General features: G+C 45.8%; 48 protein-coding genes and 1 tRNA gene (1 of these 49 running past the window's edge). 35 read left to right on the top strand and 14 right to left on the bottom strand.

Annotation, left to right across the window (positions count from 1 at the left end; translation table 11 throughout):
- The first annotated feature begins 127 nt into the window (after positions 1–127).
- From QUA50_RS01420 to QUA50_RS01390, 7 genes are all read left to right on the top strand, one after another.
- Positions 128–1123, top strand: coding sequence for an energy-coupling factor transporter transmembrane protein EcfT (locus QUA50_RS01420; RefSeq protein ID WP_333258676.1), 996 nt, complete (start codon positions 128–130; stop codon positions 1121–1123).
- Between the two features lie 183 nt (positions 1124–1306).
- Positions 1307–1765, top strand: coding sequence for a holo-ACP synthase (gene acpS, locus QUA50_RS01415; protein WP_333258674.1), 459 nt, complete (start codon positions 1307–1309; stop codon positions 1763–1765).
- Between the two features lie 42 nt (positions 1766–1807).
- Positions 1808–2077 carry a transcriptional coactivator PipX gene (gene pipX, locus QUA50_RS01410; protein ID WP_333258672.1) on the top strand — a complete coding sequence of 90 codons (270 nt, stop codon included), beginning with the start codon at positions 1808–1810 and terminating at the stop codon, positions 2075–2077.
- A gap of 72 nt (positions 2078–2149) precedes the next feature.
- Positions 2150–2815 (top strand): YggS family pyridoxal phosphate-dependent enzyme, encoded by a 666-nt coding sequence (locus QUA50_RS01405; RefSeq protein WP_333258670.1) that lies wholly within the window; start codon positions 2150–2152, stop codon positions 2813–2815.
- Positions 2816–2932: 117 nt separating this feature from the next.
- Positions 2933–3547: a cell division protein SepF gene (locus QUA50_RS01400; RefSeq protein WP_333058022.1), complete on the top strand. Its 615-nt coding sequence runs from the start codon at positions 2933–2935 to the stop codon at positions 3545–3547.
- Between the two features lie 292 nt (positions 3548–3839).
- On the top strand, positions 3840–4685 hold the full coding sequence (gene proC, locus QUA50_RS01395) for a pyrroline-5-carboxylate reductase (protein WP_333258668.1): 846 nt from the start codon (positions 3840–3842) through the stop codon (positions 4683–4685).
- An 11-nt stretch (positions 4686–4696) separates the two neighbouring features.
- Entirely contained in the window at positions 4697–5284 is a 588-nt protein-coding gene (locus QUA50_RS01390) for a Uma2 family endonuclease (protein ID WP_333058024.1), read from the top strand.
- 22 nt (positions 5285–5306) lie between these two features.
- Here the strand turns inward: QUA50_RS01390 and plsY are convergent, their stop codons facing one another.
- Complete coding sequence (gene plsY / locus QUA50_RS01385; RefSeq protein WP_333058025.1) at positions 5307–5987, bottom strand: glycerol-3-phosphate 1-O-acyltransferase PlsY; 681 nt, start codon at positions 5985–5987, stop codon at positions 5307–5309.
- 8 nt (positions 5988–5995) lie between these two features.
- Between plsY and QUA50_RS01380 the strand changes: the two genes are divergently transcribed.
- Positions 5996–6244 (top strand): hypothetical protein, encoded by a 249-nt coding sequence (locus QUA50_RS01380; RefSeq protein ID WP_333058026.1) that lies wholly within the window; start codon positions 5996–5998, stop codon positions 6242–6244.
- On the opposite strand, the gene QUA50_RS01375 is transcribed toward QUA50_RS01380, so the two are convergent.
- The 3 genes from QUA50_RS01375 to QUA50_RS01365 form a co-directional block, all read right to left on the bottom strand.
- Complete coding sequence (locus QUA50_RS01375) at positions 6231–7562, bottom strand: DUF3086 domain-containing protein (protein WP_333058027.1); 1332 nt, start codon at positions 7560–7562, stop codon at positions 6231–6233. The two genes, QUA50_RS01380 and QUA50_RS01375, sit on opposite strands and share 14 nt — an antisense overlap.
- Positions 7563–7620: 58 nt before the next feature.
- Positions 7621–8013, bottom strand: coding sequence for a DUF3119 family protein (locus QUA50_RS01370; RefSeq protein WP_333058028.1), 393 nt, complete (start codon positions 8011–8013; stop codon positions 7621–7623).
- A gap of 63 nt (positions 8014–8076) precedes the next feature.
- The gene (locus QUA50_RS01365) at positions 8077–8871 is read right to left on the bottom strand and encodes an MlaE family lipid ABC transporter permease subunit (RefSeq protein ID WP_333058029.1); all 795 of its coding nucleotides are present in this window, start codon (positions 8869–8871) and stop codon (positions 8077–8079) included.
- A gap of 186 nt (positions 8872–9057) precedes the next feature.
- Between QUA50_RS01365 and QUA50_RS01360 the strand changes: the two genes are divergently transcribed.
- The 16 genes from QUA50_RS01360 to QUA50_RS01285 all read left to right on the top strand — a co-directional run bounded on the left by QUA50_RS01360 (position 9058) and on the right by QUA50_RS01285 (position 27404).
- Positions 9058–9345, top strand: a complete 288-nt coding sequence (locus tag QUA50_RS01360; RefSeq protein WP_333058030.1) for a hypothetical protein — start codon at positions 9058–9060, stop codon at positions 9343–9345.
- Positions 9346–9598: 253 nt separating this feature from the next.
- Positions 9599–10039, top strand: coding sequence for an Hsp20/alpha crystallin family protein (locus QUA50_RS01355; protein WP_333058031.1), 441 nt, complete (start codon positions 9599–9601; stop codon positions 10037–10039).
- 197 nt (positions 10040–10236) lie between these two features.
- Entirely contained in the window at positions 10237–10599 is a 363-nt protein-coding gene (locus tag QUA50_RS01350; protein ID WP_333058032.1) for a hypothetical protein, read from the top strand.
- Between the two features lies 1 nt (position 10600).
- Positions 10601–10969, top strand: coding sequence for a hypothetical protein (locus QUA50_RS01345; protein ID WP_333258664.1), 369 nt, complete (start codon positions 10601–10603; stop codon positions 10967–10969).
- A 300-nt stretch (positions 10970–11269) separates the two neighbouring features.
- The gene (locus tag QUA50_RS01340; RefSeq protein WP_333058034.1) at positions 11270–11671 is read left to right on the top strand and encodes a fasciclin domain-containing protein; all 402 of its coding nucleotides are present in this window, start codon (positions 11270–11272) and stop codon (positions 11669–11671) included.
- Between the two features lie 202 nt (positions 11672–11873).
- Positions 11874–16976, top strand: coding sequence for a PAS domain S-box protein (locus QUA50_RS01335; protein WP_333258662.1), 5103 nt, complete (start codon positions 11874–11876; stop codon positions 16974–16976).
- Between the two features lie 466 nt (positions 16977–17442).
- Positions 17443–17670, top strand: coding sequence for a hypothetical protein (locus tag QUA50_RS01330; RefSeq protein ID WP_015178453.1), 228 nt, complete (start codon positions 17443–17445; stop codon positions 17668–17670).
- A 318-nt stretch (positions 17671–17988) separates the two neighbouring features.
- Complete coding sequence (locus QUA50_RS01325; protein ID WP_333258660.1) at positions 17989–19074, top strand: amino acid ABC transporter substrate-binding protein; 1086 nt, start codon at positions 17989–17991, stop codon at positions 19072–19074.
- A gap of 229 nt (positions 19075–19303) precedes the next feature.
- The gene (locus QUA50_RS01320; RefSeq protein ID WP_333258658.1) at positions 19304–20518 is read left to right on the top strand and encodes an ABC transporter permease subunit; all 1215 of its coding nucleotides are present in this window, start codon (positions 19304–19306) and stop codon (positions 20516–20518) included.
- A gap of 48 nt (positions 20519–20566) precedes the next feature.
- Positions 20567–21136, top strand: a complete 570-nt coding sequence (locus tag QUA50_RS01315) for a hypothetical protein (RefSeq protein ID WP_333258656.1) — start codon at positions 20567–20569, stop codon at positions 21134–21136.
- Between the two features lie 52 nt (positions 21137–21188).
- Positions 21189–22388: an amino acid ABC transporter permease gene (locus QUA50_RS01310; protein WP_333258654.1), complete on the top strand. Its 1200-nt coding sequence runs from the start codon at positions 21189–21191 to the stop codon at positions 22386–22388.
- 51 nt (positions 22389–22439) lie between these two features.
- Complete coding sequence (locus QUA50_RS01305) at positions 22440–23192, top strand: amino acid ABC transporter ATP-binding protein (RefSeq protein ID WP_333258652.1); 753 nt, start codon at positions 22440–22442, stop codon at positions 23190–23192.
- Positions 23193–23308: 116 nt separating this feature from the next.
- On the top strand, positions 23309–25348 hold the full coding sequence (gene uvrC, locus QUA50_RS01300; protein WP_333258650.1) for an excinuclease ABC subunit UvrC: 2040 nt from the start codon (positions 23309–23311) through the stop codon (positions 25346–25348).
- Positions 25349–25500: 152 nt separating this feature from the next.
- Positions 25501–25571: transfer RNA gene (locus QUA50_RS01295), tRNA-Gly, on the top strand.
- A gap of 415 nt (positions 25572–25986) precedes the next feature.
- The gene (locus QUA50_RS01290) at positions 25987–26664 is read left to right on the top strand and encodes an actin-binding WH2 domain-containing protein (RefSeq protein ID WP_333258648.1); all 678 of its coding nucleotides are present in this window, start codon (positions 25987–25989) and stop codon (positions 26662–26664) included.
- Positions 26665–26696: 32 nt separating this feature from the next.
- The gene (locus QUA50_RS01285; protein ID WP_333258739.1) at positions 26697–27404 is read left to right on the top strand and encodes a hypothetical protein; all 708 of its coding nucleotides are present in this window, start codon (positions 26697–26699) and stop codon (positions 27402–27404) included.
- Between the two features lie 202 nt (positions 27405–27606).
- Here the strand turns inward: QUA50_RS01285 and mutS are convergent, their stop codons facing one another.
- Positions 27607–30234, bottom strand: coding sequence for a DNA mismatch repair protein MutS (mutS, locus tag QUA50_RS01280; RefSeq protein ID WP_333258646.1), 2628 nt, complete (start codon positions 30232–30234; stop codon positions 27607–27609).
- 744 nt (positions 30235–30978) lie between these two features.
- On the opposite strand from mutS, the gene QUA50_RS01275 reads away from it, so the two are divergent.
- Positions 30979–32145: a zinc-dependent alcohol dehydrogenase gene (locus QUA50_RS01275; protein ID WP_333258644.1), complete on the top strand. Its 1167-nt coding sequence runs from the start codon at positions 30979–30981 to the stop codon at positions 32143–32145.
- A 27-nt stretch (positions 32146–32172) separates the two neighbouring features.
- Entirely contained in the window at positions 32173–32382 is a 210-nt protein-coding gene (locus tag QUA50_RS01270) for an acetyltransferase (protein ID WP_333231472.1), read from the top strand.
- A gap of 86 nt (positions 32383–32468) precedes the next feature.
- On the opposite strand, the gene QUA50_RS01265 is transcribed toward QUA50_RS01270, so the two are convergent.
- Complete coding sequence (locus QUA50_RS01265; RefSeq protein WP_333258642.1) at positions 32469–33623, bottom strand: AAA family ATPase; 1155 nt, start codon at positions 33621–33623, stop codon at positions 32469–32471.
- A 15-nt stretch (positions 33624–33638) separates the two neighbouring features.
- A complete protein-coding gene (locus QUA50_RS01260) occupies positions 33639–34430 on the bottom strand; it encodes an RNA ligase family protein (RefSeq protein WP_333258640.1) in 792 nt (263 codons plus the stop codon).
- A 135-nt stretch (positions 34431–34565) separates the two neighbouring features.
- On the opposite strand from QUA50_RS01260, the gene QUA50_RS01255 reads away from it, so the two are divergent.
- The 3 genes from QUA50_RS01255 to hpxZ all read left to right on the top strand — a co-directional run bounded on the left by QUA50_RS01255 (position 34566) and on the right by hpxZ (position 36573).
- Complete coding sequence (locus QUA50_RS01255) at positions 34566–35435, top strand: prohibitin family protein (protein ID WP_333258638.1); 870 nt, start codon at positions 34566–34568, stop codon at positions 35433–35435.
- Positions 35436–35674: 239 nt separating this feature from the next.
- Entirely contained in the window at positions 35675–36094 is a 420-nt protein-coding gene (locus QUA50_RS01250; protein WP_333258636.1) for a peptidylprolyl isomerase, read from the top strand.
- Between the two features lie 92 nt (positions 36095–36186).
- The gene (gene hpxZ, locus QUA50_RS01245; RefSeq protein WP_333258634.1) at positions 36187–36573 is read left to right on the top strand and encodes an oxalurate catabolism protein HpxZ; all 387 of its coding nucleotides are present in this window, start codon (positions 36187–36189) and stop codon (positions 36571–36573) included.
- A gap of 197 nt (positions 36574–36770) precedes the next feature.
- Here hpxZ and QUA50_RS01240 read toward each other — a convergent pair whose 3' ends face one another.
- From QUA50_RS01240 to QUA50_RS01215, 6 genes are all read right to left on the bottom strand, one after another.
- Positions 36771–37916 carry a restriction endonuclease gene (locus tag QUA50_RS01240; RefSeq protein ID WP_333258633.1) on the bottom strand — a complete coding sequence of 382 codons (1146 nt, stop codon included), beginning with the start codon at positions 37914–37916 and terminating at the stop codon, positions 36771–36773.
- Positions 37917–37921: 5 nt separating this feature from the next.
- On the bottom strand, positions 37922–38773 hold the full coding sequence (yhdJ, locus tag QUA50_RS01235) for an adenine-specific DNA-methyltransferase (RefSeq protein ID WP_333258631.1): 852 nt from the start codon (positions 38771–38773) through the stop codon (positions 37922–37924).
- A gap of 66 nt (positions 38774–38839) precedes the next feature.
- Positions 38840–39964: a THUMP domain-containing protein gene (locus QUA50_RS01230; protein WP_333258629.1), complete on the bottom strand. Its 1125-nt coding sequence runs from the start codon at positions 39962–39964 to the stop codon at positions 38840–38842.
- Positions 39965–40408: 444 nt separating this feature from the next.
- Entirely contained in the window at positions 40409–41755 is a 1347-nt protein-coding gene (locus QUA50_RS01225) for a TldD/PmbA family protein (RefSeq protein ID WP_333258627.1), read from the bottom strand.
- Between the two features lie 125 nt (positions 41756–41880).
- A complete protein-coding gene (locus tag QUA50_RS01220; RefSeq protein WP_333258625.1) occupies positions 41881–43359 on the bottom strand; it encodes a TldD/PmbA family protein in 1479 nt (492 codons plus the stop codon).
- Positions 43360–43601: 242 nt separating this feature from the next.
- Positions 43602–44906 carry an aspartate aminotransferase family protein gene (locus QUA50_RS01215; protein WP_333258623.1) on the bottom strand — a complete coding sequence of 435 codons (1305 nt, stop codon included), beginning with the start codon at positions 44904–44906 and terminating at the stop codon, positions 43602–43604.
- 160 nt (positions 44907–45066) lie between these two features.
- Here QUA50_RS01215 and QUA50_RS01210 point away from each other — a divergent pair, with 160 nt between their 5' ends.
- Positions 45067–45609 (top strand): Uma2 family endonuclease, encoded by a 543-nt coding sequence (locus QUA50_RS01210; protein WP_333258621.1) that lies wholly within the window; start codon positions 45067–45069, stop codon positions 45607–45609.
- A 93-nt stretch (positions 45610–45702) separates the two neighbouring features.
- Here QUA50_RS01210 and QUA50_RS01205 read toward each other — a convergent pair whose 3' ends face one another.
- A complete protein-coding gene (locus QUA50_RS01205; RefSeq protein ID WP_333258619.1) occupies positions 45703–46740 on the bottom strand; it encodes an adenosine deaminase in 1038 nt (345 codons plus the stop codon).
- Between the two features lie 406 nt (positions 46741–47146).
- Here QUA50_RS01205 and QUA50_RS01200 point away from each other — a divergent pair, with 406 nt between their 5' ends.
- The 5 genes from QUA50_RS01200 to QUA50_RS01180 form a co-directional block, all read left to right on the top strand.
- Positions 47147–48487: an adenylosuccinate synthase gene (locus QUA50_RS01200; protein WP_333258617.1), complete on the top strand. Its 1341-nt coding sequence runs from the start codon at positions 47147–47149 to the stop codon at positions 48485–48487.
- Positions 48488–48541: 54 nt separating this feature from the next.
- Entirely contained in the window at positions 48542–48979 is a 438-nt protein-coding gene (locus tag QUA50_RS01195; RefSeq protein WP_333258615.1) for a hypothetical protein, read from the top strand.
- Positions 48980–48996: 17 nt separating this feature from the next.
- Positions 48997–49365 (top strand): hypothetical protein, encoded by a 369-nt coding sequence (locus tag QUA50_RS01190; RefSeq protein WP_333144866.1) that lies wholly within the window; start codon positions 48997–48999, stop codon positions 49363–49365.
- 192 nt (positions 49366–49557) lie between these two features.
- A complete protein-coding gene (locus tag QUA50_RS01185; protein WP_333258613.1) occupies positions 49558–50163 on the top strand; it encodes a 50S ribosomal protein L25/general stress protein Ctc in 606 nt (201 codons plus the stop codon).
- Positions 50164–50834: 671 nt separating this feature from the next.
- On the top strand, positions 50835–51311 hold the 5' portion of the coding sequence (locus tag QUA50_RS01180) for a tetratricopeptide repeat protein (protein ID WP_333298474.1). Its footprint extends 2214 nt past the window's final position; 477 of the gene's 2691 nt are visible here — the first part of the coding sequence; its start codon is at positions 50835–50837; the stop codon falls past the right edge of the window.

Below are 51311 nucleotides of genomic sequence, written 5' to 3'. Positions count from 1 at the left end.
CAATCAATCAATCCCTCAATCAATCAATCCCTCAATCAATCAATCCCTCAATCAATCAATCCCTCAATCAATCAATCCCTCAATCAATCAATCTAAAATCTAAAATCTAAAATCTAAAATCTAAAAGATGGATTTACTTCGATCGCTCCCCATAGGACTTTACCTAGAACAACCAGTAACCTGGCTTCACAGGCTAGACTCCCGCGTCAAATTAGCTTGGTTGATGACATTTCTGATTGCGCCCATACTCGCCAATCCCATCTGGCGGTTGATGCTAGTAGGAATGTTAATCGTACTCACACTAACAGCAGCAATTCCCCTGCGCGTGTGGAAACAGCAAATGGGACTGCTGCTGCTATTCTGCTTATTAGTATTTGGCCTCAGCGCGATCGCCCCCGACGGACTCCCCGCCGAACACCAGCCCCGCATCCCCGCCGACGAATTAACCTTTTCCCAACAGCCGGCAACCCTTGCACCTCCTCAAAAGCCCAAACCCTGGTATCAATCTTTTAACTTAGGCTCAAACTCCCCAATCCCCAATCCCAAAGCCCAAAGCCCAAATCAACTCCCCCAACCCACAAACTACCGTTACGTTGTATTCAAACAAGGCCCGATTAAAATCACTCGCAAATCCCTAGATTTAGCTATCAACGTCAGCACCCTATTTTTCACAGTAATTTACAGCACCAACCTCTACCTCCTTACCACAGCCAGCGAAGAAATCACCGCCGCGATTGAAAACTTAATGCAGCCCCTGCGCCGCTTGAACTGGCCTGTTACCGAAATAGCCTTAACATTAACTTTATCTTTGCGATTCATTCCCCTAGTATTGGAAGAAATACAAAATTTAGTGCGATCGGTCAGAACTAGAGCGATAAACTGGAAAAAACTCGGATTTCGCAGCGCCGCTCAAGTGTGGTTGATGATAGCCGAGCGACTGTTGGAAAACTTGCTCCTGCGAGCTGAACAAATAGCCAGCGCCATGAAAGTTCGCGGCTTCACCAGTCCCGATCGACACCGTGTAGAATGGCACCAGTTGCAATTGAAAATCCGAGACTGGATCGCCCTCGGCTGCTTGCTCGTCCTCTGGAGCGCCCGCTTCGTTTGGGGGTGGGACAGTTGAGATTTTAGATTTTAGATTTTAGATTTTAGATTTTAGATTGATTGATTAGATTTGAGATTGAAGAATTGGGAATGACTGATGAAGCTCGTCGTTTGGAGCACGGGTCTAGATTTGAGTCAGTTTTGTCTGGTGCGCGACAGTCCTGCTAAAGTAATGGAGACAAATATTTAGAGAACCAAGACCTTGAACATCTATCTTGGGACAGATATCGTATATGTTCCGCGCATTCAAGCCGCATTAGACCGCTTTGGCGATCGCTTCCTCGAAAAAGTTTACACGCCCGCCGAACAAAGGGATTGCGGACAACAAAATTCTCAACACAGCAGCATTAAAGGTAAAATGAATCGAGTTTCCTGCAACCAACTAGCGGGGCGCTGGGCAGCAAAAGAAGCCGTTGTCAAAGCTCTAGGCACGGGATGGCGGGGAATACGGTATGCAGATGTGGAAATTCGGCGCTCCGAAAACGGTGCTCCCAATGTGCAACTGCACGGAACCGCGGCAGCACGAGCCTCTGTTTGGGGAAATTGCCAGTGGCAATTAAGCCTCAGCCACGACGGAGACTATTGCACGGCTACGGCGATCGCCCTTTGTACCCCGCCGTCAAACAACGCCGTCGGGCGATCGAGCGAAACTAAAATCTAAAATCTAAATCTTTAATCTAAAATTGATAGATTGTGAGTGTGAATGACTACCGAAACTTACCTGAATCATCCAAACTTTGGCCTCCTCTTCAGGGTATCCCAGGTTGAAGACAGCCAAGAATTATTTACCACCCTATACGCCCAGCGCCTGTTTTTTTTGGTGACAAACGGCCCAGGCGGGCTGAGATTTGAACCAATCAGCCGCTCCGACGCTCGCCTCATGGTCGAAATTCGCCTGCGAACCCTGCGTCGCAGCGGTCTGTATCACGAGTACGACCAATTGCAGACCATTCACCAGCGCACGTTTCAATAACGAAAATCAGTAATTTGATAATTGGTAACAGTCTTAATTTTCCTTCCCTCCAGTCAAGAGCGTTGAGCACCCATGACCATAGCCTCTCGAATTAACAGCATTCGCCAACACTTGCCGGAATCAGTGCGGTTAATTGCCGTTACCAAACAGGTACCGACTGATGCTATCCGCCAAGCATACGACGCCGGCATCCGGGATTTTGGCGAGAGTAAGGTTCAAGAGACTGCCGAAAAACAAAACCAACTGCAAGATTTGCCGGATATCAACTGGCACTTGATCGGGCACTTGCAAGCCAACAAAGCCGCCAAGGCCCTAGAGCATTTCCAGTGGATTCACTCTCTCGACAATTTAAAAATCGCTCAGCGACTTTCGCGCTTGGCGGGGGAAATGTCCTGCTCTCCCCAAGTCTGCCTGCAAGTCAAAATGTTGCCCGACCCGGACAAATACGGCTGGAGTGTTCCTGAACTGCTGACCGACCTTCCAGAACTCAACAAATGTCAGCATATCAAAATTCAAGGTTTGATGACAATACCCCCATTGGGGTTAAATGACTCGCAAATCCTAGAATTATTTAACAGCACCCGCGAACTTGCTGACAAAATTCAGCAGAAAAATTTGCCCTGCATTCAAATGCAGCAGCTCTCGATGGGGATGTCGGGAGATTATCATTTGGCAATTCAAGCAGGTGCTACTATGGTACGGCTAGGACAAACCTTATTTGGCTCTAGGAGGGGATAAATAATTGAAATCTTCTGATAAAGACAATTTGGGTTAAATATAGAATAGTCAGCCACCCGCGACTAACGCGCAACGCGAGTATAGTCGGGGCAGCAAAGTCGTAAAGGAGCGTGAATCATGAATATTTTTTCTAAACTGCGAGATTTTGTAGGGATCAACAATGAGCCTGAGTACGATGACGTGTACGACGAAACGGAAGGGGAGCGCTATCAGAACTTCTACCAAGCGCCTGAACCCAACCCCGCGGCAGTCGCAGCGGAAGAAGAACGTCGTCAAAATCGTAGAATGCGAGAGCGGTCAGTAGTAGGATCGACAGGTATGGATGTAGTTGCACCAACCGGGGGAGTAGGGTCAGTAATGAATAACGTGATTGGAATGCCTGGAGCTATGAACGGGATTTCGGAAGTAGTAGTAATGGAGCCGCGCACTTTTGAAGAGATGCCGGCAGCAATTCGAGCCCTTAAGGAACGGAAGTCTGTGGTTTTGAACCTGACGGTGATGGACCCAGACCAAGCGCAAAGAGCTGTGGACTTTGTGGCGGGCGGTACTTATGCCCTTGACGGTCATCAAGAGCGAATTGGCGAAAGTATTTTCTTGTTTACGCCTAGCTGCGTGCAGGTGAGAACTCAGTCTGGTGTGGTTCACGAAGTGCCTCCTGCTCAGGGACGCCCTCGTGCTGCTGCTCCTGCACCGACAGTCTGGCCGGCAGAACAAGCTACCATCGCTCAGTAGTCAGTAGTTAGTAGTTATTAGTCATTAGTCATCTGTCTTGAGTCTTTAGTTATTAGCCAGTAAGCTTTTAACTAGCCAGCTCCTTAATTTTGTATTCTGCAAGTTCTGGGCGGTTAACTATTAGCTAATGCGGTGAACTGATAACTAATGGCAACTAATAATTAATGACTGATGACTAGCATAAAATAGTAAGGTGCGTCGCTTTCAAATTTTCGATCGAACTTGTAAATTGTTGCGGGCGACGCACCCTACAAGGTAGGACTGTAGACTAATGACTAATGACTAATGACTAATGACTAACATAAAATTTGGTACGATCGGCGGCGGGGTAATGGGAGAAGCTCTCTTATCCCGCTTAATTGCACAAAAAGTTTATTTGCCTTCAGAAATATTGGTGAGCGAGCCTGGGGTAAAGCGCCGCGAGTTTTTGGCTAACAAATACGGGATTGGAACAACAGCCAGCAATCTAGAAGTTGCTGCGGCTACAGAAGTGCTGTTTTTGGCAATTAAACCGCAAGTTTTTGATACGGTAGCTTTGGAGTTGGCGGTGGCGGCCGATCGCAAACAAGGAAATAATGGAGAAACGGCTAATTCCCAGCCAGAAGCGCTAGTAGTGTCGATTTTGGCAGGAGTGCCGCTCAGCAAGCTCGAACCGGCTTTTCCGGGGCGGGGAGTGCTGCGGGTGATGCCTAATACTCCGGCAACGGTAGGAGCGGGAATGAGCGCGATCGCCCCTGGAAAACTTGTTCAACCGGCTGATTTAGAATTGGTAAAGCGCATCTTTGGGGCCGTGGGAGAAGTGGTAGAAGTACCTGAGAGTATGCTGGATGCGGTGACTGGGCTTTCGGGTTCCGGCCCTGGTTATGTAGCAATTTTGATAGAGGCCTTGACAGATGGCGGAGTTTGTGCTGGCTTGCCACGGGCGATCGCCTCTCAATTAGCTTTGCAAACAGTCTTCGGTACGGCGAAACTATTGCAAGAAACGGGAATGCACCCAGCAGAATTGAAAGATCGAGTTACGAGTCCCGGCGGCACAACTATTGCCGGAATTGCTAAATTAGAGAGTAGCGGCTTTCGTTCTGCCCTAATCGAAGCCGTGAAAGCAGCTTGTTTGCGTTCTCAAGAATTAGGTAAATAGGTGTTAGTGCCATGCTGACTTTAAAATTAGATTTAAGTCCGTGGATCAAGTTGACAGACGATCAGTTTTACGAACTGTGCCAACATCACCCCGATTATAAATTTGAACGGAATGCAAAAGGAGAACTGCTGATGGTTCCACCAACGGGAGGAGAAACTGGAAACCGTAATATGGATTTATCCTATCAATTGCAAGCTTGGAGTCGCCAAAATCCGAATCTAGGAATTGCTTTTGACTCTTCCACCTGTTTTAGACTCCCAAACGGTGCAACTCGTTCTCCCGATGCTTCTTGGATAAAACGCGAAAGATGGGAAGCTTTAACTCCCGAACAAAAAAGAAAATTTCCGCCACTGTGTCCTGATTTTGTAGTGGAATTGTGCTCGCCCACTGATTCTATCCGAGAAACGCGAGAGAAAATGCAGGAATATCGGGAAAATGGCGTTTGTTTGGGGTGGTTGATTGACCCGCAAACGCGGAGTGTGGAGATTTATAGGATCGATCGAGAAATAGAAATATTGCAGTCCCCTGTTACGCTGTCAGGGGAAGATATTTTGCCCGGATTTGTGTTGGAACTAGGGCCCGTTATGGGAAATAATTGAAAAGGTGTCAGGCTGTTTCAGATCAATCGCTAGCTGCTGTTTCCAATTTCTGCCCAATCCTTGGTTCCGTACCATTCAAAAGCCGCTGAATATTGCTGCGGTGCCGCACAATTACAAACACACCGCCCGCAATGCCAAACAATACATAAGCCAGGGGCTGATGTAAAGCAAACATCAATCCAGCCACGCTAATTGCCCCGATAATCGAACTTAAAGAAACAATTCGCGACACCGCAAACACGATTCCAAAAATTCCGAAAGTTCCCAAACCAACGGGCCAGTACAAACCAAGCAAAACTCCCAAACTCGTAGCCACAGATTTACCCCCCGTAAACCCCAGCCAGATTGATTTGCTGTGGCCCAAAACAGCCGAGAAACCCGCCAAAGTTGCCATCCAAGGGAGGACAGTTGCAATATTTTCTAAACCGGCGGCGGTTGCTAGCTGGCTGGTAAAAGTGAGAGAGTAAATATAGCGAATTAGGACGATCGCACTTACCCCCTTCAACACATCCACCAACAACACCCCCAACCCCGGCCCTTTGCCCAAAGTCCTCAGTACATTAGTCGCACCAGTCGAACCCGAACCAACCTCTCGAATATCAATTCCCAGCATCCATTTCCCCAAGGCGTACCCAGTCGGAATCGAACCAAGCAGATAAGCTGCTATTAACAGTGCGCCATTTAAAATTATCCAGCTAGCCATTTTTTTATTTGAGATTTCGTGTACAGCAGAAGGAAGAAGGCAGAAGGCAGAAGGCAGAAGGCAGAAGGCAGAAGGCAGAAGGCAGAAGAAGGAAGAAGGAAGAAGAAGGAAGAAGGAAGAAGGAAGAAGGAAGAAGGAAGAAGAAGGAACAACCAATTCCGGTCAATTTCCCTCTGAGTTTCTTCAGTCCACGCAGGCGGACGAAAGTTTGTATAGCAGCGAATTATATTCGCCCGGACTTACTCAAAAATCCTTAGCAGTCGTCAAAGTTTGCGGATCGGCAGCAAAGGCCAACCATAACGGAAATTGCAGGATTGACAAACTAATTAAATCCTCAGTTTCATCAATGACAATTAGGGGCAATTTGCCATCTTTCACCAGTCGATCGGCTTTTTGAGCCAAAGCTTCCGCAGACTCAAACATAATAATCCCCCTTTCCGGGCCAAAATCGCTGCGAGTAATGCCCAAACAGTCCTGCAAACCCCGGCGCCACTCTCCCAAACGTTCGGGACTGTTGGCGAGCACCAAAGTCCGCACCCGTCCGCCGTAGACGCTTCTGAGTACAGAAATAATTGTCGAAGTAATCAAGATATTTTGCAAGCGCGAACCCATAGTCCGCAAAGCGCCCCTTCCTCCTTGGGTGAAAAACCAGTTAGAAACTCGTTCCGCGTGGATGGGTTCAAAAGTGCGGCGGAGTTGCCAAGGCGGGCCGTAGTAGTCGGGGACAGTGCGATATTGATCGAGGGTGCGGCGAATTTGTTTGGCTTGTTCTTGAAATCCCTGTTCGGCAAATTTGGGATTTACCGGTGCTGAGGATTGAGACTCCTCAGCAGCAGTTCGCTGTGGTGTCTCTTGCGTCGGCGGTGTCAAATCTAAGAGTTCGGCGGTAGCGGCCAAATCCTGCAAACTGCCTACTAAATAGTCTTTGAAACCCTGGACTCGAATTGCTAAATCTTGGGAAACGCCGGCAAAAGTGGTTCGCATTTCCTTCTGAATTCGATCGCGCCGGCGTTCTAGTTTTTCTACTTCGATTTGTAGCGCTTGTTTGCGCTGATCTAGTTGAATCAAGCCGTCTTGTACCAAACGCCCGATCGATGTTTGAGCCGCGCCCAACGCTTCTATAGCATTGGCTTTGTCGGCTTCCAAGGCGGCAATTTTTTCAGTCAAAGCTTGTTCTTGCTGCTGCAATTCTTTGATTCTCTCTGTCAACTGTTCGGTAACATTTTCTGGGATGGGCGTTACCATTTCTGCGGTTGCTGTTGGCTGGGAGTCTGTGGGAATCTCGATTTGAGCGATCGGACTTTCTGATTCGGCCTCGTCGGTGTTGGGCGCAATTTGGGCGATTGCGCCTGCTTCGTCCACGAATTGGGCAATTTCGGCATCTTCCTCGTCCAGCGGCGGGTCTGTTTCTGCCGGGAGTTGGGCGGGCAGTTCATTTTCGTCGATCCACAAATCTTGTGTTTGAGATAGAACTTGGTACTCCGTCTCATTCACGGGTAAATCGACTTCGCCGTCACCGCTTGGGGTGGCTGGTTGTGGTTGCGGTTCTTGGGTTGGAGATTCGTCTGAATTCATGGGAAATTTTGTTCGGCGTGGGCACGGAAAAGTTAAAAATTAAAAATTAACAACTTTTTTAGTCTTGACGGGGACAGCGCTGTTCTAAGCAGGTCTGTAGCATTTTACGATCGAACAGAACCGGCAGAAAGTGAATGCTGTTAATTTCTTTGAAATAGAACAAAATCGGCACAGCGGGCCAAAATATCCGCCAATTTTGCCATTCTCGGTAAGGAAAGCGGCGGATTAAGTTGGACGATCGATAAATGTCCAAATCTGTTGGGGTAAATTGTAGCCGGATGGTGGCGGCTTGGTACATCAAAAACAAGCCGAACACAGAAAGTGGCAAACTCACCCACTTCTGCACGAACAGTAGCGGTACGGCCGCCAGTACCAGGACTAGGGGAATCGCATAACTCGGGGCGAGTTCGATCGTACTTGTCGGCGCAGTCGAAGAGGCTGTTGTAGTCACGGGTTTAAATCAAGGGTAGTAAACTAATGTTGCCAATTATTCATATTTTATCCGTTTCTTAGCTTACAGGCCTTTGAGTACGCTAGAGCCCGTGCCCTGAAACATCAGCCATGTCATCAAAAAGTTAAAGATAAAAATAGCCAGTAAAGCCGTCACCACCGCTGTGGTAGTCGATTGGCCGACGCCTTTTGCCCCGCCGGTGGTGGTCAAGCCCCAGCTAGTGCCGATTACAGCAATCAAACCACCGAATACAAAAGCCTTAATTGCCGCGCTGCAAATATCCCACAAACTCAGGAAATTGCGGACTGATTCTAAAAACACGTTTTGAGAGATGCCGTACATCGTCGTAGCAATCAGCAGTCCGCCGAGGATGCCCGTGACGAGACACATGATGGTTAAAATTGGCAGCATCAAGCAGCAAGCAATGACGCGGGGAATTACTAAATAGTCGATCGGGTCTGTTTTGAGCATCAGCAGGGCATCTATCTGTTCTGTTACCTGCATCGTGCCGATTTCCGCCGCAAAAGCCGAACCTACCCGTCCCGTCACGATTACCGCTGTTAAGACGGGGCCGAGCTCGCGAGTCAAAGACAAAGCCAAAACGCCACCTACGACATTGCCGGCCCCGAGGTTAATAAACTCCCTCGCTACCTGAATAGTAAATACCATGCCGACAAAACCCGCAGTCAGCAAAGCAATCAGCAGAGATTCCGGGCCGACTGCTGCCATTTGGTCGATGGTGTTGCGACGGTGAATTTTGCCCTTCAGCAAGTGCAGCATGACTTGGCCGCCCAATAAAGCTGCTGCCAGCAACCGCCGACTCCACAAACTGAGGCTGGAAGATGTAGTGGTGCTCAAGGGGATTTCGAGTGTAGAACAACTGCCAAAAATGAAATCTATCTACAAATCTTAAACAAGTTTTTTCTATAACATTTAAGATTTCTGACAGAACTGGCCACGGAGGGCGATCGCTGCCTATCGTAGAAAAGGACAAGTTTTGTTTGCTTGCACCTTTCGGCAGTTTAGCTGAATTTACTGACTCTTATGAGCATTTTTCCCAATTTTCTTCGCTCTGTACTGTTGACGGGCCTGTTGAGCTTTGTCGCCCCCTTATTGTTAATCGGCGGGGGATTGACTAGCTTTTCGCTGATTGGCTTCGTGCCTGCTCTCCAAGGAGTTGGTCGTTCTGGAGAAGAGCTGATTTTGCAGTTCTTAGCTACTTTCGGCAGCGGCTGTCCCCTCCAGGGTTTTTTCGTCATCGGTCTAACTTTTGGTTTGGTGGGTGCTTTGTTTGATACCTACGCTTCTTATCAGCATTCGCGGTGGAGTTAATCGAACCTTCGATTTTAGATTTTAGATGGGAATTCCTCGATCGAATCTAAAATCTAAAATTGCTGGGTTCGGGTTGGATCGGATACCCGCCCCTTTTGATGATTTTACAATACCGATCGCGAATGTTCGGAAATGCGATCGGCCTTTTTGCGGAAAACCGAATCCCCCAGTTTCGGGAGCTGGAATATATTAAATACAGGTTGAGTCAAGTGTTTCTCAACCATAAAAACTTCAGATAGTCGAGGTATTAGTTATGGCACTTATTCGTTGGGAACCTTTGCGGGAAATGGACTCCTTGCAACGAGAAATGAATCGGTTGTTTGATAGCTTGACACCGGCAACCGATCGCGCATCTAACGGTGTTGCTTTTGTACCCCCCGCCGAACTCGATGAAACTCCCGAAGCCATCCACCTTAAATTAGAAGTTCCGGGCATGGAAGCTAAGGATTTGGACGTACAAGTAACCGCAGAAGCTGTTGCTATTAGCGGCGAACGCCGTCTGGAAACTAAGAGTGAAGATAAAGGCATGACTCGCTCTGAGTTCCGTTACGGTTCGTTCCGCCGGGTGATTCCCCTACCCGCACGGGTTCAAAATGACAGCGTAGAAGCTGAGTACAAAAATGGAGTTTTGCACCTGAATTTGCCCAAAGCGGAAGCGGAAAAGAACCGCGTGGTTAAAGTTCAAATCGGCTAATAAATAATTTTTGGCTAATTGCTGAGAGGGCGTGCGGTATGCGCCCTCTTTGTTTTGGTAATTGGTAATTGGTAATTGTGAGTTTGAGGAATAATTCTGCCATCTTCCTTCTTCCATTTATCCGTTACATCCCGTACATTGCTCGTTGCCGAACTTTCTTTTTCCCAGTTTATAACTGTGCTAAACTCCAATAAGCAATGGTTGGTGAGGAGACTTGCGTGCCGAGTCAGGGAGTTGGAGGTAATGGAATTGCATCTGAATTTGGAGACTTAACCGGGATGACTCGCCAAGAAGTCGATGACTTTTTGCGCGGATTGGGTGCAGAAATCAGAACTACTGAAGGGGGTTATCTTGAATACGAATTTGCCGATCGTTCGCGAGTCAATATCCGTCCTGATGGTGAAGTTGTACGCACCCCACCTCCCAGATACGGTTCAGATGGCCGAAAAATAAACAAAGGTTTGCGTCTTGACAAAGATGGCAGCTTGGTCAAAACACGCGATGAATTTGGCAATAAGATTCCTGGGACGCACAATACTGGAGAAAAAGTGAGTAATTAATATGCCCGATGACTACAACTTGCTTAATTTAGGTGGACTTACATCCCTGATCGCAAATGTCAATGTGTCTTTGTGGGGGAATGAAATTTTATTTGAATGTATTTACGATCCGACAGGCGATCGATTCCCTTATAGCATAGTATTTCATGACTGCCGAGACATCAGTTGGGAGGTGTTCCATCCTGAAGATGTCACAGATCCTGAAGCTGATTTGATTGGCATTCATTTGGGTGAAAACGCGCACCGGAAAGCAGCTTTGATTCATACAGATATTTTTGAAATTTCTCTTCTGTACGGCAGTTTTAGCATTCACAAAGGAGATAATTTTAACTCACCAAGAGCAGATTTAGAAACAGAGGTTTTGGCATAGGGTACGCCAGCAGTATTGTACAAATAACCAATAATATGGTTTCCGGTTGCATTGGAATGATTTAACCGCAGAGAACGCAGAGAACACAGAGGGAGATAAGAGAGATGAATTATTCCGATCCTATAGCCATCCTTGCAGGAGTCGTCAACTTTTTACCCCACCCCAACCCTCCCCTTATCAAGGGGAGGGAGTAAGAAATTCACAAATGATTTAGGCTTGCTATAACAGATTTGATATAACCAGTAACCAAATCAGTTTACGATACTTAATAGAACTTTTTCCCAGATGAGGTAAAACACAATGCCTGATATTGTTGATATTGCCGTAGGTGCGGGTTCGTTTCAAACCCTGGTAACGGCGGTGCAAGTAGCTAATTTAGTAGACGCGCTCAAAAGTCCAGGCCCTTTTACTGTCTTTGCACCCACTGACGATGCTTTTGCGAAATTGCCGCCGGGAACTATCACAACCCTAGTGCAGAACGTTCCCCAACTAACCAGGATTTTGATGTTTCACGTGGTATCGGGGAAGTTTATGAAGGCTGATTTGGCAAAAGTCGGTTTTGTTACTTCCTTGGAAGGTTCGCCGATTAAAATTGATTGTTCGGACGGTTTTGAGGTGAAAAATGCTACAGTTGTTGCTGCGGATATCGAAGCAGACAACGGCGTCATCCACGTCATCGATAACGTGATTTTAATGGGATAATTTCGCTGTTAAATCTCGCTGCGGGAGCGAACCTGGTGCTTTGCGGTGCCGATTTGCTCCCATCGCACGCTTTTTATTTATCGGTTGAAGGTAATTTCAATATCAAAAAGTTGTCTTTTCGGCGGATGTATTTTAAGATGATTGTTTGAAAAATTTAAAAAATCAATAATTATAATATAAGCAAACCAGCGTGGTGAGCACTATGCAAATCCTAGCCGCCAGCCTCAAAGCACAAGTCCGCCAGCGTACCTTGGAACTGCAAGTTCTCAACGAACTTACTGCAAAAGTTCAAACCAGTCTCAGTGCTGATGAAATTTGGTCTGCGTGTCTGGCATATCTCGATCGCCTCATTCCTGGCGCGGCGATCGCCCTTTTGACGCCACCGGACGATCGACTATACCTGGAAAACTCACAGCCCTTAACTGCTAGCGCCAAATCCGAAATTGAAGGACGCTTGCAGGCTGCTGGCGCTGAATGGCTCGCCGGCAATCGGGACTGGGCGCACAACATCGCTCCGCCACCAATTGCTCAGTTTCAGTCGGTCTTGATGGCACCAGCCAACCTGGATGAAAGTGAAGAATTGTTGGGAGTATTTTTCATTGGTGCAGAGCCGGCAACTGCTTTTAATTTGGAACACCTTTGTTTGCTCCACACAGTCGCTCAAATTTGTGCAAACAACTTAACTATATTAGCAGCTAAAACAACCATTGTCAAGGATAAAATTCAAAAAGAAATTGCTCTGGATTCGGCAAGTCAAGAACTCTTATTGCGGGCAGTAATGGATGCTGCGGCGGACAGAGTTTTTGCGAAAGATAGAAATTTTAGATACATTTTTGTCAATCAAAGCTTTGCTGAATATGTGGGGAAAAATGTTGAGGAAATTATCGGCAAAGATGATATTGAATTAGGGTTTTGTGCCGAATTAGTATTTGGCGATCGCCACGGCAAAATTAGGGGCATCCGCGAGGAAGATCGAGCTGTGCTGGCTGGGGAGAGGGTTCGCAATCCGTACCAGGCGATCGTTTTTGCAGGTGGCAAACAGCACGTCTTTGACACGCAAAAATTGCCGCTGTGCGATGCAGAGGGTAATATATTTGGGGTTTTGGGTTTTTCTAGAGAGATTGGCCAATTGCAGGCCACCGATGAAGCCAGGAATCAAAGCCAAGCCAAACTGCAAAAAATTACTGCTAGCGTACCCGGTACGGTATATCAAATTGACTTGCATCCAGACGGCTCGATGGCCTTCTCGTTTGTGAGCGCGGGCTGCCGAGAATTGTATGAAATAGAACCAGAGGCTGCTCAGCAGGATTTTCATGTAATTGTTGACATGATTCATTCCGAAGATCGAGATGATTTTCTCAACTCGGTGACGCTTTCTGCTGAAAATTTGCAGCCTTGGCGGTGGGAAGGAAGAATTGTCACTCCGTCAGGAAAACTTAAATGGGTGCAAGGAGCTTCCCAGCCAGAATTTCAAGCATCGGGGGAGATAGTTTACTACGGCTTGTTCACGGATATTAGCGCCCGGAAACAAGCTGAACGGAAGCTGCAACTTTATCAACAAATATTTTTGAAATCCAACGATGCGATCGCGATCTTAGACCCTCAAGGCTATTACTTAGAAACAAATCAAGCTCACACGGCTTTGCTGGGCTACAGTTCGTCTAAATTGTGGGGAAAAACGCCTGCAACTCACATGGGAGAACAGGGATTTGCCTCGGTAATGCAAAGCTTGGCAGAAACAGGGAGTTACCGAGGCGAAATGACCTGTATTAAGGCTGTGGAAGAAGGAACAGTTGAGGTGGAGGTTTCGGCTTTTGCGGTTTTAAATGATGCTGGGGATGTAGTTTGCTACGTAAATGTCAAAAGGGACATCAGCGAACGCAAGCGAGCTGAGGAAAAACTCAAACTTTACCGAGAAATATTTTTAAACTCCAACGATGCGATCGTCATTATCGATGCTGACGGGTTTTTCCTCGAACAAAATCTCGCTCACCAAACGCTTCTAGGATACACAGACGCGGAATTAGAAGCAGAAGCGTCGCCCCTGGTTGCGGGGGAGCGCTTTTTGGCAATTGCCCAAAGTTTAGCGAAAACTGGAAGTTTTCGGGGCGAAATTACTAACTCGACTAAAAAAGGGCAGACGCTGGCGATCGACGTTGCGGCATACTCTGTGATTAACAACGCCAACGATGTAATTTGTCACGTCTGCGTCAAGCGCGACATTACCGAACGCAAAAAAGGAGAAGAAGAACGGCAAAAATTTGTGTCGCTGATTGAAAACAGCAGCGATTTTATCAGTATGGCTACCCTGAAAGGCAAAACGCTGTTTGTCAACGAAGCCGGACGAAAACTGGTGGGTGTAGAGAATCTTTCGCCAGTGCTTTATACGGAGATATGGGATTATATTGGGTTCAATTTTCAACAGAAATTCAGTCAAGAGATTTTACCAACAATTATCAGTCACGGTCAGTGGCAAGGCGAAGGTCAAATGCAGCACTTGGCCACCGGACAGCCCATTGATGTTGTGATGAATGCTTTTCTGGTCAAGCACCCTCAAACCACCGAACCGCTGTGCTTTGCTGCGGTAATTCGCGATGTCACCGAACGCAAGCAAGCTGAGAGAATGCTGCGGGAACAAGCAGAACAAGAACGCCTGGTTTCGGCGATCGCCCAGCGAGTCCGGCAGTCTCTCAACCTGACTCAAACTCTGAGCACTGCTGTACAAGAAGTGCGGCAGTTGCTGGCAAATGACCGCACGGTAATTTATCGTTTTGATTCCGAAGAAACAGCGCTTGTGGTGGTGGAATCTGTAGGGGATGATTGGATGCCTCTGCTGGGCAGAAAAGTTAAAAGAACATCCTTTGGAGAAAGTTATGTATGGCTGTACAGTGCAGAAACAATTCAAGCAATGGCAGATATTTATACGGCGAATTTGAGCGATGAACACCGAGATTTACTTGCTAGTTTGCAGGTAAGGGCAAATTTAGTTGTACCAATTTTTATAGGCGATGAAAGTCAGGGGTTGGCAGCAGAATATTCGCCGGAAACTCGAAGTGAACTGCCGGGAAGGAGTTTGGAAACGAGCCAAAATCGGTTGTGGGGATTGCTGATTGCCCATCAGTGCAGCGCTCCGCGTGTTTGGACTGATTCTGAGATGGATTTGCTAGGAAGGTTGAGCGTGCAGTTGGCGATCGCCATTCAGCAATCTACTCTTTTTGAACAAGCGCAGCAGGCCCGAGAAGCAGCCCTAGAAGCGTCTCGAATGAAGTCGCTATTTTTAGCAAATATGAGTCACGAAATCCGTACTCCGATGAATGGAGTGATGGGGATGACTGATTTACTGCTGAAAACGAATCTTACTCCCGAACAGCTTGACTTTGTACAGACGCTGAAACTCAGCGGTCAAAATTTGCTCTCCATCATTAACGATATTCTGGATCTCTCCAAACTGGAAGCCGGAGAAATGCGCTTAGAAATACTAGAATTTAACCTCAGTATCTGTATGAATGAAGTGCTGGATTTGTTGGCAACTCCCGCACAAGAAAAAGGTATAGAAGTGGTGGCACTGATTGACAGTGACGTGCCGCTGCAAATTAAAGGTGATGCAGCGCGGTTGCGGCAAATACTCACTAATTTGATCAACAATGCTATTAAGTTTACAGAAGCAGGAGAAGTGGTAATTGAGGTTGCTAATGCTAGCGATCCTGGGTTATTGGCAGCCAGCGAAAATCAGAGAATTTTAGAGAATATCGAACCGTTAAAAATAGAAAACAATGAGTCGATGCTCCTGCTGTTTAAAGTGAAAGATACAGGAATTGGGATTGCTCCCGAAGACAAAAAAAAGCTGTTTCAATCTTTTACTCAAGTTGATGCCTCTACGACAAGAAAATACGGCGGTACAGGTTTGGGGCTGGCTATTTCTAAGGAGTTGGTGGAGTTGATGGGCGGGCAAATCGGTGTGGAAAGTACCCCTGGCAAAGGCTCGACTTTTTGGTTTACGGTGCCGACAGTTAAGGAAAATTTAACTGCTGTGGGGACAGCGTGCGAAGTGAATTTAGAAACGGTGCTGGCGGGGCGAAAAATGTTAGTGGCCAGCGACAAGCCGACAGTGCGAAAAGTGCTAGTGAGAATGGCTGTTTTGTGGGGAATGGAGGTTGAGGAGGTTGAGAACGGTTGGATGACGATCGCATCTCTGTACAAAGCTGTCAGCCTTAATTCCCCTTACGATATCGTTTTGGTTGATATTCAGTTGCCGGAAATGGTGGCGGGAAATCTCGAACGCTTGAGGATTTCTGAGCCGGCAATGCAGCAGACGCATTGGGTGGTGCTGACTTCAATGAATCAGCTTGCAGAGGCGAAACGCTTGGTAGATAGCGGTTTTAGCGGGTATTTAACTAAACCCGTTAAAGCTCACCGACTATTTGATTGCTTGGCGAATGCGATCGCCCCGAGTACGCAGATTGATGAGCCGGTGGCAAATCCAACTTCCAAGCGAGCCTCAGCTATTGACAACCGGGAGTTAGCAAGTTTAAAGATTTTGTTGGTTGAAGATACTCCAATCAATCAAAAAGTTGGTCTCAATCAACTCAGAGTTTTAGGATGCACTGCGGATGTCGCGAATAACGGTGCAGAGGCGCTATCTATGGTTGCTCTGAAAAAGTATGACATTGTGTTGATGGACTGTCAGATGCCGGTTTTGGACGGTTACGAAGCAACGCGGGAATTGCGCCGCCTGGAAGCGGCAGATGCTGCTGGGAAGATGGAACCGCATCAAAAGACGGTGGTGATTGCGATGACGGCGAATGCTTTGAAGGGCGATCGGGAAAAGTGTCTGGCGGCGGGCATGGACGATTATATTAGCAAACCTATTTCGCTCGAAAAGTTAAAATCGGTACTAGAAAATTGGTCTGCCAAGCTAAAAATTGAAACTGGCAAGTTTAATGGCGAGGAACTTCAAAACTCTGAGCCAGATATCGAATCGGTAGTCGATATGGCACGTTTGCACGAAATTTCGGGCGCTGATTTAGAGTTTGAGCGGGAAATACTGCAAACTTTCGTGGTGGATACTGGTAGTTATTTAGAGGCTGCTAAGGGGGCGATCGCCTCTGGAGATATGGAGACACTGGCGCGCCACGCTCATCAAATTAAAGGTGTCAGCGCGACGGCGGCGGTGCGGTTAATGCCCGATCTGGCAGATCGGCTTGAAAGTCTGGCCGAATCAAATGATTTGGAGGGGGCTACAAAAATCATCGCTGAATTAGAAATAATTCTGGCGGGGGTTGAAAAGTTGGTGGCTACTGAGTAGTCAATTTTATTGTGCACCGGGCCCGTGGATCCCGATCCCTGACAATTCCCGCATCCAGGATACCCGCTACGCGATCGATCCGTCCAGAAATAAAAAACCTGTATCCGATGAAACTTGCCGAACCTATTTATCCGTGGGGTTAATTCTAAAATCTAAAATCTAAAATCTAAAATCTAAAATCGCGCAATCGATTGACGGCTCTTGGCAGCCCCCGCGATCGATCGCGTGTAAAGATTTTTAATTTTTTATCAAGATATTTATCTCAATGTGAAGGAATTGGGAACTCTTATAACATCTTGTGTGTTGTAACTTATGACACTACTGTATTAAGTTATTGTGGTCAAATATAAAATAATCATTAAGCCGATGGCTCAGAGGGTGCTTTTCGTCTATCGGCTTGAGACACCAAGACCAGCTTTTCGCTATGCCCGCCCATTAAGTGCGTATTTACGCTCAACGAGGTTTTATGACTCCAGTCATGTTACGCCAACTTTGGTCATTAATTGAGACCACCCAAGCTACTCTGTTAGTCAATTTGGACGATGCCACCCTGGTACAGTGGCTGCTGAAACAGTTAAAGACCAACTCTGCGCTTAATGGCAAAGAAGCAGATTTGTTGGACGAATACATCCAGTCTCGGCTGTCCCTAATCCGCGATTTAGCTGAGCAGCGGCTGGCACCAGAGCTACTGTGAGCGGATTCAATCAAAATCGGATAAATATTCCAGGGAAGGGCGACGAACGCTCGCGCTGGGCAGAAATAGCAGAAAAGAAACCGGGTTTCAGGGATAAATCTGAGGTTTGACGACCACACCTCCAGCCAGAAACCGGGTTTCTAACTTTGGGAGCCCAGCTTGCTCAAAAAAAAACAGGCGGGTAGTCAGGGCAGTTGCCGCTGTGCAGAACCGGATGCAGAACGGCTAATTTGAAACCGGAACCTTTGTAGATAGCCGATCGCCACAGTTCTGACAGCTACAAGGTAGGATTGTCAGGAAAGCGTTCTATTAAAATTTATGCGTAAATGGGGATTTCTGCTACTAGCAAGTGTGTTGTTTGTGGCACCGTTGGCGTCTTGTAGGGATCGATCGGCACAAACCGGACAAACAACAGCAACAACAGCAGCAGGCGGCAACTCGCAACAAGGTTCCAGCCGGATAGATACAATTATCAGCCGCGGCAAACTGATTTGCGGCATCAGCGGCGAACTGCCGGGTTTTAGCTTTGTAGACGAAAAAGGCAAATATTCGGGATTGGATGTGGATGTGTGCAGGGCTGTCGCGGCGGCAATATTTGACGATCCCGAAAAAGTCGAGTACCGAAAACTGAATGCTAAAGATAGATTTACAGTTTTGCAGGCCGGAGAAATCGACATTCTCAGCCGAAATACCACCTACACCGCGAGTCGCGACAGCACTACCGGACTGGAATTTGCCCCGGTGATCTTTTATGACTCTCAAAGCATCATGGTCAAAAAAGACAGCGGCATCAAAAGTTTAAAAGATTTTGCGGGCAAATCTATCTGCGTGCAAACAGGTACGAGCACGGAACAAAATTTGTCCGACCAAATGCGAAAATTAGGAGTTAAATACACTCCTGTGGTGTTTGAAGATGTGAATGCTACCTTTGCTACCTATCAAGAAGGTCGCTGTCAAGGTGTTACTGCCGATCGATCGCAACTTGTTTCTAAGCGGACAACTTTGCCGAATTCCGAGAATAATGTTGTTTTGCCGATCGTGATGTCAAAAGAACCCTTAGCCCCAGCCGTGAAAAGCGGCGATCCTAAATGGTCTGACGCGGTGAGATGGATCGTTTTTGCGGCGATTGAAGCTGAAGATTTGGGAATTAATTCAGGAAATGTAGACAAAATAGTGGCAAGCACTACAGATCCGAACGTCAAACGTTTGCTAGGAACAGAAGGAGATTTAGGTAAAGGTTTGGGACTCCCGAACGACTACGTAGTCCGCGTTGTGAAGAAAGTGGGGAATTACGGGGAAATGTACGATCGCAACCTCGGCCCCAAAAGTACACTCAAGTTAGAACGGGGTCAAAACAAACTCTGGAAAGATGGCGGTTTGCTTTACTCGCCGCCATTCCGTTAATTTCATCAGGACTTACACGCACTTCCTTTGAGAAACCGGGTTTTTTACCAAAATCCTGCGTCGGAGTCACTTGTATTCAGGAAAAAACCCGGTTTCTTTAGTCTTAGGGATAGTCAGAAACCGGGTTTTTTACCAAAATCCTGCGTCGGAGTCACTCGTATTCAGGAAAAAACCCGGTTTCTTTAGTCTTGATGCGACTGGATTTGTAATTGCGCTAATAATTTAAATTATGAATACAGAACCTCAACCGGGCAAATCCCAGAAATTGTCCAAAATTAAAGATATATCAAAACTGCTGCGGGACGATCGCTTCTGGAAAATAGCCGTACAGGCGATCGCCCTAGTTTTAGTAATAGTTGTTATCGCCATTCTTTGGGACAATCTCAGTGCCAATTACTCGCAACTGGGGATTGCATTTGGATTTGATTTTCTCAATTCCCAAGCATCCTTTGACATCGGCGAAAGCGTGATTCCCTACAGTCCCGAAAACAGTTACAGACAAGCTTATGTTGTCGGTTTAATCAACTCGCTGCGGGTGATGGGTATCGGCATTGTTTTCGCAACAGTTGCGGGTTTGACGGTAGGAATTGCGCGCCTTTCCGACAATTGGCTGCTGCGGAATTTGGCTGGTTTGTACGTAGAAATTCTGCGAAATACGCCGTTATTGCTGCAATTGTTTTTCTGGTATTTTGCAGTTTTCATTTCCCTGCCCAAACTTGAAGACAATCGGCAGATGAGGGGGCCGATTTACTTGACAAATCGCGGCATTGCTGTACCTTGGCCTGTGGCTTTGCCTGGTTTTGAGATTTGGGTGATTTTGCTAACTGTCGGAGTTTTGGCGGCGGCCGGGCTGTGGATGTGGCGGGCGCGGGTGATGCTGGAAGAAGCTAAGCCGGGAAGACAGTTGTTTTGGGCTGTAGGTGCGATCGGGCTGAGTGCAATCTTAGCTTTTATTATCACCAAAAATCTCCCTTTTCGTCTAGATTTCCCCCGCCTGACACCAGCCTTGCAACTCGAAGGAGGATTAAAATTAACTCCTGAATTCGCAGCCTTAGTGACAGGACTCAGCTTGTATACTGGCAGTTACATTGCCGAAATTGTCCGCGCCGGAATTCAGTCAGTATCGAGAGGCCAGTGGGAAGCCGGAAAGTCTTTAGGGCTGAAGTCTGGAACAATGATGCGGATGGTAATTTTGCCGCAAGCTTTGCGGGTGATTGTGCCGCCTTTAACCAGCCAATATCTGAATTTAGCGAAGAATTCGAGTTTAGCGGTTGCGGTTGCTTATCCCGACGTTTATTTTGTGGTGGGTTCTCCGACCTTGAATCAGACCGGAAGGGCGATCGAAGCAATGTTAATTATCATGGTAACATACTTAACAATTAGTTTAATAGTTTCTCTGTTCATGAATTGGTACAATAAAACCGTACAAATCAAGGAAAGGTAAATAGTTAATGTTGGATATTTTACAACGGCGGTCAAAGGAAATAGAAAAATGGCGTACAGTGATTTTAGTTTAGAGGTCGCAGTCAAAACATTTGAATTAAAGTATTCGGAAGTCGCCGATTTGTTTGGCAAAGAACCCTACTTAGAATGCAGCCAACTACTAGCAGAAACTCTCAAGCGCAGTGTACCTTTATGTCTGGCAAGTAACACCCAGAAATCCCGCGCTGAAATGATTACAGCGCCAATTTTAATTGAACTTAGAGAACAATTACAAAATCGAATTAGCTTATTTTCCGGTATTGACTTTAATGTTGACTCCGAAAGAGGCTTAGACGGTAGTTGCGATTTTCTAATTGGCAGTTCATCAGGACTTTTGTTAGTTGTTGCACCAGTCATTATAATTGTAGAAGCAAAACCGGAAAATCTCAATAGTGAATTGGGACAGTGCGTAGCAGAAATGCTAGGCGCTAGAATATTTAATGAACGTGAAGGCAACGATATTCCGGCAATTTATGGCGCTGTCACTAGCGGAACTATCTGGAAATTTCTCCGATTGAAAAATCAAGTAATTGAAATAGATTTGACCGAGTATTACCTCACCGAGGTTAATAAAATTTAAGGTATTTTAGCCAGTGCAATTAATAATTAATAATTAATAACCAACAAATAAAATGGAAACTCTCCCCATATTACCGCCCCCAGCCACCGAATCGCCTACCCCTTGGAATTGGGCGCGCAAAAATTTATTTAGTACCTGGTACAACAGCATTCTGACAGTAGTTTGCCTAATTATCGCCTTCCAAACTATTAAAGGAATTATCGTTTGGGCAACAACAAAAGCTCAATGGCGTGTATTAGAAGCCAACTTGCCGCTATTTTTTGCCGGCAGATTTCCCCGCGAATCCTACTGGCGGCTGTGGATAGTAACGGCCATCATTGCCTTGTTGGGAGGATTAACTTGGGGAAACATTCAGCGGCAAGAACGTCTTTGGAATCCGCCTTTACTAATTATACTCGGTGCTGCGGTTGTGGGTGCGGTCATTTCGCCGATCGACCTAACCTCTCGTTTTTACCTGCTAGCCAATATTATTGTAGCGGCTGCTAGCTATTGGGCGGGGAGACAAATTAACCCTAAAATAATGAGTTGGATGCCTGCAATTTGGGCTCTTTCCTTCCCCATAATTTTGTGGTTAATTAAAGGCGGGTTAGGTTTGACAGAAGTGTCAACAAATGATTGGGGCGGTTTAGTATTGACACTGTTTTTAGCAGTTATTAGTATTGTGCTTTCCTTTCCTTTGGGAGTATTGCTAGCACTCGGCAGACAAAGTTCTTTGCCAGTTGTAAGACTGTTATCAACATTATATATTGAAATTATTCGCGGTTTACCATTAATTGGCATTTTGTTTTTAGGTCAAGTAATGCTGCAACTCTTTTTGCCGCCCGAATATCCGAAATTGGATAGAGTGATTAGAGCCATTGCGGGATTAACCTTATTTAGTGCGGCATACTTGGCAGAAAACGTGCGCGGTGGCTTGCAGGCCGTGCCCAGGGGACAAATAGAAGCAGCGAGGTCGATCGGACTCAATACACCCCTACTCACAATTCTAATTGTACTGCCTCAAGCACTGCGAACAGTCATTCCGGCGATCGGCGGTCAATTCATCGGATTATTCATGGATACATCCCTGCTATCTCTATTCGGAATGTTAGAATTAGTAGGCATATCCCGCGCAGTTTTAGCAAATCCATCCTATATCGGCAGATACGCCGAAGTTTACCTATTCATCGGCATCATTTATTGGATATTTTGCTACTCAATGTCCCTAGCAAGCCGCAAAATAGAGCGAACCTTAGAAGTATGCCAAAGGTAAAAAAATATCTGCGTTCATCCGCGTTCATCAGCGGTTTAAAAACCCAAAAGTATGGAAACTCAACCCACAATTCCAGAAAAAGTAATCGTAGCAGAAAACGTCCACAAATGGTACGGACAATTTCACGTACTGCGCGGCGTCAGCATGACCGTCAACCGTGGCGAAGTCGTGGTCGTGATGGGGCCATCCGGTTCGGGAAAATCGACATTTATTCGCACATTCAACGCATTAGAAGAATACCAACAAGGTAAAATTACGATCGACGGAATCGAACTTTCCCACGACTTACGCAACATCGAGACAATTCGCCGCGAAGTAGGAATGGTGTTTCAGCAATTCAACCTGTTTCCCCACTTATCCGTCTTGCAAAATGTCATGCTAGCACCAGTATGGGTGCGCCGCTGGCCGAAGAAAAAAGCCGAAGAAGTGGCGATGCAACTCTTAGAAAGAGTAGGAATTTTGGAACAAGCAAAAAAATATCCCGGACAGTTGTCTGGCGGACAACAGCAGCGGGTCGCTATTGCACGTTCTCTAGCCATGCAGCCTAAAATCATGCTGTTTGATGAACCGACATCAGCATTAGACCCGGAGATGGTGCGGGAAGTTTTAGATGTAATGCGAAATTTAGCTCAAACAGGAATTACAATGGTAGTGGTGACTCACGAAGTCGGGTTTGCGCGCGAAGTTGCCGATCGCATTGTATTGATGGATGGCGGCGTTTTAGTGGAAGAAGCCAAGCCGGAAGAGTTTTTTCAGAATCCGAAGGAAGAACGCACCCGCAAGTTTTTATCTCAGATATTGTAACTGATTTTCAAGTTTAATCGGTGGGTTTTGCAACGGTAGCAGCCGTAAAAATCCGCACAATTAAGCTAAAATAAAAGAGTCTACAACCAGTCTCTATTTTGCTGAGATAGCTTGCAATGCCATCCACAAAAACTCTGCCGTTAGTTAAAGACTCGGAACGTCTAGAAAGTCGCCTCAAAGAAATTCCGGCGGTTCCTGGTGTATATTTAATGCGAGACGAGAGCGATCGCATCCTTTACATCGGCAAATCCAAAAAACTCCGAAACCGCGTCCGTTCCTACTTCCGCGAAAGCCAAAATCTCAGTCCCCGCATCGCGATGATGGTGCAGCAAGTGCGCGAAATTGAATTCATCGCCACCGACACCGAAGCAGAAGCTTTAGCCTTAGAAGCAAACCTCGTAAAACAGCACCAACCTTACTTTAATGTCCTCCTCAAAGATGATAAAAAATATCCTTATTTGTGCATAACTTGGTCGGAGGAATACCCGCGCATTTTTATCACCCGCAAACGCCGCGCAGGAAGTGCCAAAGACCGCTATTACGGCCCTTACGTCGATACAGGGGCACTGCGGAGTACGCTGCATTTAATTAAGCGGATTTTTCCCCTGCGGCAGCGCCCTCAACCGCTGTTTAAAGACCGTCCCTGTTTGAACTACGACATCGGGCGCTGCGTTGGCGTTTGTCAAGGGTTAACTTCGCCGGAGGAATACCGAAAAATCATCCAAAAAGTAGCGATGATTTTCCAGGGAAGAACTCAGGAATTACTAGATATTTTAGAGCCCCAAATGGAAGAGGCAGCCGAAGATTTAAACTTTGAAACGGCGGCGCGCATTCGCGATCAAATTAAGGGTTTGCAGTCTTTGAGTGCGGGTCAAAAAGTCTCTTTGCCCGATGATACGGTTTCCAGAGATGCGATCGCACTTGCAGCAGACACCCAGCACGCTTGCGTCCAATTGTTCCAAATTCGCGCCGGTCAACTGGTCGGAAGGTTGGGATTTATGGCGGAAATACCCTCCCAACTCAGGGCGGGCACGGGGGCACCGCCCCTACAATCGGGGGGGGAAGAGTTATCTCAACTTTCTCTTGCCTCCCCTGCAAGCCTTGGGGGAGAACGAGGGGGGGTAGAGGCCGGAGCGATTTTGCAGCGGGTGTTGGAAGAACACTATCAAAATGTCGAATCTGTAGAAATTCCCAGCGAAATTTCAGTGCAGTACGAATTGCCAGAAGGGGAAATATTAGCAGATTGGTTGAGCAATCGTAAGGGGCGAAAAGTTACGATTTTGACGCCGCAGCGACAAACTAAGGCAGAGTTGATTGAGATGGTGGAACGCAACGCTGAGTATGAATTGGCGAGAATGCAAAGATTGAGCGATCGCAATTCTCAAGCAATGGAAGATTTAGCAGAAATTCTCGATTTGCCTGAAGTTCCTCGCCGCATTGAAGGTTACGATATTTCTCACATTCAAGGTTCTGACGCCGTAGCTTCCCGCGTCGTATTTATTGACGGTTTGCCTGCCAATCAACACTACCGCCATTACAAAATTAAAAATCCTGAAATTAAATCGGGTCATTCTGATGATTTTGCTAGTTTAGCAGAAGTGATCGGTCGCCGATTCCGAGGATTGAAGGAAGAAGAAAGAGGAAAGATGGAAGATGGATTTAGCGAGTTAGAAGAACCGGAAAAACTCAGCAATTTATCCTCTGTTTCTCATAATATTTCCGACAAACCAGACTTAATTATGATAGACGGCGGCAAAGGTCAACTTTCAGCAGTTGTGGCTGTTTTGCGGGAAATGAATTTGCTAGAAGAGTTGCGCGTTGTCAGTTTGGCAAAGCAGCGAGAGGAGATATTTTTGCCGGGGGAATCTTTGCCGCTGCCAACTAATTCTGAGCAGCCTGGGGTACAATTATTGCGCCGGGTGCGGGATGAGGCGCACAGATTTGCTGTGAGTTTTCACCGCGATCGCAGAAGCGAGAGAATGAAGCGATCGCGCCTTGATGAAATTCCCGGATTGGGACACCACCGACAAAAACAATTGTTGGCACATTTTCGGTCGATCGACTACCTGCGTTTAGCGACTCCCGAACAGTTGGCAGAAGTTTCTGGGATTGGCCCGCGTCTGGCGCAGCAAATTTACGATTATTTCCATCCGTAAAGTCTTACGCAGCATCGGAGACGGGGATTGTAGGCGCGAGGAGGGCGATCGGGCCGCAAGTCCCGATTCAGCCAGTGTGAGGGAGGTCTTCAAAAATTTTGCACAGGCCTATTGCAATCCCCAGAGACTTGTGGTATGTTTAGTTTCTGTGCGCGGGCATAGTTTAGTGGTAAAACTTTAGCCTTCCAAGCTAACTATGCGGGTTCGATTCCCGCTGCCCGCTTACTTCTACAAATACCTCAAACCCAGGAAAAATCAACGGTTTGAGGTTTTTTATTGCTGCTTTTTTCCCTTGGCTAGCGGTCGGATTGACTAGAAATTGGATACAAAATGACTACGATTTGACTGCAGAACGACCAAACTGAGTATCAACTGAGTATCACATAACTACCCGATCGCCCTTTTTGGAGACAATTTCCAGACAAATGAATACAAATTGAATACAAAGCATACCTGTATTCAGTTTGAGCCGTTTAGCTTTGCAAGTATCTCTCAAAACGCCTGCACATCTGAGTTTGTGATGAGCTGGTTACAAGAACAATTGGTTAACATAGAGTGCCCTGATTTGACAAGCTTGCCGATCGAACTCAGCTTGAGTTATGACTGATTCGGAGTCGCATCAGTCACAAGGAGAGCCCGTGAAATATTTTTCAGTAGTAATGTATTTGCTGCGGGAACGGCAACAATTTCTCGAAGAAATCCGCGAAGGTGTCAAGCTAAAATCAAAAATTTTCGGTTTGTTGATTTCTAGTACCGTATTTTTTGGCATTTACGGAGCGATATTAGGTGCCTCTAGTACGTGGATGCAATGTCTGGTTTCAGCAATTAAATTGCCAGCACTTTACTTGCTGACGCTGATTATCTGCTTTCCCACCCTGTACTTTTTTAATGTCATGTTTGGTTCCAAACGAACGTTTGAACAGTATTTGACGTTGTTGATGACATCGATGGCGATGATTAGCATTTTGCTGTTTGGATTTGCACCTGTCAGTCTGTTTTTTCTCATCAGCAGTACAAACTACACTTTTTATCTGTTGCTGAATGTTGCTATTATGGCAATCACAGGATTTTTGGGGGTAAGTTTCATTTATCAAGGAATGCACTTTCTGTCCGAACAAGATACGGAAGGCAAAGACATCAGGCTAAATATTTTGCGCTTTTGGTTGGGACTTTATGCGTTTGTTGGCAGTCAGTTGGGATGGACGCTGAGACCGTTTTTTGGCGCACCGGGCCAAGCTTTTCAACTATTCCGAAATCGAGAAAGCAATTTTTATCTGAGTCTGTGGCAATCAATTATGTCTCTGGGAGGATCGTAATTAATCCCAATTTAAGGAGATTTTCAATAGTGATGCAAGCGGATTTGAGTGAGTTGATAATTCCTGAGAAGGAGTTGGACGAGTTGAGCGGAATAGCTTTGAGCGACGGTTTTGCAGCGGATTTTTACCGACCTGCTGCACTCCGGGACGGCAAAAAGCTGTTTTCTCTTTTGGTGAATGAGTTGCTGATATTTTGCGTGACATTAGTTTTTTCGCTGCCGATTGCTTTACTGGCTAATAAACATAATGTTGGTTTATTTAGCGATTCTGAGATATTTGTCCGGGTTTTACAAATAACTTTGGGTTGGTCGCTGGCTATTACTGTGGCTTGGAATGTCTATCAATGGGTGAAGGCAAAACCTCTGGCAACGCTGGCGGGTCTGCTGGATGAAGTTGAGAAGTATCATGAGGTGATTCAGGCTTTAGATATTATCGATCGCCTAACGGCTGCTGGCAATTTACAAGCCAATTTAATTAACCGAGCAGATGCAATTGAGGCATTAAAAATTACTAAAGAAAGTTTAGTCTGTGCTTTGAAAACAGAAAGGATTCTCAGGGAAAATCAGCAATTTATCGACCGCCGTTACGAGTTATTTGCTAATATAGAAAGTAATTTGGCTGCTTTGATGGCACTGGATGTGAGCGATCGGGCTACTGAATACGGGCGATTGTTAAATGAGGCTTTGGAAATTGGGATGAGCGTGCACAAAGAGGTAAGAAAGTTGCAGAATGGGCGTTAGAGTTGCTGGAGAGTTCCTGGTTTGTAGTAAAAGTAGTAACTGAGATATTGCACCATTTTTATGAACAGGCTTTTCGGCCTGTTCCACAAAGAGTGAATTTTCTTGTGGGGAGTAGGGGTTGGGCATCCTGTCCGCCCCTGAAAGCCTTATTGAAAATGGTGCAATATAGAAGTTACTACCAATTTTTTTACTACCTAAAATTTCAATCCTCAAAAATATCTAACTGTTGGCCATCCGACTCTTTTTTACCATCTTTTTTAACACCTTTCCGCAGCCCGATCGCAATTTTGCTGTGTTTCTCAATCTGCTTCATCACCTGTCTCGCCCGGTCAATCACCGACGGCGGTAAACCGGCCAATCTCCCCGCTTCAATTCCGTAAGATTTGTCAGCACCTCCCGGCTGAACTTGGTGCAAAAATACGATTTGATCGGGCAATTCTTTGACTGTAACTTGATAATTTGCGACATTATCTAAAATAGAAGCTAACTCATTCAATTCGTGATAGTGAGTCGCAAAAATTGTCCGCGCCCGAATCTCAGTTGCTAAATATTCTGCCACAGACCAAGCAATCGAAAGTCCGTCAAAGGTCGCCGTTCCGCGGCCAATTTCATCTAACAAAACCAATGATTGCGGCGTCGCGTGATTGAGAATATTTGCAGTTTCGTTCATTTCCACCATAAACGTAGATTGACCGGTTGCCAAATCATCTACTGCGCCGACACGGGTAAAAATACGATCGCAAATTCCCAAACTCGCAGCTTTCGCCGGCACAAAACTGCCCATTTGCGCCATTAACTGGATCAAACCCACCTGCCGCAAGTAGCAGCTTTTCCCGCTAGCATTCGGGCCGGTTAAAATAATTAAATCTGGGCGGTTTAGCGATTCTTCCCGACCCAAAAAAGCAGAATTAGGGACAAAAAATCCCGGCGGCAAAGACTTTTCCACCACAGGATGACAACCTTCAATAATTTTAATTTCCCGACTTTCTGTCATAGTCGGGCGGCAGTAATTTTGGTAAACTGCTACTTCTGCTAAACCGCACAAAACATCGACCGCCGCCACGGCGCGGGAAACGTTGCGAATAATTTCCGCGTGTTCTCCTACCTCCGATCGCACTTTAGCAAAAATATCGTATTCCAATTGATTTAAATCTTCCCGCGCTGTCAGAATTCGCACCTCCCTTTCTTTTAATTCTTCAGTGCTGTAGCGTTCTTCATTGGTGAGAGTTTGCTTGCGGGTGTAGTCCTTCGGCACTTGGTCTACTTTCGATTTGGTAATGCTGATGTAATAGCCGAAAGCTTTATTGTAGCCTACTTTTAAATTAGAAATTCCGGTGCGTTTCCTCTCAGTTGCTTCTAAATTAGCAATCCATTCTTGGTCGGCTGATGCAGTTTGGCGCATTTCATCTAGCATCGGATTGATTCCCGATCGAATCAAACCTCCTTCTTTTAAATGAATCGGCGGTTCATCAACTAAATGAGCGTGAATTTTAGTTGATAATTCTTCTAAAATTGGCGGTACATTTTGCAGCGCTTTCAAATAGGGCGATCGCCCTTGGGCTGCGATCGAGGCTAATTCCGGCAGTTTCGAGAGAGAATCAGCTAAAGCGACCAAATCCCGTGCGCTAGCTGTTCCAGAACCGGCGCGGCCTGTCAGTCTTTCGATGTCGTAAATTTGGCGCAGCAACTGCTGCAAATCTTGGCGCAGGGCGTTATTTTCTACTAATTCTTGAATCGTGTCGTGTCGGGCGCAAATGCCTTTAATGTTGAGCAAAGGTTGCAGCACCCAGCGGCGCAAAGCGCGGCCTCCCATTGCGGTGCTGGTTTTATCTATCGCCCACAGCAGCGAACCGTGAAAAACCCCATCTCTCACTGTTTGAGTAATTTCGAGATTGCGGCGGGTTTGGTAGTCGAGTATCAGAAAATCGGTGAGAGTGTAAGTATGCAATCTTTGCAAAGAAACTGCTTTTTCCTTTTGAGTTTCTTCGAGATATTGCAGCAAACCGCCCGCGGCGCGCACTGCGAGGGGAAGGTGTCCGCATCCCATGCCTTCGAGCGATCGCACTTTGAACTTTTGCAGGATTCTCTGTTTTGCTTCGGACAAACTAAACGGAATTTGCGATCGCAAAGAATAGCAAAACGAATTCGGCAAACAATCGGGTAAATGCTCTGATTTCTCTCCGGGCCTCAACATAGTCACCAAATCCGGCGCATTAGTCGGTACCAAGACTTCCGAAGGTTGCAAGCGCAGCAATTCTAAGGTTAATTGTTCTAAAGTGTCGGCTTGAGTAGTGACGAATTCTCCTGTAGAAATATCTGTATAAGCCAATCCCCAATGTTCCCCAGCGATGACGACTGCTGCTAAAAAATTATTTTGTCTCGGTTTGAGCATTCCGTCATCAGTCAAAGTTCCGGGAGTGAGAATGCGGGTAATTTCGCGCTTGACTTGGCGGCCTTCTTTCGCTGCAATCGAGGCATCTTCAACTTGGTCGCAAACTACCACAGCATAGCCTTTTTCTACTAACATTGATGTGTAGCGGTCGAGGGCGTGGTGCGGCACTCCTGTCATCGGCACTCTGCCAATTTCTTTGCCGCTTTCTTTGCTAGTACAAACAAGTTCTAATTCCCTAGAAATAGTAACTGCATCTTGGAAAAAACACTCAAAGAAATCTCCTACCCGAAACAATAAAAGTGCGTGGGGATACTGTTCTTTCACTTCCACATACCGCTGCATCATCGGCGTCAGCTTGGTGAATTCTAGTAGGCGGTGGTCGGCATTGCGGATGTTGGGTTGATTGGGATCTGTTGGGGTAGATGCAGTGTAAGGCATAAAAGGCGATCGATAAATTTTAATCTTTAACAACTTTAGCGCAAGCTCGGCTTTTAGCTATAACTAATATACAATATTTGACGATTAATCCTCCTTAAGCAGGGTGCGTGATTGTCAATATTGGGGAAGGGTGTTGAGCTATACAAAATTCACGCACCCTACTTAATAATCGATAAACCAGGTTTTAGTTGAGAAGTTTTAGGTCGCTAATTATCTAATGTGAGCCGTTACACCGCTTAAGTGAGATTAAGCGCGAAAATTTTATTAATTGTGAGAGGAGAGCGGTCGCCGATCGACAAAAACAATCTCAGCTATGTAATTGTTAGCTGTTATAGCAGATGTTGAAGGAATAAAGAAGGAAAAAGGAAAAAGGAAAAAGGCTTTAGTTATCTAGAAGAGAAGGAAGAAGGCTTTACCGATCTGGGAGAGAAGGAAGAAGCAATCTTCCGCAAGGGTTTCAGCAATTAAGAACGTTCTAACCGTCGGGTGCGGTTGCTATAAATGTTGGGGGGGGTAACAGAAGAACGTGAAATCCACCGCACTTTATTTGGAGGAGAAACTTTACATTTTTGTTATTGAAAACAGCCGGAAGATAGATTTGTAAATTATACCTCGGATAGAGAGATAATGTATTTTATATGCGTAAAATTAAAATATCCAAGCAGGTAATCTATCGGCGGAGTAAATTTAAGATTTAGAATCAAAAATCTGCTAGCTAGTAGTTAACTAGAGGAAAACGCAATAATGAAAGCTGTTTGCTGGCACGGAGCAAATGATGTGCGAGTTGATAATGTACCAGATCCAACAATTATCAACCCGCGCGATGCGATAGTTAAAATCACGTCAACAGCAATCTGCGGCTCGGATTTGCACCTCTACAATGGCTTCATCCCGACAATGCAATCGGGTGACATTATGGGGCACGAATTCATGGGGGAAGTAGTCGAACTCGGCAGCCAAGTCAAGAACTTAAAAAAGGGCGATCGCGTCGTGATTCCTTTTACTATTTCTTGCGGCAGTTGCTTCTTTTGCAACCGCGATTTGTGGTCGCTGTGCGACAACTCCAACCCCAATGCTGGGCTGGCTGAAAAAATGTTCGGTCATTCGCCGGCGGGACTGTTTGGCTACTCGCATTTAACGGGCGGCTATGCAGGAGGCCAAGCAGAATACGCGCGGGTTCCGTTTGCAGATGTCGGCCCTTTGAAAATTCCCGACGGACTTTCGGACGAACAAGTATTGTTCCTCACCGATATCTTTCCTACCGGTTACATGGCGGCCGAAAACTGCGACATTCAGCCGGGGGATACTGTCGCAGTTTGGGGATGCGGGCCGGTCGGACAATTTGCAATCAGAAGCGCGTTTATGCTGGGGGCCGATCGAGTAATTGCGATCGACCGCGTACCGGAACGCTTGCAAATGGCGGCCGCAGCTAAAGCAGAAATCATCAACTACGAAGAAATGGACGCCGGGGAAGCCGTCACCGAAATGACGGGCGGACGCGGGCCCGACTCTTGCATCGACGCGGTGGGAATGGAAGCCCACGGCACCGGTCTCGACGCTTTGTACGACAAAGCCAAGCAAGCCGTGCGGTTGGAAAGCGATCGACCTACAGCCCTGCGACAAGTTATCCTCGCCTGTCGCAAGGGAGGTACAGTGTCAATTCCCGGCGTTTACGGCGGCTTCGTTGACAAAGTGCCCCTAGGTGCAGCTTTCAACAAAGGCTTGACCATGAAAATGGGACAGACGCACGTTCACCGCTATTTGCGGCCTTTGCTCGATCGCGTTCAAAAAGGCGAAATTGACCCGTCATTCGTAATTACGCACCGAATGAAATTGGATGAAGCGCCCCACGCCTACGAGATTTTCAAACAAAAAAAAGACAACTGCATCAAAGTTGTCCTCAAACCCTAACTCGCATTTACCCTTCACGGAGAAACTATGCTTTTACAAGAAAAAGAATCAGGCGACTTGATTGAAATCCTCGATGTAGATGCTTTAATCAGCCCTACAAAACAAGAAGTGCCGGGAAAAAATCAAGCTGGTCAAGAAGAGCAAGAGACAGCAACTTTTGCAAAAAGTAATTTAGTCTTTCCTTCCGGTGAAACTCTGCCGCGCTGCTGGACTGAGGAAAATTATCAAACTCATTGATATCAAGGGAAACCCCAAACCTAATATCCAGAGCCCCGACTTCTTAAAGAAGTCGGGGCTCTAACAGTTTGAGGTAAAAAGGGAGATTAATTGTTAACGATGCGATCGACTTGATGGGCTTCTGCGATCTCTGGAATATCCAGCCGCGCAGCTAATTTGCGAATAACTGCTTCCGGTAGTGTTGCTGTGCGCGATCGATTCCGCTGCAATATTTCATTTAGAGGTACTTCTAAATAAACAATGCGAATTCGCGCTTGATAAGCAGCAAAAAAATTAATTAATTGCTGCCGCATTTGTTTAGTGGTATTCGTGGCGTTCCACACAAAAGAAAGCCCCTCATTCATGTATTCGCGCGCTCTTTGTTTGGCGGCTGTAACCACATTTCCAGGGGTTTCGTCTGGAGGCAGATTCATCTCTTTTCGCAGTGCATCCAGCGAGATTACTGGCAAATCTGGGAGATTTTTCCGAATCCAATAATCTTTACCGCTTCCCGGCAAGCCAGACATCAAAATTACTTCGCATTTAGTGTCGTCAAATGCTTCGTAATCCGGGTTGCCGTTCTCTTTGCGGAAGTAGATAAATCGGCTGTGTGCGGAGGGGAATTTTCGGGGAGAATCCAAACAATTATTTTCTTGACAAAACTCCCGAAATAGTTGTATTTTATCGAGCAATTCTTGTTTGTCGGCGCAGTCGCGGCCCCGCACGTCTGCTTCGGCTAAAAGTGCGAGGAAATCGCAGCGGACAACTTGACTGACTTTAATTACCGACTGCTGCGGGTTGGGTTTGTCGATTAACCAGATGGGTAAACTGCCGAATTGGACGATCGCCACAACTGTTTCGCGAATCTCAAACTGCACGGGCGGCTCGAATTGAGATAAAATTTGTCTGACCATTCTCGCACCTTGACGGGCGTGACCTTTTGAGCTAATTCTGCCGTCGGCTTCGATTTTTGTAAAGGTTGGTTTTGCGACATCGTGCAGCAAAGCGGCCGCAAAAAGTATCGATCGTTCTTGCACGGGTAATTGACGCCAATTTGGGGAAGATATTAAGGCTTCGCAGACCATTTTGGTATGAATAAAAACATCTCCTTCGGCGTGATAAATCGGGTCTTGCTGACATCCTTTTAAGTTTTGAATCCAATCGAAATGATTTTGAATGCTGTCCCAATCCAGGAACCAATCGGGCGGTTGGGGACAAAAGGGAAAAGTCCAAGTTGCCGAGGGCGATAACAGTGCATTCATAAATTTACCTGCGGGTTAACTAAAATTAAATAAATCTGCGCCGGGACGCAGAATATTGGGTATAATAGGGCGATTGAGCCAATGTCCTTCCGCATTTTTAATAGCCGTCAAAAAGCTGGCACGCACGTATTTGTAACGCGCCTTTACTATGCCATCTTCTTCGATTTTAATGTACAGACCCTCCATGCGATCGCTCTTGTCAGTCTCTTTCAAACACCGTTCTTCATCTAATCCCAATTCCCGACAGGACAAACGCAACCGATCCAAATGTCCGGGTTGAATAAAATTAGATTTTTCCACAAACTGCATCATTTGCTTGGGAGATTTCAGCACTCCCGAAAACAGCAAGGGAACTGACACCAACGGCAATCCGCTTAACAATTTGTGGCGGGATTCTGTACTCAGAAATTGACTGGTTTCTAAGTCGAGCACGTCGTATTCCATAAAATAGTGCGGCAAAAAATCATAAAAAACAGTATGTTTGGCATAAAGCCATTCGCCGTATAAAATGTAGCGATTTCCCAGCACTTCTCCCAGGGTTCCGCTGAGACTGAAAGCCCACTGTTTGAATAAGTTAAAATGTTTTTCCCTCGGCCCGCCGGTGAGATAGTGGCCGCGACTTTGCAGCAGCATTTGTCCGTCTGGTGCGAAGCTGATGCCTGTATTGGCGCCGTCTACCTTTTCTTCTATAATTAGAGGGCGATCGATCAGGGCGCTAAATGGCACGCTGTCGAGGTCTTCATCGCCCGGTTGGAAACGCGAACCTTCGATGTGATAAGTTCTAGGATATTTAATAAGTTTGAGCATCAGCCCATCCATTTTAGATTTGAGATTTCAGAGGCAACCCCATCCATTTTAGATAATAATTTTAGATTTGAGAATTTAGAGGCGACCCAATCTATTTAACCATTATAATGGAATAATCACAAAGGAGCGTCGAAGTTGAAAAGTCAAAGTTTCCAAAACATATCATCAGCAATCGCGGGAATTATATTAGTAAGTGTGCTACTCCTAGGCTTAAACTCTTTTGTCGTCATCAATCCAGGTGAAGCAGGAGTAATCAGCGTTTTAGGAAAAGCCAGAGATGGAGCATTGTTAGAGGGGTTTCACCTCAGACCACCGCTGATATCCAAGGTAGATGTGTACGATGTAACAGTGCAAAAATTTGAAGTTCCCGCCCAGAGTGCTACTAAAGACCTTCAGGATTTAAATGCTAGTTTTGCGATCAACTTTCGCCTCGATGCTGAGAGAATAGTTGAGATCAGAAGAACTCAAGGAACTTTGGAGAATATAGTCTCAAAAATTATTGCTCCTCAGACTCAAGAAGCATTTAAAACAGCTGCTGCACTGAGAACGGCAGAACAATCTATTACTCAAAGAAGTGAACTGAAGCGAGACTTTGATACTGCGCTGAAAGAAAGGCTATCAAAGTATGATGTAATCGTACTCGATACGAGCGTTGTTAACATTCGATTCTCTGCAGATTTTGCGAAAGCGGTTGAGGAGAAACAGGTTGCTGAACAGCGGGCGCAAAGGGCTGTTTATGTGGCTCAGGAAGCAGAACAACAGGCTCAAGCCGACATTAACCGCGCTCAAGGTAGAGCCGAAGCTCAAAGACTTTTAGCTGAAACTTTGAAGGCTCAAGGCGGCAATTTAGTTCTCCAAAAAGAGGCTATAGAAGCTTGGAGAAGCGGCGGCGCTCAGATGCCAAAAGTGCTGGTTATGGGCGCCGGTTCGAGTCGGGTTCCTTTCATTTTTAATATGAACGATATTCAGGAAGAAGCCGAGCACCCGCAAGCAACCAACAATTAAAATATGACTGACTGTAACAAAGCCGGTGTATCCGAAAAGATTGGCTTTGCTAACCAGAAATCTCGCAATAATAAACCGGGTTTCCTCAGAAAGCGCACATAAGTCCTATGAGAGTTGCCGGAATATGCTACACTGCTGAAAGCCAAAATATAACGACAGTTTTAAACCTGTCGCTATAAAAGCGAAGTCCGCAATTAACACGCAGGCAACACACTCATTTTAGGAAGCCAGGAGAAATCATGACCCGCGCTATTATGGAAACCGACAAAGGCACAATCAATTTGGACTTGTTCGATGCGGATGCGCCTAACACAGTGAAGAATTTTGTTGACTTGGCGGAAAAAGGTTTTTACGATGGATTGTCCTTTCACCGAGTCATTCCTAACTTTATGATTCAAGGTGGCTGTCCAAAAGGCAATGGAACTGGCGGCCCCGGCTACAAAATCAAGTGCGAAATCAACTCCCACAAACATTTGGCAGGAACTTTATCGATGGCTCACGCAGGCCGCGATACGGGTGGCAGCCAATTCTTTATTTGCCATTCTCCCCAGTCTCATCTAGACGGAGTTCACACAACTTTTGGCAAAACTGAGGATATGTCTGTAGTCAATGCTATCCGCCAAGGTGACAAGATTATTTCGCTGAAAATTGAGCATTAATTTTCTCTAATTAGTTGCGTTTGTAGTAAGGACGAAGAGTCCTTATTGCAAACAAAACTTGTGAGAGTTAATACTTTTAAAATATACAATTTATGAGTGTAATAAATGATGCTGCTGTGGTGGCTGAGTTAACTGAACTGTATTTAAAATACGAAAAAGCTCTTTGTACGAACGATATTGAAACTCTCGATAATTTGTTCTGGGATTCGCCGGAAGTCGTGCGGTTTGGGGTGACGGAGAACCTGTACGGGAGCGAGGAGGTGAGGGCTTTTCGCAAAGGACGATCGCCTGTAAATGTCGATCGAGAAATGTTCAACCTCAAAGTCGTGACTTTCGGTGCAGACACGGCGGCTGTGACGCTGGAATTTCGCCGTGTAATGGATGGAGTAGTGCGGCTGGGGCGGCAGAGTCAGATGTGGCGGAAGTTTCCTCAAGGCTGGAAGATTGTTTCGGCGCACGTTTCTTTTTTGCCGGTGTAGATGTTAAAGGTAAGGAAACAATAATTGTCTAAAGCAAACGGACTTTATGACCAATAATTTCTTGATGGTACCCGCCACGTGATTTATCCGTCGAATCAATCCAAAATCCAAAATCCTTGCATCCTCAAGCCCCCGGATTTATCTCGCGCAAGTTACTCTAAAATCTAAAATCTAAAATCTAAAATCGAATGACTGAATCATTCATCTTCTATAGAAACGTCTAATAGTTCAATTTCCCGACTTTCTTCCTCATCTTCATAATTAAATTCTAATCTGCTCTGCTTAATAATCTCGCTCAATATATTGCTTAAGTACCCCTGGGCAACAGCTTGTTCAAATCTTTCTATCAGAATAGGAACATTGATTATTTCTTCTATACATTCCATGTACTGAGATACTATAGCATTTATTGAATACAGCTTTCGAGCTTGTGCTTCAATCTTTGATTTGATTGCACTATCTGAATCTAAAGATTTAACTACAAATGTTATCGGATACCTTTCAATTTTATCAATATCTAGGAAATATTTATTTACATCTACAGTTTCAGTCACCTGAAAAAAACGTCCTAGGGGTTTCATTACAAAGTCAATTCCCCCATCATTAGCATTTGTCCTACCTGTTTTAAACAGCTTTAAATTTTCTTGTTGGAGTCTGTCTAGTGCATAACCCCAATAAATAACTCTGTCATTGTAGTAATATTTTAATATACTGTAGCTGACAATCTCGAAAATTCGAGCATCTACATTTGGCGCTACCATTTGTTTTATAAATTCTCTGACTTGAACTTCTGTCAATCTTTGAGCTTCTTTACAAATTTGAATAAACTTTTCAAAGCTATCTCTCTTAGCTTCAACGTAAGCATCAATTATTTGGATTGCTGTTTCGGCTATATTGTGTTCATTCTCATTGATTTTGACTTTTAATAAATTTTCGTTAAACCAATACCTGCTATTTTTCTGATTTCTCAAAATTGGGATGAACTCACAAGTGGGAAAATATTTTTTAAATTCTTCATTCATCCTATGGTTCAAGCCATGATTTTGAAGCTTTTGCCCGAATGGTAATTCACGCTGTCTCTTAAAAAGATTCGTATAAACTGCACCTTCATAATCTGAATACATTCCTGTCAGATCAAATTTTTTCACCAAATAATCTTCAACTAAAACATAGATTGCATATAAGTTGGCAAAACTTCCTCTTGATTTTGAGCCTTTATTGGAAGATTTAGTCTTGATATTTAAATATAAAATTAGCTGGCTTTCACGCAATATTTGATACCCCATGTCGCCAAAGTTATCCTCTAAAATGGTCTTAATTATTTTTGTAAATTCATGTTCCATTTTTATTAGAGTTGTAAGTTTAGTGTTAGCTGCTGTGGCGAAAGTTCACCGGAGTTGACTTCAGACATGAGAGCCTCTTCACTCTGCTCCGGGGGAATTTGCAACCTCCGCAATCCTATTTGTAGATACTTTTCTTGTAATTCTATGCCGATTGACTTTCTGTTAAGCTGCTTGGCAACAAATGATGTTGTAAAAGTTCCCGAAAATATATCTAGTACAACGTCGCCCTCATTACTACTGGCTTTGATAATTCTTTCTAACAACGATGTTGGTTTCTGGGTAGGATGTTCCTCATACTCAGGCATACGATATCTCACTCTCGGAAACTCCCACACATTACCTGGAACTTTTTTAGAATTATATAGTGATGGTGTAGCCTTGCGGTAGTCAATTAGTTTTCTAACAGATCCGGTTTTTGCCTCTACCAGAATATCTGAGGAATTAAATGTATAATTTCGTTTGTCCTTGACGCAATATAAAATTGGTTCGTAAAGAGAGCCGTAAAATTTTTTTGCTTGTACGCCCGAACTGTCATAATACCACACTATTCGAGAAAGGATTGTTAAACGATCGCGCAAATATAAATCAAAGTAGGGCATACTTTGAGTTGACGCCATTAAATACAAACTGCCGTTATGTTTGAGCTTCTTAACACATAAGTTCAACCAAGTATAACTCCATTCTAAATAATCGTTTTCAACTTCCCACTTGTCTTTAAAACCATTGAAATTTTTGCCTATATTATAGGGAGGATCGGCAAAAATTAAATCGATTGAGTTGTCTGGTATTTTACTGCCCAGCACTTCTAAAACATCTCCTAAGATGAGTTGGTGAGCGTCAATTTCAAAGCTTTTCATTCAGCCTAACCTCTTCCAATTAATATTGGCTATTGCCAAGTTGAGCGAGATATGTTCTATAAATATTTAATACAGTTCATACTTGAGCAAAGTACAGGGAATCGAGCCATTATAAACAGGAATTCGCCGCGAGGTTCTGAGTCCCACCTTTTTACCCAACTCCTTATTTCCAGTCAAAATAAACGCATTCCAACCTTTAAAACGATGCTTGAAAATATCCCCCAACATCTTGTACAAATCTCCCAATTCGCTAGCATCTCCCAGGCGCTCTCCGTAGGGAGGATTGCAAATCAAAACGCCTCTGTCTGCGGGGGCTTCCAACTGAGATAACTCGGTTTGAGCAAACTGAATCTTACCGGAAATACCAGCTTGCTGCGCGTTCGTGCGAGCTTGAGTTAACATATCAAAATCGCGATCGCACCCTGCAATCACCTCTTTAAGTTCCGGCAATTCGCTGTTTTCAGCTTCGGCCCACAATTTATCCCACAAAGGTTCGTCAAAATCCCGCCAAGTCATAAATCCAAACTTTTCTCGAAACAATCCCGGCGCAATATTCAACGCCTTTAAAGTCGCTTCCAAAGGCAAAGTTCCCGAACCGCACATCGGGTCTAAAAACGGCAAATCTGGCGTCCATTCTGCCATCTCCAACAAAGCCGCAGCTAGGGTTTCTTTGAGGGGAGCAAGCCCCATCGCAGGTCGATATCCCCGGCGGTGCAAACTGCCTCCAGAACTGTCTAAACTTAAAATAGCTCTATCTTGATGAATGTGAATGTTAATTTGCAAATCGGGATGCTCTACATCGACATTAGAACGCTTGTTAAATTGAAGGCGCTGTTGGTCGGCGATCGCATTTTTGACCTGCAAAGCTGTAAAGTGAGTGTGGTTCAACTTTTCGTTGCCGCCGGTGCAGTTTACTGCTAAAGTATTTTCGGGATATAAGTATTCGTCCCAGGGGATTTTCTGCACTTCGCGGTAGAGCATATCCGAGTTGTAACACCGGAATTCGGCGATCGGCATTAGCACTCGAAAAATTGTTCTAGACCACAGATTGACGCGGTACAATAAAGCGCGATCGCCCGCAAAGTAAACCCCAGTAAAATCGGGCTTGACATCCTGCGCCCCTAAACGTTCTAATTCTTGGGCGGCAACTGTTTCTAAACCGCGCGCAACTGTAGCAAAATATTGATTCATTGATAATTGGTAATTGGGAATTGGGAATTGTTACTAACAACAGACACCAGACTGATGACTATAATAGCTGGTTTTAATCCTAACTATCAAAATAAATACTCTACCTTCACGATAAATCACTCGCATTAATCAGGGTGGGGGCGGGTTTGAGAGATTGTTCTTTGTGGGCTGTGATTGTTTGTGAAACCCGCCCCTACAGATTGTTAGAAATGTGCAAGTCACAAACTGTCAGTGGGGGCGGGTTTGAGAGATTGTTCTTTGTGGGCTGTGATTGTTTGTGATATCATGTCCGGTCGAGTGACCGCGATTTTTGTAGGGGCGGGTTCACCAACAATACCTGCCAACAATCTTCCATCTCAAAAACCCGCCCCGACCGGGATATTATGGTTAATCGATCGGGCATGATATGAAACCCGCCCCTACAGATTGTTAGAAATGTGCAAGTCACAAACTGTCAGTAATACTCGTGAAATTAAAAGCTTTCACGCGCACTCCGGGAACGACACTACCGCCATAACGCTTCACCGCACTAACTGCATCCACATCGCGCAACATATCAGGTAAAACTTGATTGAAACGCAGGTTTTTAATCGGGTAAGCAATTTTGCCATCCTCAATCCAAAAAGTACCATCGCGAGTCATCCCCGTTACTTCCAATGTTTTCGGATTAACGTAGCGCACGTACCAAGCTCGACTGACAAAAATTCCTCGCTCGGTTTGAGCCACTAAATCTGCTAAACTTTGGTCGGAACCTGTCATCACGATCGGGTAATAAGCACCTTTTGCCTCTTGGCCTTTTTGTGCGGCCCAGTATCGGGAATAAGACAAACTTTGAGGCACGCCATCTTTGATGATTTCCAAATAGTTATTGCTCAATCCGTCGCCGAAAAAAGTATTCGATCGCAGCAAAGGATGAGCCGGATCGCGCTGCACTTGCACTAACGGGCTAAAAAGTTGTTCCCCGGCGCGGTTTCCAGCGGGTTTTCCCTCTGAATCGGCGATCGACATAAACGATCGCCCCTCATCCGCAGCCCTCGCATCCAAACTCCAAATTACCCAGGGTAGCAAGCCCGCAAAAGCAGCGCCGTCAAAGATTACCGGATAAACGCCGGGAGTGATGGGGCGCGGGTTGCGGGATGCGATCGCCCGATCGAGCACTTGTTCTGCTAATTGGGCGATGGGCAATTCGTTGATACTCCAAGCAGTGCTCTTCGCCCAGCTAGAACCGTTGTCAATGCGAGCAGTAAAGCTGAAATCCGCGTCTGTAGACTGGTTGCAGGCGCGGAGTCCGGTTGACGAGGCGATCGCGTACAGCGACGCCTCAGCGCTCAAAGTACCCGAACCGTGAGCCCCCCCCTGGGAAGCAATGGCGCAAGCTTGCTGCACCATTTTTGCCCGTGCTAGAGGCGATACAGTTGCCGTTGCTGCGTCGAATGCGGGCGATCGCAAATCGTAGGTTTGAGGCGGCAGCAGGGGCATCCATTCGGGGTCTGCGGGCGCAATTCGGGCCAATTCTTCCGATCGCTTGACGGCGGAGGCGATCGCATCTTCATCAAATTCTGTAACAGCAGCAGAGGCGCTTTTGTTACCGAAATAGCTAGTAATGTTCAGGCTAAATACAGTTTTGCTGATATTTTGGCTGATTTGATTTTCCGAAAATCGGGAAAGAGATTCCTCGCCAGTAGAGAGACTGACAAATACTTCCTCTGCTTTGGATAGTTTGACTGCTTTTTCTACTACAGATAAGGCTTGGTCTTCACTTAAAATTGCGGGCGATGTTGTTACAATCATGATTGGTAATTAGGCATTGCGAATTGGACATTGCGAATTGGGCATTGCGAATTGGGCATTGCGAATTGGGCATTGTTAGCAATTAACTAATAACTAAGAACCGATGCCCCATGCCCCATGCCCTATTACCCAATTTGAATATCCCTCACTCGCACCGGCACACAAGCGTGAGTCATCTGAGCAACCTGCATCGGCTCGCCCTTTCCGCATATATGAGTACCGCACTGAACCAGCTCCGAAGCCGGCCCGATCGCATCTATTTGATTCCAGAAATCAGTAGTCATCGCCTGATAAGTTACATCCTTCAACATACCGACAACTTTACCTTTTTCCACCTTCCAAAAAGCATCGCCACCGAATTGAAAATTGCGCCGCTGCTGGTCGATCGAATAACTACCCATACCGTCGATTAAAATCCCGTCTTCCGTATCCGCAATCATCTGTGCCAAAGTAGCAGTATGGCTGCCGCCATCCGGGCCCGGCTCCAATCCCAAATTGGGAATTCTCACCATCGGCACGCTCGACCAACTGTCAGCGCAAGCAGAACCGTTGCTGCTACCGCGTCCGAGGCGATAAGCCGTCTCTCTGTCAGTGAGATAATCAACTAAAATTCCATCCTTGACAACGTACCACTCTTGTGATTTTACGCCCTCATCATCGTAACCCATTGTACCGCGGCCACCTGGTTGAGTGCGATCGCACTTAAAATTCACCCAAGGTGCAGCGTATTGCAGTTTATTTAAGTTATCAGTAGTAGCAAAGCTCGTGCCAGCAAAATTAGATTCATAGCCGTAAACCCGGTCTAATTCCGTTGGATGTCCGACAGATTCGTGGATAGTTAAGAACAAATTTGTCGGCTTGAGAATCAGGGATTTGCAAATACCAGCAGGGATTTTGGGAGCGCTGACTTTCTCAATAGCTTCGGCGGCAACTCTTTCGACTTGACTCAACAAATCATCTGGATTAATATGTTCGTAACCGATATTAAGTGGAGGGCGATCGTAACTGCGACTTTGGGCATCGCCGCCCGCAATTGCCGTACAGCCAAAACCCGGATAGCTGCGGTAGATTGTTTGTTCGATTAGCGACCCTTCTGTAGAAGCAAAAACCTTGTCTTCGCGGCTTGACTGCAAAAAAGAAGAAGCTTTTTTGATGCTTTGTGCGCCGTGTGCTAGCAGCCGCTCGTTGATAGTTAGCAGCAGTTCCGCTTTATCAGCAACGGGTACAGAAAAAGGGTCAATGGCGATGGGAGTTACATAGGTATCGACATATTTTTCGACTGGTACTAACCGCACCGGTTCCTTCTGAGTTAAGCGACTGCCTCTAGCGATTTCTACAGCCAAAGCCACTATTCTTGCAACCTCTGCCGGCGTTTTGCTGTGACTGGCTGCAAACCCCCAAGCGCCGTCTAGAAGCACTCGCACGCCAAAACCGGAACTTACATTATCTGACAGTTGACTTAAAGATCGATCGCGCGCGTAAAGATTCTGCCTTCGATAACTGCAAAAACGCACATCACCGTACTCGCACCCAGTTTTCCGAATCAAATCTACAGCCAAATTTGCCAACTCGTTAGCAGAGATTTTTGCAGTTAATTGCACCATAGTTATTCGTAATTCGTAGTTACTTGTCAAGTATTATAGCGCTTTTTAATTATTTGAACCATTTTCAATAAGCCTTCTACGGGCGGGCAGGATGCCCAACCCCTACTCCCCACAAAAAATTTACTGTTTGTGGAACAGGCATCTTGCCTGTTAATTTTGTGGAACAGGCATCTTGCCTGTTAATTTTGTGGAACAGGCATCTTGCCTGTTAAGCGAGAATGGTGCAAAATCTCATTTGAATCTCACTCCATCTCCTGCAAAACCCCAGTCAAAATCTCCACAATGCGATCGATATGTTCCTTCTCAATAATCAGCGGTGGCGACAAAGCAATAATATCACCCGTCGTGCGAATTAGCAACCCTTTTTCATAGCACTGCAAGAAACAATCAAAAGCCCGTTTCCCAGGCTTCCCAGCAATAGATTCCAACTCAATACCCGCTACCAGTCCCAAATTGCGAACATCAATTACGTGCCGCACCCCATTCAAAGAATGCACCGCATTTTCCCAATAACCAGCCATCTTATCAGCTCGTTCAAACAGCCTTTCTTCCTCATAAATATCCAGCGTCGCCAAAGCAGCCGCACAAGCCAGAGGATGACCAGAATAAGTATAACCGTGAAAAAGCTCGATCGCATTTTCAGGAGCATTCATAAAAGCATCGTAAATGCCTTCTTTCACAAACACCGCACCCATCGGCACCGTACCGTTAGTTATCCCTTTCGCCGCCGTCACAATATCGGGAACCACCCCAAAATATTCCGTTGCAAAACTCGATCCGAGTCGCCCGAATCCAGTAATTACCTCATCAAAAATCAGCAGAATTCCGTACTTGTCGCAAATCGCCCGCAGCCGCTCCAAATAACCTTTCGGCGCAATCAAAACCCCTGTAGAACCAGCCACAGGTTCGACAATTACCGCTGCAATATTCGACGCATCGTGCAAAGCGACAATCCGCTCCAATTCATCCGCCAAATGCGCTCCCCATTCCGGTTGTTTGCGGCTGAAAGCATTGTGTTCGAGACTGTGAGTGTGAGGCAAATGATCGACTCCCGTCAGCAAACTGCCAAAAAACTTGCGGTTTGTACCGATACCGCCGACAGAAATTCCCCCAAAACCAACGCCGTGATAGCCGCGTTCCCTGCCGATCAATCTTTGGCGAGTTCCTTCACCTTTCACCCGGTGATAAGCAATGGCAATTTTTAACGCTGTTTCTACAGATTCCGAACCCGAATTAGTAAAGAAAACGCGATCGAAATTGCCCGGAATCATCTTTACCAAACGTTCCGCTAATTCAAAAGCCCCCGGATGTCCCATCTGAAAAGCCGGAGAGTAATCCAAACGCAAAACCTGCTGTTTAACTGCTTCGGCAATTGTCTCGCGGGCGTGTCCTGCATTCACGCACCACAGCCCCGCAGTACCATCTAAAATTGAGCGGTTATCATCAGTTGTAAAGTGCATATCTTTTGCCGAAACGAATATTCGCGGATTCGCTTTAAACTGTCGGTTGGCAGTGAATGGCATCCAGTAAGCGTCCATATTTGTCATCTTTTTTTTATCTTTTTATATTGATGATTCTGCCTTCAAAATATAACTTGCTACCGATTGCCGATCGCCAGATGCTTATTATAATTTTCCAAATATCTCTTTGCTCTTTTAATTAAAGCTTAGTTTATGATAGGCTTAGGTATTAGACGGAGAATCGCTCATGTCACTAACTGTCAAAGACTTAGAAAAAGTACAAGCCGAACATCCTGAATGGCGACTAGAGTTAATACAGGGGAATATCATTGCAAAGGGCCCATGCGATTACACCTCCGATGAAATTGGTTCTCGGTTAATTATTCTTTTGGGAATTTGGGTACTGCCACGCAAGCTGGGCCGATTAACGGGTTCCAGCGCTGGCTTTATTTTACCAAATAGTGACTTGCGCGCACCAGATGTATCTTTTGTCAAAGCAGAAAAGCTGAAGCGGAGTCGGCGGGATTTTGTAGAATTGGTTCCTGACTTGATGGTGGAAATTAAATCTAAAACCGATCGCATCAAACCTATCAACGAAAAAATACAATCATTTTTGAGTCTGGGAACGGAAGTGGGAATATTGATTGACCCGGACAGATTAACTCTCACAGTATATCGTACAGCAGCCGAGCCGGAAGTTCTCAGAGATGGAGACATATTGACAATTCCAGAGTTTTTCCCTGGCTGGGAATTGCCAATTTCTGATTTGTGGCCACCCGTTTTTGATTGAAAAATTAGTCGGTTCGTAGTAAGAAATGCAAGTCCTCTCTATGAATAAAAACTTGCATTCCTCACTGCGAACCATTGAGAGAAGCTGACATAGCTAATTCACGATCGCACCAACCGACTCATGCTGCAACAAACCAGTCAACATCTTCACGGGCCTCTCCCCGTAGGGCCACGCGAAAGCATGGCGAAAAGCAGCTTCTTGACACGCTTGCAATTGCCGAAAATCAATGATATCCAAAGTTAACAAATTCTCGTACTCGAAAGGCAGCCGCACGTTGTGCAATCCCGCGTTGTCGGTGCAAATGGCAATATCCACACCAGCTTCAAAACATCGATCGAACACAACCTTCAATTCGCGCATATCCTGCAACGTTCCCGTTTTGAGATAGGTAGTCGGGCAAACTTCCAAGCATTGACCCCTGCGCGCGACTTCTGGCAGCAGTTCGGGATATTTTAACGGAATTTGAATCCCGTGGCCGATACGCATCAGATAGGGCAAAAGTTCGGGATAACAGCCAGAGGTAGTTTCGTAGAGGTGGCCGGTAGTTTTGATGCCGATCGACCTCGCGTACTGGTACAATCCGACAAACTCCTCCAAACGATCGCCAATACAATCATCCCCGCCAGCTATATCGATCGCGCAAACATATTCTCCCATCCCGGCTGCCAAATCGACGATCGCCCGATTCACCTCATAAGGCAAACGCGAGTGCATGCACAAAATTTGGCTGGTAACAATCGGACAATCGCTAATTTGACTTGCCTTGCCCACAACCTGTACAATTTCTGCCATCAAATCAATGCGTTCTGACTGTTCCAAATGTTCGGGAGTCCGCAAATAAGGCGTATAGCGCAACTCCAAATAAGCCAGATTTTCAAACACGTAAGCGCCCCGCATCAACCGATAGATGAAATAAGGCAAAGTCTCAACAGTTTGAACGCTTTCTACCAGCGTGTGCAGTTCCAAATACTCATTCAGAGTATTGCGCGGACGAGTGTAAAACTCCTCAAACTCCGAGTATTCTTGAAATCGATTAACCATCTCAGCATTGTGGCGGTCGAAATACCGCCACAGCACCCTAGGAACAACAGAACCACCCAGATGGCGGTGCAACTCAGCGTGTAAAGTCATGCGATTTTAGATTTTAGATTTTAGATTTTAGATTGAAAGAATTGAAGGATTGAAGAATTGAAGGATTGAAGAATTGAAGGATTGAAGAATTTGTAATTTAGTCCTAGACGCATCAGCGGCCAGAAACCGGGTTTTCCCAAATACTAGCCAACAACCTCCAGCAGGTAAACTCTTCCACATTTAAGCTTAAGCTGCACGTGGGATTCCCCTAAAAACTCGTCAAATCCTCACCCATTCTTCCCCTCTCCTACTCTCCCTTCCCAAGTCCCCCGATAGGGCCCGAAGTTGGTTTTTGAGAGCAATACAGCCTCAAGTCTCTCAATTGTAACAAAAATTTATTTGACATTTCGGACGCATTCATACATAATCGGAGATTGTGTCAACCTGAACTGAACGCGAGAAACCCTTGGCTAACGTAGTTGTGATCGGCGCCCAGTGGGGCGATGAAGGAAAAGGCAAAATTACCGATTTGCTCAGCAAATCCGCAGATATCGTTGTCCGCTACCAAGGGGGCGTCAACGCGGGTCACACCGTGGTAGTCAACGGTCAGACTTTCAAGCTGCACTTAATTCCGTCTGGGATTCTCTACCCTGATAAAGAGTGTATTATCGGCTGCGGTACGGTCATCGACCCTAAAGTTTTAATTGCAGAGTTAGATCAGCTAGAAGCACTGAATATTTCGACTGCCTCGCTGATGATTTCGGAGACGGCTCACGTCACGATGCCCTATCATCGATTAATTGATGTAGCATCGGAAACGCAGCGGGGAAATTATAAAATCGGGACGACGGGACGCGGCATTGGCCCTACTTACGCCGACAAGTCGGAACGCACTGGCATTCGGATGCTCGATTTAATGGACTTGGACGGGTTGCAAGAACAATTGGAATGGACGATTAATTGTAAAAATGTCCTTCTGGAAAAACTCTACAATTTGCCGCCTTTAAATCCGCAAGACGTAATTGATGAATATCGAGTTTATGCGGAACGTTTGCGCCCGCACGTAGTAGATAGTTCCCTGAAGATTTATGAGGGACTTCACAAGCGGAAAAATATTCTGTTTGAAGGCGCGCAAGGCACTTTATTAGACTTAGACCACGGCACTTATCCTTACGTTACTTCCAGCAATCCCATCGCAGGCGGTGCTTGTGTGGGAACCGGAGTCGGCCCGACAGCGATCGATCGCGTAATTGGGGTAGCAAAAGCTTATACAACCCGCGTCGGAGAAGGCCCATTCCCTACTGAAATGGTAGATGGAATAGGAGCAGTTTTGGGCGAGAGAGGTGCAGAATTCGGCACGACAACCGGCAGAAAACGCCGCTGCGGTTGGTTCGATGCGGTAATCGGCCGCTACGCAGTCCGCATCAACGGCCTTGACTGTCTGGCAATTACCAAACTAGATGTTTTGGATGAATTAGAAGAAATAAAAGTTTGCGTTGCTTACGAAATTGACGGCGAAAAATGTGTTGATTTCCCGAAAAGTTCCCGGATATTTGCTCGGTGCCAACCTATCTACGAAACCCTTCCCGGTTGGAAACAGTCTACGGAAGAGTGCCGGAATTTGGAAGATTTACCGCCGCAAGCATTGGATTATCTGAAATTTTTGGCAGATTTGATGGAAGTGCCGATCGCGATCGTTTCTCTCGGTGCGAGCCGCGACCAAACTATTATTGTAGAAGACCCGATTCACGGCCCGAAACGCGCTTTGCTCTCTGCTGACGGTACGCCTGTAGCCGCACAATCATAACAGGTTTAGTTATAATAGACAAAAAGGGTCTATCTCATGTGTGACGAGGCTCCAATGACCGATGAAGCTCGTCTGATATATCAACTAACCCTTCATCGAGATTTGGTTGGCTGGGTAATCGGAAAGTTAGCTGAAGCTGGCATTCCATCCCAGAGAACTACTGGCAACGATCCGAAAGGAGACATTTTGATTCTCGCTCCCAATGAGGCCTCGCAAGTAAAAGAAATAATTCGGGATCTTCATAATCAATACACGAGAGAAAATATCAAAGATTCACAGTCAACCTTAGAGGAAAGAAAAACAAACTTACCGCATATAGAAATCAAAACCACATACCTTTCAGGAAAAGCAGTTAATGAAATTATTGATACTGCTACTGTCATTGCAGTTGTAAGTGCCGATAGAATTTCGGGATCTGGCAAGGCAAAATTTATAAAAGCAGGTATAGCTTATGCCGAAAATATTCCTTTGAACGAGTTTCTAGATGTTTAGTAGCAGGAGTAATCCCAATGTTTGACATCAGTTTTTATTCAGCAAATGGTGAACCGTCCGATAGTGTAAGAATAACAGCAGCTACTTACGAATGGTTAGCAAAATCAGCATTTTCAAAAATAGGTGGCGAATCAGTCGAAACCCAAATTTACCTAGATGAAGAAAATGTAATTCTGCCTCTAGTTGAATTAAATCAAGATATTCGCCAGCAGTTCAAGAAAATTTTCAGCGAAGCAATCATCAGTGAAAGCGATGCAGTTCTTACTAAGCTTGGTGATTACCCTTCAAAAGAAGAGTATCAATCAGGAACGTACCGTCTCAGAAAAATGCTGGAATTGCTCAAGTGTGTGGAAAATGAAAATTATCAATACCTTCAGCGAATTTAATCGGAACATACGCAACTGGTTCAATTCGTAGGGTGCGTCAGTTGATCGGACCTAAATTTTTTGTCATAAACTCAATACTGACGCACCCTACAAGCTAGTTAAAGTGTGACCGTTGACCTGAGTCTGATTAATGTTCGATCGCAATATCACAATTCTGGTAAAATGTGAAAACAATCAGCAGAAAGTCATAAAATGGAACTCGCAGTAGAATGTCAAAAGCGGGCAGAAGGCAGCAAACCTAACGCCCTCCGCCGCTCTGGATTGATTCCCGCCGTCCTCTACGGGCACAAAGGCTCTGAATCCATTTCCCTTACCATCAAAGCCAAAACAGTTGAACACCTGCTCAAAAAGCACGTAGTCAACAATGCCCTAATTGACCTCAGCATTCCCGACCTCTCTTGGAGCGGAAAAACATTGCTCCGGGAAGTTCAAGTTCATCCTTGGAAGGGCTATCCTTACCACCTGAGCTTTTTCTCCGTGGCGACTCAAGACAGCCTGGAAGTTGAATTGTCGCTGAATTTTGTCGGCGAAGCTGTCGGCGTCAAGCTAGAAGGCGGCATCCTGGATACCGTACTGACGCAACTCGCAGTTAAGTGCAAACCAGACAGCATTCCTGAAGGAATTGAAGTAGATATTTCTAATTTAAAGGTTGGGGATGCGCTGCACATTCACGAATTAGTTTTGCCTGAAGGAGTGGTAGCTCTCGGCGAACCAGATCAGGTGGTTGTTAGCGTGCTGGGAATTCAAGCAGGTGCTGAAGCCGAAGAAGCAGACGCAGACGCAGACGCAGCAGCTTAATTAGTAATTGCTAATAGTTGTTAACTAATTGTTGAAAAAAAAAAGGCGATCGCTTTCTCGCAAAAGGGCGATCGTTTTTTGCTAAAAAGGCTATTCTCGTTTGGGTTTGCTCGCACATCTTGCACCATTGTCAATTAGCATTTTATGAACAGGCTTTTCGGCCTGTTCCACAAAAAGTGAATTTGTTGTGTTGTGGGGAGTAGGGGTTGGGCTTCTAGCCCGCCCGTAAAAAGCCTATAGAAAAGGGTGCAATCTCCCTTGCTCAGTCCACAAGAAAGCATCTTACAACTGAGATGTTGCACTATTCTCAATTACTTGTTTAGGAACAGGCTTTCCGGCCCGTTCTTGAGAATGGTGCAAGATGTGAGTTACAAGCAAGAACCGGCAGTGTTTACTTTTCTTTACAAAACGGGCGATCGACTCTTTAGCTACAAAAATCGGGACAGGCGTGCAAATCCGCCATAAACCGTACTGATTCTTACATATTTAGCCGTAAAATCAAAAAATCAGCCGATAATCCCGGTTCCTCGCCAGCACCGAGAGTCAAAAAAATTAAGAATGAGGGGAACAAGCCCGCTACTCTTAGTGTCAAACGCGAGTATAATTGTGAAACGTTTAGACTACCCTATTTAATTCCTGCCTCTGGAGCCGCCGCCCATATGCCATCAACAGTGAATACAGAATCAACAGCGGTTCAATTTAACCAACAGGGAGAAACATACTTATCCCAAGGAAAAATAGAAGAAGCCATCGCCTCCTGCGAACAAGCTTTGAAGATTCACCCCAATTTTGCACCCGCTTACAAGACTTTGGGCAACGCGCTGCAAGCTCAAGGCAGGATGGAAGAGGCGCGGCACTGGTACGCTAAAGCGATTGAAATAGAACCGAATTTTGCGGAAGTATATGCGAATTTGGGCAGCCTGGGCGCGCAGCAGCAAAAATGGCAGGAGGCGATCGGATTTTATCAAAAGGCGCTCGCGATTAAGCCGAATTTCGCGGGAGTTTACCGGAATTTAGCAAAAGTATTCGGACAAATTAACAAACCGGAAGAAGCCCAGCAGTGCTGGTATCAAGCATTTAGTTTGGAACCGGAAAAAGTAGCGCCGGGGGAACACTTGAATATGGGGGACGCTTTTTTCCGGCAGGAA

Origin of the sequence: Microcoleus sp. M2_D5 (assembly GCF_036701935.1) — a bacterium.
GTDB lineage: Bacteria > Cyanobacteriota > Cyanobacteriia > Cyanobacteriales > Microcoleaceae > Microcoleus.
The sequence above is the reverse complement of the archived record's forward strand: the minus strand, read 5'-3'. Positions and strand labels throughout refer to the sequence as shown.

What these genes read in the sequence shown, in the direction of transcription:
- QUA50_RS01215 (WP_333258623.1), bottom strand. Translation starts at nt 44,906, where the DNA reads ATGACAAATATGGACGCTTACTGGATGCCATTCACTGCCAACCGACAG.
- QUA50_RS01220 (WP_333258625.1), bottom strand. Translation starts at nt 43,359, where the DNA reads ATGGTGCAATTAACTGCAAAAATCTCTGCTAACGAGTTGGCAAATTTG.
- QUA50_RS01340 (WP_333058034.1), top strand. Translation starts at nt 11,270, where the DNA reads ATGCCTGATATTGTTGATATTGCCGTAGGTGCGGGTTCGTTTCAAACC.
- QUA50_RS01375 (WP_333058027.1), bottom strand. Translation starts at nt 7,562, where the DNA reads ATGAATTCAGACGAATCTCCAACCCAAGAACCGCAACCACAACCAGCC.
- QUA50_RS01405 (WP_333258670.1), top strand. Translation starts at nt 2,150, where the DNA reads ATGACCATAGCCTCTCGAATTAACAGCATTCGCCAACACTTGCCGGAA.
- QUA50_RS01330 (WP_015178453.1), top strand. Translation starts at nt 17,443, where the DNA reads ATGACTCCAGTCATGTTACGCCAACTTTGGTCATTAATTGAGACCACC.
- yhdJ (WP_333258631.1), bottom strand. Translation starts at nt 38,773, where the DNA reads ATGAAAAGCTTTGAAATTGACGCTCACCAACTCATCTTAGGAGATGTT.
- QUA50_RS01205 (WP_333258619.1), bottom strand. Translation starts at nt 46,740, where the DNA reads ATGACTTTACACGCTGAGTTGCACCGCCATCTGGGTGGTTCTGTTGTT.
- QUA50_RS01305 (WP_333258652.1), top strand. Translation starts at nt 22,440, where the DNA reads ATGGAAACTCAACCCACAATTCCAGAAAAAGTAATCGTAGCAGAAAAC.
- QUA50_RS01315 (WP_333258656.1), top strand. Translation starts at nt 20,567, where the DNA reads ATGGCGTACAGTGATTTTAGTTTAGAGGTCGCAGTCAAAACATTTGAA.
- QUA50_RS01390 (WP_333058024.1), top strand. Translation starts at nt 4,697, where the DNA reads ATGCTGACTTTAAAATTAGATTTAAGTCCGTGGATCAAGTTGACAGAC.
- QUA50_RS01230 (WP_333258629.1), bottom strand. Translation starts at nt 39,964, where the DNA reads ATGAATCAATATTTTGCTACAGTTGCGCGCGGTTTAGAAACAGTTGCC.
- QUA50_RS01285 (WP_333258739.1), top strand. Translation starts at nt 26,697, where the DNA reads ATGCAAGCGGATTTGAGTGAGTTGATAATTCCTGAGAAGGAGTTGGAC.
- QUA50_RS01320 (WP_333258658.1), top strand. Translation starts at nt 19,304, where the DNA reads ATGAATACAGAACCTCAACCGGGCAAATCCCAGAAATTGTCCAAAATT.
- QUA50_RS01210 (WP_333258621.1), top strand. Translation starts at nt 45,067, where the DNA reads ATGTCACTAACTGTCAAAGACTTAGAAAAAGTACAAGCCGAACATCCT.
- QUA50_RS01225 (WP_333258627.1), bottom strand. Translation starts at nt 41,755, where the DNA reads ATGATTGTAACAACATCGCCCGCAATTTTAAGTGAAGACCAAGCCTTA.
- QUA50_RS01275 (WP_333258644.1), top strand. Translation starts at nt 30,979, where the DNA reads ATGAAAGCTGTTTGCTGGCACGGAGCAAATGATGTGCGAGTTGATAAT.
- hpxZ (WP_333258634.1), top strand. Translation starts at nt 36,187, where the DNA reads ATGAGTGTAATAAATGATGCTGCTGTGGTGGCTGAGTTAACTGAACTG.
- QUA50_RS01420 (WP_333258676.1), top strand. Translation starts at nt 128, where the DNA reads ATGGATTTACTTCGATCGCTCCCCATAGGACTTTACCTAGAACAACCA.
- QUA50_RS01335 (WP_333258662.1), top strand. Translation starts at nt 11,874, where the DNA reads ATGCAAATCCTAGCCGCCAGCCTCAAAGCACAAGTCCGCCAGCGTACC.
- QUA50_RS01325 (WP_333258660.1), top strand. Translation starts at nt 17,989, where the DNA reads ATGCGTAAATGGGGATTTCTGCTACTAGCAAGTGTGTTGTTTGTGGCA.
- QUA50_RS01260 (WP_333258640.1), bottom strand. Translation starts at nt 34,430, where the DNA reads ATGCTCAAACTTATTAAATATCCTAGAACTTATCACATCGAAGGTTCG.
- pipX (WP_333258672.1), top strand. Translation starts at nt 1,808, where the DNA reads ATGACTACCGAAACTTACCTGAATCATCCAAACTTTGGCCTCCTCTTC.
- QUA50_RS01310 (WP_333258654.1), top strand. Translation starts at nt 21,189, where the DNA reads ATGGAAACTCTCCCCATATTACCGCCCCCAGCCACCGAATCGCCTACC.
- QUA50_RS01360 (WP_333058030.1), top strand. Translation starts at nt 9,058, where the DNA reads ATGAGCATTTTTCCCAATTTTCTTCGCTCTGTACTGTTGACGGGCCTG.
- QUA50_RS01350 (WP_333058032.1), top strand. Translation starts at nt 10,237, where the DNA reads ATGGTTGGTGAGGAGACTTGCGTGCCGAGTCAGGGAGTTGGAGGTAAT.
- QUA50_RS01195 (WP_333258615.1), top strand. Translation starts at nt 48,542, where the DNA reads ATGACCGATGAAGCTCGTCTGATATATCAACTAACCCTTCATCGAGAT.
- mutS (WP_333258646.1), bottom strand. Translation starts at nt 30,234, where the DNA reads ATGCCTTACACTGCATCTACCCCAACAGATCCCAATCAACCCAACATC.
- QUA50_RS01355 (WP_333058031.1), top strand. Translation starts at nt 9,599, where the DNA reads ATGGCACTTATTCGTTGGGAACCTTTGCGGGAAATGGACTCCTTGCAA.
- QUA50_RS01270 (WP_333231472.1), top strand. Translation starts at nt 32,173, where the DNA reads ATGCTTTTACAAGAAAAAGAATCAGGCGACTTGATTGAAATCCTCGAT.
- QUA50_RS01185 (WP_333258613.1), top strand. Translation starts at nt 49,558, where the DNA reads ATGGAACTCGCAGTAGAATGTCAAAAGCGGGCAGAAGGCAGCAAACCT.
- uvrC (WP_333258650.1), top strand. Translation starts at nt 23,309, where the DNA reads ATGCCATCCACAAAAACTCTGCCGTTAGTTAAAGACTCGGAACGTCTA.
- QUA50_RS01345 (WP_333258664.1), top strand. Translation starts at nt 10,601, where the DNA reads ATGCCCGATGACTACAACTTGCTTAATTTAGGTGGACTTACATCCCTG.
- QUA50_RS01250 (WP_333258636.1), top strand. Translation starts at nt 35,675, where the DNA reads ATGACCCGCGCTATTATGGAAACCGACAAAGGCACAATCAATTTGGAC.
- QUA50_RS01265 (WP_333258642.1), bottom strand. Translation starts at nt 33,623, where the DNA reads ATGAATGCACTGTTATCGCCCTCGGCAACTTGGACTTTTCCCTTTTGT.
- plsY (WP_333058025.1), bottom strand. Translation starts at nt 5,987, where the DNA reads ATGGCTAGCTGGATAATTTTAAATGGCGCACTGTTAATAGCAGCTTAT.
- QUA50_RS01240 (WP_333258633.1), bottom strand. Translation starts at nt 37,916, where the DNA reads ATGGAACATGAATTTACAAAAATAATTAAGACCATTTTAGAGGATAAC.
- proC (WP_333258668.1), top strand. Translation starts at nt 3,840, where the DNA reads ATGACTAACATAAAATTTGGTACGATCGGCGGCGGGGTAATGGGAGAA.
- QUA50_RS01190 (WP_333144866.1), top strand. Translation starts at nt 48,997, where the DNA reads ATGTTTGACATCAGTTTTTATTCAGCAAATGGTGAACCGTCCGATAGT.
- QUA50_RS01400 (WP_333058022.1), top strand. Translation starts at nt 2,933, where the DNA reads ATGAATATTTTTTCTAAACTGCGAGATTTTGTAGGGATCAACAATGAG.